Source organism: Methanomassiliicoccus sp. (genome assembly GCA_033485155.1).
Lineage (GTDB): Archaea > Thermoplasmatota > Thermoplasmata > Methanomassiliicoccales > Methanomassiliicoccaceae > UBA6.
Genome location: JAWQJJ010000004.1, coordinates 115,343 through 171,997, shown reverse-complemented (window position 1 = coordinate 171,997; position 56,655 = coordinate 115,343). Strand labels below are relative to the sequence as shown.

Genomic DNA, 56,655 nt, shown 5'->3' with positions numbered 1-56,655 from the left:
TGGCCCCGCACTGCTGGCAGTGGTCACCGAAGAAGGTGTCCTTACCACAGGCGGGACAGCTGACGGTCAATGACTGGCCGCAATGAGCGCATCCCTTCCACCCCTCCTTTATCGGCGATCGGCACTTCGGGCATCGGATCTCGTCTACCGGGTTCCACTTCCCGCATATCGGGCAGGAGTTGGAATCGGGCGGCACCAGCTCTCCGCAATAGCGGCATGGCTTCATGTAGCCTGGCATGCTCCTCTCTCCTCCTGCAATAAAATGCCACAATAATAAATGAATTTTCTCATATTCCTCAGTCCTCCTCTGCTTCGTCCTGGGCTGAGGTCCACCTTGCGCTCCCCTTGGCCGACGCGTTGAAGGCCAGCAGTTCGTTGACCTTGGCGGTCCACTCCTCCTGGGAGGTGTGGGACACCCGGCCGATGAACCGGTCCCGCAGGTCCCTCAGCGAGGGCAGGAGGACCACGGAGAAACGGTACCTGGCCCATTGGGGGGCGATAAGGTCCTCGTCCTTCAGGTAGATGGGCTGCCGGCGGAAGTTGATCTCCTGCAGGCCAGCGGTGATCGCGTCCATCGCCGCCTCGGCCTCCTCCCTTCTCGCCCCGTCGTCCAAGCTCGGATAGCGGTCACGGGAAGAGACGCGGAAGAAGTAGGTGGCCCTACCTCCCGAGGGGCCGGTGGTCGCCTCCATGGCCACCGCGTTGCCCTCATTGCCCAGCAGGGGCACCATGAACCAGACGTAGTCCTCCTCCGAGGCCACCAGAGAGCGCTTGATACCGATGCGGACCATGTCCCCCTTGCCCAGCGAGGTTAGATGGTCATACTCCCCGCCCATCCCTGCGAAGCGGAGGCGAGCCTCCAGGGCGGCGAAGAGCTGGGGGTCCAGGCCCTCGAGGTCGAACCGCCTTGCCGCCCTGCCCTCCTTGAGGAGGCGGGAGGCGGCCATGAGAGTCTGCCCAGGAGCGCTGGGGTAGAGTCCTTTGATCAACGCCTGGACGTTCGCCTCCAGCTCGGCCATGGCCTCGGATATTCCTTTCCACAGGGGGTCCAGCTCCCGACCCAGCATTCCCACGCCCAGCTGCTCCCCGCTCTCCATCTCGATCCGGAGTACATAGTCGCGGGCCTCGATGCCCCGAATGTCGCCGTACCGCACCCGGGTCAAGGGACCTCGCACGGGCATGAGGACCAGGGCAGTGTCGTAGAGACGAATTTCAACCGGCCCTTCCGCGCCTCGGAAGGGGCCGCGAAGCTCACCCTTGACCCCCTGCTTGCGGAGCTTCTCTCCCATCAGCAGGTCCTTCATGATCAGCTCGTTGCGAACTCGGTGCACCTCTCGGACGGTATCCTCATAGCGATGACCAAGCATGGACAGTTCCAGCTTGGAACCGTCAAACTTGGTCAGCAGGACCTTGAAACCGGTCGCCTCTATGCCGGTGAGGTCCCGCAGGGAGATGCTCCTTGCCCCTCCCTGTCCCGGCCTCACCACCAGGGCCTCCTCCTCCACCGAGACCTTGCACTCACCTTGTGTCACCGTTCCCGGGGGATCGGTGAGTACGAACCTAGCCGCTGCTTCCACGTGAATGGAATCGGCGGGTCGGGAATAACCGTTTCGGTTGGCCGGGAAGGCTATCAGGCCCAATAATGACGGGGGCCGAACGTGGAATGCCAGCAGTCGGAGATTTCTAAAATTTTAAATTGATAATTATATCTTGAATATTTTAATAGTCATTATCATGCTCATCGCCTCAACCTCTCAGAAGGGATTTGACAATGGCACTGGATACAGCGATAATAAGTGTAGTGGCAGCAATAATCCAGCTGATAGTCGGCCTCGCTCTGGCCATGGGCTCGGTGTACATCGGCCTGAGGATGTTCGACCGGCTCACCAAGGGCATCGACGAATGGAAGGAGATACTGAGGGGCAACGTGGCGGTCGGCATCCTCATGGCTGCAGTCATATTCTCCATCGCCAACGTCGTGCAGAGCGGGGTGGGCTCGTTGCTCGCCAACCTGGGGTCGGCGCAGGGCATGGACAACATGCTCATCGCCCTGGGTCTCGGATTGGTTAACCTGGCCATCGGCCTGCTGGCTGCCGTGTTCGCCATCTGGGTGGCCATCAGGGTCCTCGACCGCATCACCAAGGACGTCGACGAGATGGCCGAGCTAAAGAAGGGCAACGTGGCCGTCGCGGTCATCATGGCCGGCGTCCTGCTCGCCGTATCCTTCGTCATCGGCGCCGCGGTCTCTGGCATCTCCAATGCCCTGAGCCCCGCGAACCTCGGCTTGTGAACCCCTTCCCCCTCCTCATTTTTTTCTCCAACCTCGCCATTCACCGCGCGGACTGGCGACGTTCCAGTCCCTCCCTGGCCTGACCCTGGACGGCATCCAGATGCCCGGGGAATCGCTCTTATATCAGTTCCCTGATTACAGGCGGGAATGACCATGGTTGACGCGAAGGCTATCGAGAAGGCCAAGGAGCACTTCGGCAAGATCCTGGAGGAGCAGCTCAGAAGGATCGAGATCATGAAGTCCGGACAGGACTGGGTAGACTACTCCGCACTGAGGACCATCAAGATCGGCATATGCGGCGGGGATGGCATCGGCCCGTATATCTCCGAGTCCTCCAGAATGGTCATGGAGGCCATGTTGAAGGATGAGATCGAGAGCGGCAAGGTCGAGATCCGGACCATCGAGGGGCTCACCATCGAGAACCGCGTCAAGGTCATGAAGGCCATCCCCGACGATGTGTTGGCCGAGATCAAGGAATGCCATGTGGTGCTCAAGGGACCCACCACCACCCCCAAAAAGGGAGACCCGTGGCCCAACATCGAGAGCGCCAACGTGGCTATGAGGCGGGAGCTGGACCTCTTCGCCAACGTCCGTCCGGTCAAGGTCCCCGAGATCGGCGTAGACTGGATGTTCTTCAGGGAGAACACCGAGGGCAGCTATGTCCTCGGTAGCAAGGGCGTCAACGTCACCGACGACTTGGGCATCGACTTCTGCGTCGCCACCTCCCAGGGCAGCGAACGGATCATGCGGCTGGGCTTCGACTACGCAGCCAAGAACGGCATCAACAAGGTCAGCGTCGTCACCAAGGCCAATGTGGTCAAGACCACTGACGGCAAGTTCCTGGCGACCGCGGAGCAGGTGGCCAAAGACTACCCGCAGGTGAAGTGGGACGACTGGTTCATCGACATCATGACCGCCAAGCTCATCGACCCCTACCGCCGGAAGGACTTCCGGGTCATCATCCTCCCCAACCTGTACGGCGACATCCTGACCGATGAGGCCGCCCAGATCCAGGGAGGCGTAGGCACCGCGGGCAGCGCCAACATCGGGAAGCGGTACGCGATGTTCGAGGCCATTCATGGCTCCGCGCCACGCATGGTGGACGAGGGCCGCGCCCAGTACGCCGACCCGTCCTCCATGATAAAGGCCGCGGCCATGCTCATGAACCATATCGGGTTCGTGGAAAAGGCCCGCAGGCTGGAGATGGCGCTGGAGATCTGCACCCAGTATGAGAAGCGCAAGGTCATGACCGGGCGGTCGAACGGCGCCACCGGTGAGGAATTCGCCCAGTATGTCCTCGAGACGGTCAACGACCCCGCCCTGTTAACGAAGTGGCAGGCCTACCAGAAGAAGGAATGAAGGCGTGGACGCCACCGGGCTGATCATCGGCCTGCTCGACCTTCTCGTCGGGCTCCTGCTCTTCGCCGTCGCCGTCCCCCTGATCAGGGGCAAGGTGGGCATGAACCACTGGTACGGGGTCAGGGTCCGGCAGTCCTTCGAGTCGGAGGAGAAATGGTACAAGATAAACCGCTATGGTGGGCGCCAACTCATGATCTGGGGCCTCATCATCGCGGCCATGGGGGCGGTGGGGGCGTTCGTCGATATGGATGAACGAACGGAGATGCTGTTGCTCTTCGCCCTGGTACCGCTCCTCGTCTTCGTCCCTGCGGTCCGCTCGGTCCTCTACGCCAGGAAGGCCTAGGGGCCGGCGAGGCCTTTATTTAGCCCTATGCCCGATGACCTTTCGAAGTGGGGTTCGTTATGCTTGGCGGGAGAGTAAAGCTGTCGGCGGCGGTCATATTGGTCATCGTCATCGTCGTCGCCGGCATCTCCCTGCCTCTCCTGCTCATCGATTTTCGGACGGTGTCGATCAACGAGGTCGATGCGGTGCCCTCCAACGGTTCCGGTCGGCTGGACCTCAAGGTCAAGGCCACGGTCGGGGAGCTGGCGATCGTATTCATGCCCCTCGACGGGGACGCGGTGAGGGTGGAGTCAAACGTCCAGGGGCAGTCCAACCTGTTCGGTAAGGCGTCGCCCCTGCGGGTGGATGTCAACTCGACCAACTCCACTGGCCCGCTGGGCACCGTCCAGTCGGTGAACGTTACCCTCAACACCTATGCTCCGTGGCCCAACTATGCGCTGAAAGAGGTTGGCTTCACCATCGCCATCGACGAGAACCTGCGCACCCGCCTCAACCTGAGCGTGATCACGGGTGGTATATCCCTGGCTACCGCTCGGGGCGTGGTCATCGAGGGGTTGGAGATCAACTCCACGGCCAAGGGCGCCGTCATATCCTTCGAAAACGGAACGGTCCTGGCCGGGGATGTGCGGATCAAGACAGCCACTGGGGGATCGGTCCTGTCATGGAACGACGTCGAAGTATTGGGCTCCCGCAACCTCAACATCATGGAATCGTCCGGTCCCATCGTCGCCCGGTTCGATCAATCGGCGCCCATGAACGGCACCGTCAACATGAAGGTCGCTGACACCGTGGGAGAGGTCCGGTTGGGTTTCTTCCTCGACGGCCAGGTGTCGGCGAAGGTGACCTGCGGGTGGGACCTCGGGACGCCGCAGGCGGTGAACCTGGGCGGGTTCGACGGGACCCCCGCGAACTTCCAATCGCACAATTATCCGAGCGAGGATCGTTTCCGGGTACAGGTCAACCAGACCCTCGGCAACATCCACCTGGACGGAAGTTGGACGGGATAGGTCGGACTCGGGATCACTTCTCCTCCAGAGGAATGGAGTAGTAGCCGTCGGTAGATAGCGTTCTCCCCTGATCCAGAGGATCAGGGCCGGGGGGATGACCTTTGCGGGCATAGGGGTCGAGCCTCCTGCCGGTGACCATAAATACCACCCGGTCGCCGATGTTGCAGGCATGGTCGGCGATACGCTCCAGGTACCTGGCGATGAGGATGAAGTGTGTGCCCGTGGTGATGTTGCGGGGGTCTTCGATCATATAGGTAAGAGACTCTCGGAAAATGGTGTTCCACAGCGAGTCGACCTCGTCATCGCGCGTGAACAGCTCCCGAGCGGCCTTATCGTCGAGGGTGACGAACGAATTGATAGAATCGGCGACCATTGCCGTCGCCAGATCGGCCATCAGCGGAATGGTCATGATGCGTCGGAAGCTCTTGTCGGGATCATGGTGGTCGGACAGCTCGGCGATGTCCCGGCCGTACCGGCCGATGCGGTTGAGGTCGGTGATGATCTTCAGGCAGGTGGTCACCGTCCTCAGGTCGGAAGCGACCGGCTGATACAGCGCGATCAGCTCCACGCAATGCCTTTCGATGATCATCTCCTGGCTGTAGATCTCGTGATCCAGGCCGATCACCTCGTTCTTAAGCTCCACGTCGCTGGTCAAGAAGGACTGGACTCCCTTCTTCACCATATCCTTGGCCAGGTCCCCCATCCTGAGGACCTCGTTGTGCAGCAGCTCAAGCTGCTCGTTGTAATGCGCTCTCGGTGTCATCATCCCATCCTCCCGGTGATATACTGCTCGGTAAGCTCCTTCTCCGGCTTCTCGAACATCTGGTGAGTGTCGCCGTACTCGATCAGCTCCCCTAGGTAGAAAAAGGCCGTCGAATCGGCCACCCTGGCCGCTTGCTGCATGTTATGCGTCACAATGACCACGGTGAAGTCCTTCTTGAGGTCGATCAACAGGTCCTCGATCTTGGAGGTGGCTATGGGGTCCAGCGCGGAGCATGGCTCGTCGAACAGGATGATCTCCGGCTCAATGGCCATCGTTCGCGCGATGCACAGTCTCTGCTGCTGACCCCCAGACAGTGCATAGGCGCTCTTGCCCAGCCGGTCCTTGACCTCCTCCCACAGCGCCGCCCGGCGGAGGGACCTCTCGACTACCGCGTCCAGGGCCTTCTTATCCTTGATTCCGTGGATGCGGGGGGCGAAGGCTATGTTCTCGTAGATGGACTTGGGGAAGGGATTCGGCTTCTGGAAGACCATTCCGATATGCTTGCGGATGTCCACGACGTCGACGGAGGGATCATAGATGTTCGTTCCTCCCACCAGAACCTCCCCCTCGACCTTGGCCACCGGGATCAGGTCGTTCATACGGTTCAGGCACCGTATGAACGTGGATTTGCCACATCCAGACGGGCCGATGATGGCGGTGATCTTCTTCTCCGCGATCCTCATGTTCACGCTCTTCAGCGCATGATGCTTGTCGAAATGGACGTTAAGGTCCTTGACCTCGATATCAGACATTTTTTACCACCTGTATTTCTTCCTGTAATTATTCCTGAGGATTATCGCCACCAGGTTCATTCCCACTATGATGAGGATCAGCACCAGAGCAGCGGCATAGGCCATGGGGATGGCCGCACTGCGGTCGGACGTCTGGGTCATCAGATAGATGTAATAGGGCAGAGCCTGGAACTTAGAGAACAGGCCATCGGGTATGGAGGCGTTGACCGCCACTCCGGTCAGAAGGAGAGGCGCAGTCTCTCCCGCGGCCCGGGATAGGGACAGGATCGTTCCCGTCAGGATCCCTGATGCGGAATAGGGCAAGATGTGATGGATGATGGTCTGGAACTTGGTCGCTCCCAGGGCCACCGACGCCTCGTATATCGACGAGGGGACGGCCTCGACGGCCTCCTTCGTCGACACCATGATGATGGGGAGGACCAGCAAGCTCAGGGTTATGCCCGCGGCGATCAGACTAAGCCCGAAGTTCAGGTAGTACACCAGCAGAGCGACCCCCAGCAGACCCCATACTATGGAGGGAACGCCGGCCAGGTTGTTGATCACCAGCCACCATATCCTGGACAGTTTGGAATCACCCCAATACTCGACCAGGAAGATGGAGCCCAGCACGCCGATGGGTATGGCGATGATGAGAACGAGCATCATCAGCATGATGGTGCCAACGATGGGGCTAAGGATGCCTCCGTTGACCATCGCCCCATGGCGATTGGGGGCCGGGTCTTGGGTGAAGAGGTCGATGCTCAGCATGCCCGCGCCGTTGACCACCACATAGCCCAGGATGACCACCAGCATCAGCACGACGATGATGGCGCAACCCCGCAGGAGGTTGAAGATTATCCTCTCTTTCAGCCTACGGTTCAATTGTATGCCTCCTTGTAACGGGCCAGGACGAAGTCCGCGAGCAGATTGATTGAGAACGTGATGACGAACAGCAGGAGGCCCACTGCGAACAGGGAGTAATACTGCATGGAGCCAGCCACGGATTCCGGCACATCGATGGCCAAAGCAGCGGTTATCGGCCGCACCGAGTCAAGGATGCTTATCGTGAACTGGGTGGCGCTGCCGGTGGCCATGATCACAGCCATGGTCTCCCCCACCGCCCTGCCCACTGACAGGACGACCGCTGCGACAATTCCAGGCAAGGAGGCGGGGATGACGACCATCCTAATGGTCTCCCATTTGGTAGCTCCCAAGGCCAGCGAGGCCTCCCTCAGGCTGCCGGGGACGGAGTTCATGGCCTCCTCGGCCACCGACACCAGGATGGGGATCATCATCACCGACAGGATCAGCGCTCCGTTCAGGGCGTTGAGCCTGGCCACGGGGTGGAAGATGTCGAAGATCCAGTTGGAGAGCACGAGGGCCGCGAACAGCCCGTACACGACCGAGGGGACCCCGGCCAGGACCTCGATGACCGGCTTGAGGATGCGCTTGACCTTCGGATCGGCGATCTCAGAAAGGTATACCGTGCATCCGATGCCGATGGGTATGGCGATGATGGCAGCGACCAGGCTGACCAGAATCGTTCCCATGAGCAGGGGAAGCACGCCGTACAGCGGATAATCGGAGAACGGCGACCACACCTTCCCGGTCAGGAACGCCCATAGGTCGTTGGCCTGGAAGAACGGTATGGCGTTGCCTAGCAGAAAGATGAACACTAGCCCTAGCGTTATCAGTGAGACGAACGCACAGGCGAACAGGAGGGCCCTGGCCCCATTTTCCCTGAGGGCGTCCACGCTCAATTTTGATTTCTTTTTTTTAAAGGCCATTTATGCAGCTTCCTATGTGATCGTGAGATGAGTGATGAATGGGAAATTTTGAAGGGGTTTGGAAAGGGATTTTTCGCTTCCTGGCAACTCACTTGGCAGTGGCCAGCTGGTTCTGCATCGCGGTCAGGTCGGAGGACTGCAGCTCGTAGAAGCCGGCCTCGTTGACCAGCCCCTGGCCCTTGGTCCCCAGGACGAAACTGATCCACTTGTACTGGGAGCTGTCCTTCGCGGGCACACCGTCGGTGTACAGGTACAGGAACCTGGAGAGCGGGTAACCAGCAGAGGAGTTAACGCTACCAGCGTATACAGCGTCCTGGTTCAGCGGAGAGTAAGCGGTCCCGCCGGTGCTCTTGGAGACGCTCACGATGTTCAGCTGACCGCTGGCTTCCTTGGCGTAGCCGACACCGACATAACCGATCCCACCGACGTTGTTCTCGACCTCGGGAAGGATGAGGGCGTTGGTGTTGAACTGCTGCATGGACGACGAGTAATTGTCGGTCCCCAGCACCATGTCCTTGAACGAAGCGTAGCTTCCGGAAGCGCTGTCACGACCGTAGAGGACGATGGCCTGATCGTTCCCACCTACCTGGTTCCAGTTGGTGATGGTCCCGTTGTAGATGCCCTTCAGCTGGTCGATGCTCAGCGAGGTCACGGGGTTGTTCTTGTTGGTGATGATGGCGATCCCATCGACGGCCACCTTCCACTCGGTGACAGTGATGTTATTGGCCGAAGCCTGGTCCTTCTCGGACTGCTTCATGGCCCGGGAGCACTGGGCGATATCTGCCTTGCCCTGGATGAAATTGGTGATGCCAGTGCCGGAACCGGGAGTGTCTATGGTGACCTTGATCCCCGTTTCGTTCTTGAACTCGGTAGCCCACAGGGCTGCAACCTCAGCCATGGTCGTGGAGCCGCTCTCGCTGATCCCCTCAGAATTGCTGCTCCCTTTGTTGGTCAATAGCACAGCGCCCAAAGCCGCCACGATGATGACCACGACCACGCTGATCACGATGATCGTTTTCTTTTCCATGTGAATCCTCTCTCTAGGCTGGGCCTAGGGCATCTCCCTCGGAAGGGAACACCAGTAGATGGTCCATTCACGCTCGTCTGATACGAGCTAACCTTGCTTGTCATGCCCTTACCTTGCCTCTATTCGGCCGAGCATGGAGGACGACTATGTAGGTTGGCTAAGTAGAATATAGATATACATGTTCTAACATATTCGTACATAGTCTCTATATTCAATACATTCAAAAAGTATTTGCAGGGTATAATATGGTCAGCAAGAGCGTGGAATCACGGAAGGTGCAGAAGACCGGCCTATCTACGATAACGGTCTCTCTGCCAAAGGATTGGGTGGCATCAAACAATCTGAAGGCAGGGGATCAGGTCAATCTGGAGGTGATGGCCGATGGATCGCTGAGCGTCGATCCCAAGGAGCGCAAGAAGCGGGAGCCAGTACGGAAGATCGTCATGGTGGAGAAGGACGATACTCCCGAGCATCTCAGCAGGAAGCTCATCGGCGCCTACCTCGCCGGCTTCAACATAATCGAGGTTCGATCAAAGGAGCGCATGGACCTTGACACCAAGCATGCGGTGAAGGACTTCGCTAGGCTGGTCATCGGCCCGGAGGTCATCGAGGAGACCGCGAACACACTGGTCATGCACGACCTGTCCGACCCCGTGGAGCTACCGCAGAAGAAATGCGTGCGCAGGATGCACCTCATCGTCGATTCGATGCACCGTGACGCCATCACCGCATTCATCGAGGGCGACGGCAGCTTGGCCAGGGACGTCATCGACCGAGACCAGGACGTAGATCGCCTATATTGGATGACTGTCAAGCAGTTCAATCTCATCCAGGCGGACCGCAGCCTTGCCGAGCGCATCGGTGTGGATATCTACGAATCGATGAGCCTGATGCTCGTTGCCCGCATGATGGAGCGTATCGGCGATCATGCGGAAAAGATCGCCCGGCATGCCCTCGAAGTGGAAAACAAGAAGGAGTGCGAGCGAGAGCTGGGGAAAATGGCTGCGCTGAGCAAGGATGCCTTGGATACGTTGAGGGAGTCGATCGAGTGTTACTTCCTGCGGGAGATCAACGCGTCCAACGCGACCATCGATCGCGCCGAAGGCTTGGTCCGGCAGGCCGAGCAACTGATCCCAGAGCTTCAGGGCCTCCCGGGCAAGGGGGCGGCCACCAAGACCTCGGTCCTCGACAGCGTCGTCCGAACGATGATGTACTCCACCGACATCGCTGAGCTGGCCATAAACGAAGCAATGCGCGAGAGATGAAAAAGCAGGAAGGGGTTTGGCGCGGCTTACTCTTCGTCAAGAGCGAAGCCGTTGTGCTTCTTGAGATGCTCCGCCAGACCGCCGTCGGATAGGATCTTCATCATAACCGGCGGAAGGGGCTTCGCTTCCAGCATGATGCCCTTGGTGACGTTCTTCACCATTCCGGCGGCGATGTCGACCTCAAGGACGTCCCCCTCCTCGATCTGGGAGGTGTCCACCTCGACCACCGGCAAACCGACGTTTATGCAGTTGCGGTAGAATATGCGGGCGAATGACTTCGCCACCACCGCGCCGATGCCGGCGGCCTTGAGCACCAGGGGCGCCTGCTCGCGCGAGGACCCGGCGCCGAGGTTCTCCCCCGCCACCACGAAGTCGCCCTTCTCGATCTCATCATAGAACCCTGGCCGGATGTCCTCCATGACGTGCTTGGCCAGCTCGTTCATATCCAGGGTCTTGAACTTGTACTTGCCCGATATGACGTAATCGGTGTTGAGGTTGTCCCCGAAGGTATGGGCCTTCCCGCTCATCTTGGTCATTTCTGCACCTCCCTGACGTCGGCGATGTGGCCCAGCATGGCGGAATAGGCCGCAGTGGCCGGGCTGCTCAGGTAGATCTCGGCCTTGGTGTTGCCCATGCGGCCCTTGAAGTTGCGGTTGGCGGTCGAGAGCACGACCTCTTCGTTGGAGGGGACGCCGTTGCAGGTGCCCACGCAGGGCCCGCAGGACGGGGCGATGACGGTGGCGCCGGCACGCACCAGGCGGTCGATGTAGCCCTCACGCATGGCGTCCAACAGGACGTTCCTGGAGGAGGGGGCGACGATGAGGCGGAGATTGCGGGCGATCTTCTTCCCCGCCAGGATCTCCGACGCGATCTTCAGGTCTTCCAACCGGCCGTTGGTGCAGGTACCGATGAACACCTGATCCAGTTCGGTGCCGGCGACCTGGTCGACGTCGACGACGTTGTCGACCTGGTGGGGCTTGGCGATCTGGGGTGGTAGGTCGGAGAGGTCCTCCCTGACGACCCGGTCGTAGATGGCTGAACCGGAGGCCTCCACGCCCTTGAAGGGGGCGTTGGTCCTCTGCCGGACGTAGTCACGGACGCGGCCGTCGCAGGCCATGAGGCCGACCTTGGCGCCAACCTCAACGACCATGTTGGAGATGGTCATCCTGGCGTCCACGGACATGGCGTCGATGACCGAACCGTAGATCTCCAGTGCCTTGTAGGTCGCTCCGCGGGCGGTCAGGGTCTTGCACATGTGAAGGATGACGTCCTTGGAGTAGGTGCCCGCCGGCAGGGTGCCGTCGTACACGAACTTGATCGTGTTGGGCACCCGGAACCAGATGTGCCCGGTGACCAGAGCCGCGGCGAGGTCCGTGGACCCCACGCCAGTGGCGAAGACGTTCAACGCACCGTAGGTGCAGGTGTGCGAATCGCCGCCGATGACGACGTTTCCTGGAAGCACATGGCCGTGCTCGGGGAGCAACTGGTGGCATACGCCCTCCCCGACGTCGTAGATCAGGGAGCCCTGCTTCTCGGCGAAGTCCCGCATCTCCTTGTGGATGTTGGAGACGGACTCCATGGGCGACGGCGAGTTGTGATCGATCACGATGGCGTACTTCTTGGGGTTGGCGATACGCTCCGCCTCCATCTGCTTGAACGCCTTGATCGTCAGACCAGTGGTCCCATCCTGGGACATCATGAAGTCCACCGGGACGATGCAGATATCACCGGCGTGGACCTCCTTTCCAGCATGCGCTGATAGTATCTTCTCGGAAATAGTACCCATCTTAGTTCACCTTGTTCATGGGAGTCGGGCTCGCCCCCTCCCGGTAATCCTGGTATATGTACAGCAGCTCGTTCTCGGATAGCGAGCGCTTGAGCGAGACCGAGGTGGCCCTCACGATCTCCAGGATCGCGGCGGCCGAGGCGTCGTCGAGCTCGATGCCCCTCGCTGCCAGTATCTGCTTTATGGTGCTCCTCCCGGAGTGCTTACCGACGATGATCTTGCGGGACATGCCCACCTCCTCGGGAGAGTACGGTTCGTAGTTGGAGAGGAACTTCATGACACCATCGGTGTGAATGCCGGCCTCGTGAGCGAAGCAGTTCTGCCCCACGATGGGCTTCCACGCCGGGATCTCCCTGCTGCTCGCCCTGGCCACGTACTCGGCGATCTCCCGCAGCCGCTTGGTGTCGATGCCGGTGTCGATGTTCAGCAGATGCTTGGAGGCCATGACGACCTCCTCCAGCGGGGAGTTCCCGGTGCGTTCCCCGATCCCCATCACCGTGGTGCTGAGGAAGGTTGCCCCGGCCTGCACCCCGGCGATGGCGTTGGCGGTGGCCATGCCGAAATCGTTGTGGGTGTGCATCTCTATCGGGATATGAACGTTATCGATGATGCGCTTGATGGCATCGTACATCCCCGAAGGAGTCATGATGCCCAGGGTGTCGCAGTACCTGACCCGGTCCGCCCCGGCATCCTTGGCCGACTTGGCGAACTGCAACATGAAGTCGGGATCGGCACGGGAGGCGTCCTCGGCGTTGACTGATATGTATAGGCCGTGGGCCTTGGCATATTCCACCGACTCGACGATGCGCTCCAGTACCCATTCGCGGGATTTCATGAGCTTGTGCTCGATGTGGATGTCCGATGAGGACATGGAAATGGCAACGGAGTCGACATCACAGTCGATGCTGTTGGAGATGTCCTCCTTGGAAGCCCGATTCCATCCCAGTATGGAGGCGTTCAGTCCCAGGTGGGCTATGCGCTTGATGGCGGCCTTCTCGTCGCCGCCCATCGCCGGGATCCCCGCCTCGATTTGCTGGACACCGATCTCGTCCAGCAACTTGGCGATGCGAACCTTCTCCAGGTTGGCGAAGACTATCCCCGCCGCCTGCTCACCGTCCCTGAGGGTGGTGTCGCAGACGATGAGCTTGCTCTTCGCCAGCTTTGCCAAGACCTCCTGCTTGTCCTTCATCATACGTTCACTTTCCTGCCTGTCGTTCCCTGCCCGCCCATTTAGGCCACGCACGCGCAAGGGTATCGCTGCGAGCCCTGACCCGGTATTTATCTGAATCGTTGGTGCGGACGACAACCGCCCATGTACATTGTTCCCTTGGAAACAAGCTCATTCGTCTAACTATATGGGCGCCCCCACCTGATTGTCGGGCCTGGGTCCGGACGCTCTCCTAATAATAGCTATATAAATAACTTTTTCGCCAACAGGTCATGGCCACAGGCCGCTTGGGATTCGGATGCGAATCGCGAACTCGCTCTTGCGACTATCTGGTCACCCTGGTAGCTTGAAGCGCAGCAGCGCGGCGATCCCACCGATCGATTCAAGCTTCTTCCCGGCCTCGAAGCGCTCGCTGATCACCACCACCTTCCCCCGGGAGTTCTCTACCGCGGACATGAGGCCCCCCCAGCGGTTCTGCCGAACGATGCTGTCCAGGATCACCAGGGTCTCCACCGCCCCCATGGACACCGCCCGCTCCACCTCCGCCGGCCCGTAGGCCACCGGCCCACTCGTGGCTATCTCGGTGAGGACATCCTCCACCAACTTGGTCTCCATCGCCGCTCTCGAGCCCTGGACGGCCTCGGTCCCCAGACCGGCCTTCATGAGCTCGTGGACGCCAGCCATACCGGCCTGGCCAGTGTGATAGATGTGCGCCTCTTTGAACAGGTCAGGTTCTTTCTCCTTCCCCAATGACAGCAGCGCCTCCTTGGCGAAGCCCGGGCCGAGGATGATCAGCGGCACCCCGGGTTCGGCAGATTGCCTCACCTTCTCCATGACGTCCCCGTAGAAGCTGCGGTCCTCCTTCTGATCGTACATTTTTCCTGACGAGGGAGCGTAGATGCGGGCGACTTCTTGAATGCCGAACTGGCGGGCGAGGGCGATGACCGCCTCATCGTTCTCCAGGGAGACGAATAGGATCTTGGGCTTGCGGGAATCGTCCACCGCCCTCTTGACTCGCTCCAACACCGCCTGGTTCCATACCTCCTTGCGGATGGTGAGCACGTCAGCCTCTCCCAGGTTGAGGGTGTGGTACGAGCCTACGTCCTGGGGGCCCTCGACGATGACCCCATGGATCCGAAGGCGGTTCTCCGACTCCTGGAACTCGATGTCCTCCGTCCGGATACCCAGGACCATGCGCTTCTTCTCCCCCCGTTCCGCCCTCAGCTTGTCAGTCTTGGACTCGTCCCGGCGGTAGGTCACGGAGATCACGATGTCCCCGGGGACGATGATGTTGTAGAGGTGCCACAGGTCGTCGAGCGTCTCGACCTGGACTTTGATCTCCCCGGCCTGACGATCTTGATGGAGGACTCGCATCGCCCTCACCATGCACCACAGATTATAATAGTTGTCCTGCCCAGAATTCTATATAATTATAGGACGATTCTTATTCTCGGGGAATTGGAGATTAAGTGCTCTCGCTGCGGCGCGGACAACCCGCCGACGAACAAGTACTGCGGACAGTGCGGAAAAGCTCTTGTCGAAGAGACCAAGCTCGGCAAAACGATGGGGGCCGTGGGATGGTTCACCATGGCCATCGGGTTGACTTTGCTTATCCTGACGACAGCATATTACATCCTCCTGACGGTGATGAGCTTGTGGGGAATGGGCGAAGGTATGTACCATTTCATCTTCCCTATAAGCTATCCAGTCTCAGGCCAGGGATTCCAGTGGCCCGGTCTGGCCATCGGGGTGCCATTGGGAATGCTGGGAATCGTTATTTGTGCGTGGCCCCGCCTTCACGTTCCTGGCTCTTCGGGCAAGGGGATCAGGGGGCTCATGCTCATTGGAAGCGCCCTTGTGCTCGCCGGAGCGATCTTCGGTGCCATGCCACAGATATTCTATAGCATGTATGGAGGCGAAAACTCCTGGATAGCACGGGGATTGTACTCAACAAATTACCAAACATTGATGCTGGCCGGGTTCACGATCATCCTGGCCGGCACGGTGTGGGCGGCGTGGAAGGGCCGACGATGGGGTCTGCCGTCGACGGCGATAGTCACTGACGGCACTGCGGACGAGGGGAACGGAGCACATCCCTGACCACGTTCGATGGGGCGAGAAATCTGCTCTTGAATATGTCCAGATGCCGACATATCGGCGCTCGCTCTGTCCAACCGCAAATGCCAAACCTTAAGTACAACACTCCTATTCTTCAAAATCTCGATGGTAAAACAGTGCCACCTCATCCTTGAAAACGGGACAATCGCTGAGGGCACTGGCTTTGGTTCTGAAAGGACGGTGTACGGCGAGGTCGTGTTCACCACCGGCATGTGCGGTTACCAAGAGAGCTTGACCGACCCTTCCTACAAAGGCCAGATTCTTATCATGTCCCATCCGATCATCGGTAATTACGGTATCAACGACAAGTTCTCGGAGTCTCCCTCCGTACAGGTGACCGGGTATGTGGTGAGGGAAGCTTGCTCCTCCCCTTCCGCCATGTATGGTCATGAGGGCTTGGGTAACTTCCTGGAGAGGAACGGTGTCCCTGGTATCGCCGAACTGGACACCCGCTCGCTCATCATTGGCATCCGGGAGAAGGGCGTGCTCAAGGGCGCGATCTCCTTCGACGAGGACCCCCAGGAGGTGCTGGAAAAGGTGAGGAGGATGCCTTACCCTTCCGACTCGAACCTGGTGGCCGAGGCGAGCACCAAGAGGATAATCCGCTACGAGAAGGAAGGGGCCAAGAAGATCGGCCTCATCGACTGCGGAGTAAAGGCCAACATCGTCCGCGAGCTGCGCAAGCGGTTCAGCGTGGTGCAGGTGCCCTACGATACTCCGGCCTCGGTGCTCAGGGACGAGGAGATCGATGGGCTGTTCCTATCCAACGGGCCGGGGGACCCTGGTCACCCCGATCTCAGGAACACGACCATCCGGACCATTAGGGAGCTGAAGGAGGAGCTGCCGATCATGGGCATCTGCATGGGCAATCAATTGCTGGCCCTGGCCTTCGGTGGACAAACATACAAGATGAAGTTCGGCCACCGGGGGGTCAACCAGCCAGTGAAGTACAACGGCCGGGTGTATATCACCTCCCAGAACCACGGATATGTGGTCGACCCGCTGTCCATCGAGGGCAGCGGCCTGGAGGTCGATCAACTCAACGTCAACGACGGGACGGTGGACGGGATGAGACACCGCGAGCTGCCTATCTTCTCGGTGCAGTATCACCCCGAAGCCTCGGCCGGGCCCAAGGACACCACCTTCCTATTCGACGACTACGTCAAGATGCTGGAGGCTAAGCGATGAGACGATCCGATCTGAAGAAGATCATGGTCATCGGGTCCGGCCCCATCGTCATAGGCCAGGCCGCGGAGTTCGATTTCTCCGGAACCCAGGCGTGCCGCTCGCTTCGTGAGGAGGGGTACACCACCGTGCTGGTGAACTCCAACCCGGCGACCATCCAGACGGACATTGAGACGGCGGACGTGGTGTACGTGGAGCCGCTCAACGCAGAAACGGTGGCGCGCATCGCCGAGAAGGAGAGGGTCGACGGGATACTCTCCGGCATGGGCGGGCAGACCGCCCTCAACATCTGCTCCGAGCTGGCGGAGAATGGTACCCTGGACCGCCTGGGGATCAAGCTTCTGGGCACCCAGCCCAAGGCCATCGCGATGTCCGAGGACCGCGAGCTGTTCCGGGAGATGATGATCAAGATCGGCGAGCCCATACCGCACAGCAAGACTGTCCACAGCGTCGAGGAGGCCCTGCAGGCAGCCAAGGAGATCGGCAAATATCCCGTCCTCGTGCGCCCGGCGTACACTCTCGGAGGCACAGGGGGAGGCATCGCCTACAACGAGGAGGAGCTGGCCAACATCACCGGGCGGGGGCTCATCTACTCGCGCATCCACCAGGTGCTCATCGAGGAGTCGGTCCTCGGGTGGAAGGAGTTCGAGTACGAGGTCATGAGGGATGCCAAGGACAACTGCATTATCATCTGCAACATGGAGAACCTCGACCCCATGGGCATCCACACCGGAGAGTCAATCGTCATCGCTCCCGCGCAGACTCTCAGCGATGAGGACCATCAGCGGCTGAGGAACGCCACCATCAAGACCATCCGGGCGCTGGAGATCGAGGGCGGGTGCAACATCCAGTTCGCTTTCGACCCGGAGACCAAGGAGTATCGGGTCATCGAGGTGAACCCTCGGGTCTCGCGCTCGTCGGCGCTGGCCTCCAAGGCCACCGGGTATCCCATCGCCAGGGTGGCGGCGAAGATCGCCGTCGGTTATGACCTGGACGAGATTCCCAACCGCATCACTGGCAAGACCTATGCTGCTTTCGAGCCGACCCTCGACTACATCGTCATGAAGATCCCCCGCTGGCCGTTCGACAAGTTCCGCACCGTGGACCGCACCCTGGGGACCCAGATGAAGAGTACCGGGGAGGTCATGGCCATCGGGAGGACCATCGAGGAGGGCTTGCTCAAGGCGATACGCTCCCTGGAGATTGACCAGGAGTATCTAGACCGCGTGAACTGGACCGAGGAGCAGATAAGGAAAGAGCTGTCCACCGCCACGGATCAGAGGCTGTTCGTCATCGCCGAGACCATGAGGCGGGGCATGGAGATCGACGAGATTGCCCGCATCACCAACTGGGATCCTTTCTTTCTATACAAAATAAAGAACATCCTGGACATGGAGGCTTTGCTCAAGAGCGGCTCGAACGTCACCGCGGATACTTTGCGTCGGGCAAAGCGGTTAGGGTTCTCCGACAAGGTCATCGCCGAGCTTACCGGGACTGCCGGGGAGGAGGTACGTCGGAGGCGCAAGGAGGCGGGCATCGTCCCGACCTACAAGATGGTAGACACCTGCGCTGCGGAGTTCAAGGCCGAGACACCATACTTCTATTCGACCTACGAGACGGAGAACGAGGCGCGGGCTTCGGACAACCGGAAGGTCATCATCGTCGGCGGGGGCCCCATTCGGATCGGGCAGGGCATCGAATTCGACTACGCCTGCGTGCACGGAGTCATGGCCCTCCAGGAAGAGGGCGTGGACGCGATCATCATCAACAACAACCCGGAGACTGTGTCCACCGATTACGACATCTCGGACCGCCTGTACTTCGAGCCGCTGACCCTGGAGGATGTCCTTAACGTCATCGAGGACGAGGACGCCGACGGGGTCGTTCTCCAGTTCGGCGGGCAGACCGCGATCAACCTGGCCATGCCGTTGCTGAAGGCGCTGGAAGGTAAGAAGACCAAGGTGCTGGGGACCTCGCCCCTGGACGTGGACGTGGCCGAGGACCGTAAGCTGTTCTCCGCCCTCATGGACCGACTGGGCATCCTTCAGCCGCGCTCGGGCACCGGGCACTCCTTCGAGGAGGTCCGGGCCATCGCCAGCGAGATCGGATATCCGGTGCTGGTGCGCCCGTCGTACGTCATCGGCGGCCGGGCCATGGAAATTGTATACAGCGAGGAGGAGCTCCGCACCTACGTGGCCACGGCGGTCAAGGTGTCCAAGGCCCACCCAATCCTCGTGGACAAGTACCTCTCCCACGCCATCGAGATCGATGTCGACGTCGTCTCCGACGGCACGGACATCTTCATCGGCGGGATCCTCGAGCATATCGAGGAGGCCGGCGTACACTCGGGCGACGCCACCATGAGCATGCCGTCCCAGACGCTTTCCCCCCAGATGGTCTCCAAGATCGTGGATATCTCCACCAAGGTGGCCAAAGGCCTCAACATCCGTGGGCTGATGAACCTGCAGCTGGCAGTGAAAGAGGGCGAAGTATACATGATCGAGGCGAACCCCCGGGCATCAAGGACCGTACCCTTCGTGTCCAAGGCCATCGGCGTGCCCCTGGCCAAGATCGCCACTAAGGTCATGCTCGGCCGGTCGCTCAAGGAGCTGGGATGCGTTGGGGTCGCCCGGTACGACCACGTGGCGGTGAAGGCGTCGGTGTTCCCGTTCCTAAAGCTGCCAGGAGTGGACTCCATCCTAGGGCCGGAGATGCGCTCCACCGGCGAGGTCATGGGGATAGCGCAGACCTTCGATGCGGCATGCTACAAGGCGCTGATATCAGCCGGCCTCAAGCTTCCGGCCTCGGGCGGGGTATACATCACCGTCAGCGATGCAGACAAACCTCACATCCTGGACATCGCCAAGGAGCTGCGGGACATGGGATTCCATATCTACGCCACCAAGGGCACCTCTACCTTCCTGAGGGAGAAGGGGCTGCAGACCACCACGGTGTACACCATATCTCAGAAGATGGCGCCTGATGCCCTGGGCCTGATGCGCAGAGGGGAGATCAACCTCATCGTCAACACCCCCAGCGAGGCTTCGGGGGCCCGTCGCGACGGGTACATGATGCGCCGCCTGGCGGTGGAACTGGAGATCCCGTTCCTCACCACGGTGCAGGCTGCCCAGGCCACGGTGGAAGCGATGAAGCGCGCCCGGCTGGGCCCGCTGGACATCACTGACCTGGCGTCCTATCATCGGTAGACGGTGGCACGGAGGATCGCCATTCGGCGGTCCGGGAGATCCCGGCCGTCACCTCGACCTCTCGACAGCCATGCCCGGGTCGGCCCTTCTGACGGCGGGATGAGCGTCACTGCCCACCACTGCTCTTCTCGAGCCACCGCAATTCCTTCTGACTCCTCTCCTCAGGACGAAGAATCAGCGCGGCGAACAGCATGCTGTAGGCATCTATTACCCCGGCCGGGACCGTGCTCCATCGGATGAATGTGCCAGCGAAGGAGATGGACAAGACGGCCACGGACCCCCATGGCTGAGGTCTCAGGTCTTGGCATCCAGCGGACCAATCTCAATGCAGAAGAATGCTCTTCACGCCCCGGCAGGCCTTGATGCGGGGGATCATCTCCGGAGGCACCTCGCTTCCAGTGATGACGTAGAGCCTGGGCTCGTCGCTCAGCTCGGGGTCGTCGACCAACGCCTGCCTTACGCTGATGCCGGCCTCGGCGATCACACTGGTCACGTCGGCGATTATGCCCGGGACGTGCGCGTCGGTGGGGATGACCTCGATGCAGCTCCAACCCATCACCGGGGCCACATCCTTAAGCATGGCCGTCGGCTGAAGCAGGCAAAACACCTGGCGAAGCTCCTCCTCGGACTCGATGGTCTCCACCGCGGCCCTGACGATCCTCCGGTCGACGTTGATCGCCCGGGCGATGGCCACATCCCCGATCTCCACGTCGCCGCTGTAGACCCGACCTTCCTTGACCCGCAGGCCATTGGTCATCAGCAGCTTGGCCACCTTTCCCTGGGACGGATACCGGCCGAAATATTTCGACAGGGAGTACCACATATGACCAGAGGATTGACCATGGCGATAAAAGGGTTATCCTTCGCACATCGGGCGCCAGAAACAGCCGACCTCCCCGATACCGTAAGAGGATATCACGTTCCAGTACCGTGTGCGGCCTGGCCTGGCGGCAGCGGGAGAAGAAAACGGTATATACATGCTAGATATTGTCTAGCAAGCGAGGCGAACCAATGTCAGGTAAGAGTATCCGCATGGAGCGGATCATAGACAGGAATACCGGCCGGGCAGTGATCGTGCCCGTGGACCATGGCATCTCCATGGGGCCGATCCAAGGGCTAGTGGACATGAAGGCCACCATCGACAAGGTGTCCCAGGGAGGGGCCACCGCCGTCGTCATGCACAAGGGCGTGGTGCCTTATGGCCACCGTTGCTTCGGCCGGGACATCGGGCTCATCCTCCACCTGTCCGCTTCCACTTCGCTGTCCCCGGATCCCAACTCCAAGGTCCTGGTGACCACGGTGGAGGAGGCGATCAAGATGGGAGCGGACGCCGTGTCCATCCATGTCAATATCGGAGCCAGCACCGAGCCGTACATGCTGCGCGATTTTGGCCAGATCGCCAGAGAGTGCAACGAATGGGGCGTGCCCCTCATGGTCATGATCTACCCCCGGGGCAAGGATATCAAGAACGGTTACGACGTGGATCTCATCAAGCAGTGCGCTCGCGCCGGCATGGAGCTGGGAGCGGACGTCATCAAGACTTCCTACACCGGGGACATCGACACCTTCCGGGAGGTCGTCCGCGGAGCGATCATTCCCGTGGTCATCGCCGGAGGGCCGAAGATGGATTCCGACCGGGACCTTCTGCAGATGGTAAAGGACTCGTTGGAGGCGGGGGGCATGGGGGTGAGCATCGGAAGGAACATCTTCCAGCACCGCAATGTAACAGGTATAACCAAGGCGGTGGCGGACATCGTGCTCCGCGACGCCGAGGTGGACGAGGCACTAAAGCAACTGGAGTGAGCGCATGTCCCCCAAGACCATATGGGTCCGGGCCGACCTACCCGGAGAGTACGAGGAGCGGAAGAGCATCGTATCCTCCGCCCTGGAGGCCGGGTTCGTAAACATCGTCATCCGGGACGAGGACGCCGCCCTGAAGCGTCTGGGCCGGTTCGAGGCGCTGGTGGCGAGGGGCGACGATATCCTGTCCGGCGAGGAGAGAATCGGGGCGGTAGTGACCATATCTGGTCCGGGCGACCTGTCAAAGGCGTCGGCCATGAGGGACAGGGTCAAGCACCTTATCATCCGGGCCCGGGACTGGAAGGTCATTCCTCTGGAGAACCTCATCGCCGAGTTCCAGGGCTCGAACACCCAGCTAATGGCTTCCGCTTCCACGCCAGAAGAAGCCAAGCTGTTCCTGGAGACAATGGAGAGGGGCGCTGACGGCATCGTCATCGAGGTCGACGACCCGGCCGCCCTGCGCTCGTTCGTCGCCCTCGACCTCCAGGGGCCGGCGAAGGCCGAGCTTACGGCCATCACCGTCACCGGCATCTATCCCCTAACCATGGGGGACCGGGTGTGCGTGGACACCTGCTCGCTGCTGCGTATCGGGGAGGGCATGCTCGTCGGCTCGCAGTCCTCCTGCCTATTCCTGGTCGGTTCGGAGGCCGCGGACTCGGAGTACGTGGCCTCCAGGCCCTTCCGGGTGAACGCTGGCGCTGTGCACTCCTACGTGCTGATGGCCAACGGCCGTACCAAGTACCTATCCGAGCTGAAGGGTGGGGAGGAGGTGCTGGCTGTGGACGGCGAGGGCGCCACGAGGAAGGCCGTGGTGGGCCGGGCGAAGGTCGAGCGGCGGCCCCTGCTGCTCGTAGAAGCAGGGGAAAGTGGAAAAAGGTACAGTACTATTCTCCAAAATGCGGAGACGATCCGGCTATGCACGCCGGACGGGCCGGTCTCCGTGTCCGACCTCGAGGTCGGTCAGAAGGTGCTGGTCAGGCTGGAAGAGGGCGGCAGGCACTTCGGTCACAGCATCAAAGAGACGATAATGGAGAAATGATGAAGGTCTGCGTTTCCCTGATAGAGGAGAATGTCAAGGATGCGGTGGCTGCCGGACTGGCGGCCCAGGAGGGGGGAGCTGACCTGCTGGAGGTGCGCTTCGACCGCATGGCCAAGCTGCCCGAGGACCTCTCCCCATTCCGCCGTCTGACCGTCCCGCGCATCGCCACCCTGAGGACAGTACAGCAGGGAGGCGCCTGCCAGCTGGGAGATGAGGAGCGCCTGCGGTTCTTCCGGCGGGCTGTCCGCATCGGGTTCGAATATTTGGATATCGAGGACGACTCCCCCCTGGTGCGGCGGATGGGACGGGAGCTGAAGAACACCGGGGTCATCTGTTCCCACCATGACTTCGCCGGTACTCCCCCGCTCTCAGGCATACTGGACGCCCTGGTCGGCACGGCCTCCAGGGGCGATGTGGCCAAGGTGGCGTTCCAGGTGAACGGCGTAGGCGACCTGGCCCGCCTCCACGAGGCCGCGAGGATGTTCTCCGTCACCGGTAACCACTTCGTGATGATCGGCATGGGGCCGCTGGGCGAGGTGACCAGGGTGCTGCCCGCCGCGTTCGGGAGCGCGTTCACCTACGCCTCCCTGGAGCAGGGGAAGGAGGCGGCCCCCGGGCAAGTGGACCTCGTCACGCTTAAGGCGCTGGGGGACAAGCCCATAATCACCGGTCTGACCGGCAACCCGCTGGGTCACTCGGCGTCGCCGGCGATGCACGACCGCGCGTTCCGGGCCCTGGGCATCCCCGGCCGATACCTTCTCCTCCCAGCTCAGGACCAGGAGGTAGAGGTGCTCATGGACCTCGTCCGGGACCTGAACCTCAGGGGACTGAACGTGACGATACCCCACAAGGCGTCGGTCATGCCCTACCTCGATTCCATAGATCCCCTGGCCGAGCGGGTGGGGGCGGTCAACGTCATCGTCAACCACAGCGGAAGGCTGGAGGGAAGGAACACCGACGTCACCGGCCTGGAGAAAGCGCTGCTCTCTGCCGATGCGGACCCCCGGGGCAAGGACGTCCTGGTGATCGGGGCGGGGGGCGCGGCCAGGGCCTGCTGCGCCGTCCTCGAGAGAAGGGGAGCGCGCATCTGGGTCACGGATCGCACTGCCTCCCGGGCCCAAGAGCTGGCGAAGAGGTTCCTGGGCCGGGCGGCCGGGCACGGAGAGGTTACCTCTGTCGGGTTCGACATGGTGATAAACTGCACCCCCTTGGGAATGAAAGGATTCCCCGACGAGCTGCCCGTCGACCCCTCGGTCTTCCGGCCGGGACAGTGGGCGGTGGACCTCGTGTACAACCCGTTGGTCACCCGCTTCCTTGCCGAGGCTGGCGGCCGCGGTGCGAAGACGCTTTCGGGAATGGAAATGTTAATCTATCAAGCCATGGATGCTTTCGAGGCCTGGACCGGACAGCGGCCTCCCTATGAGGTCATGGCCGAGGGCGCGAGGACTGGATGACGATGAAGGGCATTGGAGCGAGCCATGGCGCCGCCACCATAGTCAACGCCATAGCGAACGGTAAAGGGGCTGCGTTCGGCCTCGACCTGAGGACCGAGGCCACGGTGGAGCTGACCGAGGGGGACGGTATCAGGGTCGTTATGGAAGGCCTCCCTGATGAGGGCACCGGCCTGGTGGAGAGATGCGTCCAGGGGGTCCTCGACCGCGTGGGCGGAGGGAAACGCTACCATGCCGAAGTAAGAACGACCTCGCAGATCCCGGTGTCCAGGGGGCTCAAGAGCAGCTCGGCAGCGGCCAACGCCGTGATTCTAGCCACCCTCGACGCGTTGAACGAGGAGATGGATCTGGTCGAGGCGGTTCGCATCGGCACCCGGGCGGCGATCGACGCGGGGGTCTCCATCACCGGAGCCTTCGATGATGCCTGCGCCTGCGCCATGGGCGGGGTGGTGCTCACCGACAACCGCTCCGAGGAGGTGCTCTTCCACGGCAGCATGCCCGACTACTTCAGGGTGCTGATCCACGTGCCAGAGTTCAAGGTGCGCAAGGCCTCCCTGCCCAGAGAGAGGATCGCCGCCATCAAGGGCCTGGCGGACCTGGCCTTCGAGGTGGCCCATGAGGGTGATTACTTCAGGGCCCTGACGCTCAACGGGATGTGCTACTCCACCGCCCTGGGCCTCGATCAAGAGGTAGCGGTGAAGGCGCTGATGAACGGTGCCCTGGCCGCTGGGCTGACCGGGACCGGGCCGGCGCTGGTCATGCTTGTGGTGGAGGACAAGGTCCGCGAGTTCAGGGCGGCAATGGGCGGCCTCCAGTTCATAGAGGCGAGGGTCCGCAACCCGGAGGCAGGCGAATGAAGCTCCTGGTCCGCGGTTCAGCGGCCAACGGGAAGGTCCAAGCCCCGCCGTCGAAGAGCTACACTCACCGCGCGATCGTCCTCGCCTCCCTCGCTCACGGTGATTCCAGGCTCCGGGACCCCCTGCTCAGCGGGGACACCCTGGCCACCCTGAAGGGGATGGAACAGTTCGGGGCCATCGCTAGGACGGAGGGCCGGGACCTGGTGATCCGTGGGGGGAAGCTTAAGACGCCGTCGGCACCGATCGACTGCGCGAACTCCGGGACCACTCTGAGACTTCTGTCGGGCATCGCCTCCCTGCTGAGGAACGACATCACCCTCACCGGGGACGAGTCGCTGCGGCAGAGGCCGATGAAGCCCCTTCTGGCGGCGCTTAACGAGATGGGGGTAAAGGCCGCGTCAGTCAAGAACGACGGCTTACCCCCGCTCACCATACGGGGACCCAACCACGGCCGGTGGGCGCATATCAAAGGGGACATCAGCTCGCAGTTCATCTCCTCGCTCCTCATCTCTTCGGCGCTCAAGGAGCTGGACACCGAGATCGTCATCACCACCCCTCTGATGTCCAAGCCGTACGTGGAGATCACCCGGGACATGATGGCCCGGCACGAAGTGATCAGTACGGAGACAAAGAACGGCTACCGCGTGCTGGGGAGCCAGCGATACCGACCTCGGAGCTACGCCATCCCTGGGGACTACTCATCGGCGTCCTTCCCCCTGGTAGCCGGGGCACTGACCGGGAGGGTGGCCGTCACCGGACTGGACCCTCAGGACCGACAGGGTGACCGGGGTGTGCTCGACGTGCTCAGAAGGTTCGGCGCCCCGGTCAGCGTGGACGGGGACACAGTCACCGCGGAGAAGGGCGAGCTGCGCGCCGCATCCATTGATGTCGGGGACATGCCCGACGCCTTCCCCATATTGGCAGTGCTGGCGACCCAGGCCGCGGGCGTATCGCAGCTTACCAATGCCAGGCACCTGCGGTTCAAGGAAAGCGACCGCATCGCCACCACCACATCGTTCCTCAAGCTCATGGGCGCGGACATCGAAGAGCGGGATGATGGCTGTGTGGTCCGAGGACCGACCAGGTTGAAGGGGCGGAACATCGATCCCTCGGGCGACCACCGCATCCTTATGGCTGCCGCCGTAGCCGGGCTGGTGGCCGAGGGCACCACCACCATCTCCGACGGCGATTGCTACAGGATCTCATACCCTGGATTCGTCAAGGACATGGGTGCATTAGGTTGCAGCATGGAGGGATCGTCCTGAACACCATCGGCACCGCGCTGCGGCTCACCTTGTTCGGCTCCAGCCATGGGCCGGGGATCGGCTGCGTGCTGGACGGCGTCCCTGCGGGCGTTCAGGTGGACCGCGATGACCTCCAGCGGGAGGTCGACCTGCGCAAGCCCTCCGGGGCCCTGGGCACCCCCCGGGCGGAGGAGGACCGCGTGGAGATCCTCGCCGGCGTGATGGAGGGCATGACCACCGGAGCACCAGTGGTCATCTTCATCGCCAACAAGAACACCGATTCCTCGAAGTATGAAAAGTTCAAGGTGGTACCGAGGCCGGGTCACGCCGATCTTACCCAGCTGAAGAAGTACGGTGAGACCGTGGACCTGCGCGGAGGAGGACAGTTCTCCGGCCGCATGACCGCGCCCATCGTAGCCGCGGGGGCGGTGGCCAAGGAGATACTGCGCGGTATCGGAATCCAGGTCGCCGCCTACACCCAGAAGCTGGGGTCAGTGGAGGACCCCGAGGACCGCAACCTCAAGGAGGTGCGACGGCAGGCCCGGGAGAACCCGGTGCGGGCGGCCGATCCTGAAATCGCGCTGGAAATGATCCAGGAGATCATGGAGGCTAAGGTCGAGGGGGACAGTGTGGGCGGCATCGTGCGGTGCCTGAGCGTCGGCCTGCCGATCGGGGTCGGGGAACCGTTCTTTGACTCCCTCGAGGGCGAGCTGGCCAAGATGGTCTTCGCCATCCCCGGAGTCAAGGGTATCGAGTTCGGGGTCGGCTTCAGAGCAGCAGGGATGAGAGGCTCGGAGCATAATGACTCCTTTCTGGTGGAGAACGGGGAGGTCCATACCATGACCAACAACGCCGGGGGAGTGCTCGGCGGCCTGTCCAACGGCATGCCCCTCGACCTGAGGGTGGCTTTCAAGCCTACAGCCTCCATATCCCTGGAGCAGAAGAGCATAGACCTTGAGCGGATGGAGGATACCACCATCAGGGTCGAGGGGAGGCACGACCCCTGCATCGTCCCCCGCGCCGTGGTGGTGGTCGAAGCGGCCACCGCCCTGGTGTTGGCCGACCTGTGCCTTAGAGGTGATTTCATTGCGTGAGAGCATAGAAGACATCCGAAAGCGTATCGAGAAGATCGACCGCGAGATCCTTCGTATGATGGCCAACCGTACGGCCGCGGCGGTGGAGATGGGGCAGATGAAGGCTGCCGAGTCCATACCTCTGCGTGCTCCCCAGGTGGAGGAGATGGTCATCGGACGTTATGTGGAAAGGGCCAAGGAGTTCGGCATGTCAGCCGAGTCCGCCCGCCAGATAGCCACCTTGCTCATACGCGAATCCATCGAGCAGCAGGGACATATCCCCCGGCCTCAGATGTCCAAGCGCATCCTCGTCGTCGGCGGCAACGGCCGCATGGGCATGTGGCTGTGCCGGTTCTTCGCCTCCCGGGGCCACCGGATAAGGATCCATGATCAAGGGGAGAACCCCCAATTCCCAGTGGAGAAGGACCTTGAGAGAGGGGTCCGTGACGCCGAGGTCATCGTATTGGCCACCCCCATATCGACCACTCCCGGGGTCCTCGAACAGATATTGGCGATGCAGCCTGCCGGCTTGATACTGGACATAGCCTCCATCAAGACCCCGCTGGTCCCTCTACTGAGGGTAGGCGCGGGGAAGGGAATGAAGGTGTGTTCTCTCCATCCCATGTTCGGTCCCGACACCGCCTCCATAGTCGACCGCAATGTGATCGTATGTCACTGTGGTTCGGCCGACGCCATCGAGATGGCTAACTCCCTGATCGACGGGGCGAACATAATCGAGATGGAGGTGGAGGACCACGACCCGCTGATGGCGTACGTGCTAGGGCTCAGCCATGCGGTCAACATCGCCTTCTTCGAGGCCCTTCGCCAGAGCGGGCGGTCCTTCGAGGAGCTGAACCGGGCATCGTCCACCACCTTCAAGCATCAGGTGGACTCCGCTCGCAACGTTGCATCGGAGAACGCTCAGCTTTACTATGAGATACAGCATCTCAACCCCTTCAACAAGGACGCCCTCGAGTACTTGCAGCGCGCCGTCGACGACCTGAAGGACGCCGCGGTAAAGGGCGACAAGGATGCGTTCGAGCGCATGATGGAAGAGGGCAAGGAATATTTCGGAGGTAAGTAGAGATGGCAAAGGTGAAGGTCGCCGTCCTAGGCGCCACAGGGATGATCGGGCAGCGATTCGTGCAGCTGCTGGAGGACCACCCGCAGTTCGAAATCGCTGGACTGTACGCCTCGGAGCGGTCCGAAGGCAAGAAGCTCGGGGACACCCTGAAGGTCAGGGACTACCAGTTCAAGGAAGACACCATGGAGATGCGGATCGAGCAGCTGGACGTGGCCAAGATCGCCAAGGCTAGCAGGGTTGCCTTCTCCGGACTCCCCACCGACATCGCCGGCGACTTCGAGACCCAGCTGGCAAAGGCCGGCTGCGCGGTGTTCTCCAACGCCGCGCCCCACCGCATGGACGCGGACGTGCCCCTACTGATCCCGGAGTGCAACTCCGACCACATCGAGATGGTGAGGAAACAGTCCACCTTCAGCGAGGGCGGGTACATCGTCACCAACGCCAACTGCTCGACCACCGGGATCGCCATCCCATTAAAGGCAGTGGACTCGGCGTTCGGGCTGGAGTTCGCCTGCATATCGACCTACCAGGCCATCTCCGGGGCCGGCTACCCTGGGGTACCGTCACTGGACATCATGAGCAATGTTGTCCCCTACATCAAATCCGAAGAGGAGAAGATGGAGAGCGAACTGGCCAAGATCCTGGGGTCGGTGCAGGAAGGTAAGTTCGTAGAACATCCCGTGGAGACGCTGGCCAACTGCGCCCGGGTGCCGGTCATCGACGGCCACCTGGAGTCGGTGACCCTGAGGACCATCAAGGACGCCGAGATTGAGGATCTCATCAAGGCCATGGAGGAGTTCAGGGCCGAGCCTCAGACGCTGAAACTGGCTACCGCCCCCCTGCGGCCGATCATCGTGCGCCGCGAGAACAATAGGCCCCAGCCCGCCATGGATGCCAATGCCGGAGAGCCGGAGAGGGCCCGAGGCATGAGCAGCGTGGTCGGTCGCGTTCGTAAGAAAGGTACCTATTTCAAGATGTTCGTGCTCTCCCACAACACCCTCCGGGGTGGCGCGGGCGGGTCGGTGCTCAACGCCGAGCTGGCGTACGCCAAGAAGCTTCTATAGGGTGAGATGTTGAAGAGGACATACGAGGAGATCAACGCCAAGATCGAGAAGGGCGACGCGGTGGTCATGACCGCGGAGGAGGCCATCCAGCTGGTAGAAAGCCAGGGAATCGAGAAGGCCACCAAGGAGGTGGACGTAGTAACTACGGGTACCTTCGGCGCCATGTGTTCCTCGGGCGCTTTCATCAACTTCGGGCATGCCGAGCCGCCCATACGCATGAGCAAGGTATGGTTGAATGACGTGCCCGCCTACACCGGCCTGGCCGCGGTGGACGCTTACATCGGGGCGACGGAGGAAAGGGAGGGCGACGGCCATGAGTACGGCGGCGCCCATGTCATCGAATCGCTGATCGCCGGTGAGGCGGTACACCTCCGCGCCACCGGCCGGGGCACCGACTGCTATCCACGCCGGGACATCGACACCTACATTTCGCTCAAGTCCGTGAACCAGGCGTATATGTACAACCCCCGGAATGCCTATCAGAACTATGGGGTGGCGACCAACTCCTCGGAGAAGGCGCTGTTCACCTACATGGGCAAGTTGCTCCCGCACTACGGCAACGCCACCTACAGCAGCGCCGGGCAGCTGTCCCCACTGCTCAAGGACCCTCAGATGAGGACTATTGGCATGGGGACGCGCATCTTCCTCGGCGGAGGAATCGGCTACGTCGCCTGGGAGGGAACGCAGTTCAAGACCAATATCCCCTACCGCAACGGCGTCCCGTCGTCGTCTGGCCGGACCTTGGCAGTCATAGGCGACCTGCGCGGAATGAGCACGGAGTTCATCCGGGCCCTTGACTTCCATGGCTACGGACTATCCATGGCCGTGGGAATCGGAATACCCATCCCCATCCTGGACCAAGACATGATGACCTGTGCCGCCAGGACCGACGAGGAGATCTTCGCTCCGGTGCTGGACTACTCGATCCAGTCCCGTAACCGCAAGCCGATGATGGAGGTCAGCTACGCCCAGCTGCGCAGCGGCACGGTGGAGCTGTTCGGCAAGAAGGTCAAGACTTCCTCCCTGTCGTCGTACTACAAGGCAAAAGTGATCGCCGAGCGGTTGAAGAAGATGATCAACGAAAAGCAGTTCACCCTCACCAGGCCGGCCGTGGCGATGCCTACCGACAGGTCTCAGAAAGTGCTTGAGGTGTGCTCGAAGGAGGAGGTGCTCTGATGTCCAAACGTAAGTTCAACCTCTACTTCATCCCCGAGCTGGTCAACGAGCCGATCACCTATATCCTGGTCAAGGACTTCGACCTCAAGTTCAACATCCTGAGGGCGGAAGTCAAGGAGAAGGGCGGACAGCTGCTCATCGAGGTCGACGGCAAGCCGGCTCAGATCACCAAGGGCGTCGCTTACCTCCAGGGCATGGGGGTCAAGGTCGAGGAGCTCAACGAGTTCGTCACCAAGGACGAGGAACGATGCACCAACTGTGGCATGTGCGTGTCCATCTGCCCTGCCGACGCCATCGAGATGGACCGTCAGAACTGGAAGGTCATCTTCCATCTGGACAAGTGCATCGCGTGCGGGCTGTGCGTCTCCTCCTGCCCGCCCAAGGCGATGAAGCTCAAGGCATGAACAGGCGGCATTTCGAGGTCGGGGAGACCGCGGTCACCATCGTCGCCGAGGACGAGTTCTTCGGAACGGCACAGGAGTCCATCTTCCGCTCGAGAGAAGTGCTCCAGCGGTTCATTCGGCGCGATCCCCTATTCCAGATGACGCTGGAGCCGTACCCCTGCCCGGAGGAAGCTCCCCCTCTCATCGCCCGCATGTGCGCCTCCGCGGTCAAGGCCGGCGTGGGCCCCATGGCCGCGGTGGCCGGGGCGGTCGCCGAGCGGGCAGTATTGGACATGCAGGCGGCGGGGGCGACCCAGGCCATCGTCGACAACGGCGGGGACATAGCCCTGCTCCTTGATCGCGAGACGAGCATCGGACTGTACGCCGGAGACCTCGTCAAGGGTATCGGCTTCCTATGTCCGCCCCGGGCGGGCGTCTTCGGCATCTGCACCTCCTCGGCCACTATCGGCCCCTCCCTGTCCTTCGGCATCTCCGACGCGGCCACGGTGATCTCCGCCGATGTCACTCTTGCCGACGCCTGTGCCACCCGGCTGGGAAACCTCCTGACCTCCGGTGAGGACGGGGCAATGTGCACAGCGCTCGACGACGTGTGTTCAATCCCGGGGATCGAGGGGGCGGTGGCGGTGGTCGGGGAGAAGGTGGCGATGAAGGGACGCCTTCCCCACCTCACCCGGGTTACCGTTCCCCCGGGGAAGGTGGCCAAGATCGAGTTTTCCTCGCTCTCCTGATCAGTGCTTGGCCTTGTGCTTCAGCTTCAGTAGGTTTATGCATTTCTTGGAGCCGCGCTCTACCTTCTCTTCGCGGCAGCGGAGCTTGTTGGAGCACATAAAGCAGCGGGTGTACCATTTCAGAACTTCGCCAGTGTCTTCTTTGCCAGCCATGGTGTGACCTCGCCCATCGGGGCGAGGGTACATGTCGTTCGGAAGCAAAATATCTCTCTTCCCCGCTACCGTGGAGATGTTATGGAACCTAGAGACCGCTTCTTCTATGGGCTCAGCTTCGCCGGGGCGCTGGCGATCCTCAGCTCGACCATGGCCAAGAATCCAGTCCTGGTTCCGTTCGCGAGGAGCCTGGGAGCTGACACCACGCTCCTCGGGCTGATCGCCGCGGCCTCCACCCTGCCTGGCATACTCGTTTCCCTGCCCGCTGGTTCCCTGTCAGATGTCCTTGGACGGAAGAGGGTGATGTACACGGCGGCAGCGATCTTCGCCACCGCACCGCTCCTATACCTCGCGGTCACCACGCCCGGACAGCTCATGGCGGTGAGGTTCTACCATGGCTTCGCCACCGCGATCTTCGGGACGGTGGCCAGCGCCGCCATCGTAGACAACTTCCCGGATCTCAAAGCTGCCAGGCTGTCGTTCTACTCTTCGGCCACCATCATCGGACGGGGGGTCGCCCCGTTCCTGGGAGGGGGGATCATCGTGCTTACCATGGGCAACTATCGGGACGTCTACTGGGCGGTGTCGATGGCCGGCGTCGCTGCACTGGTGGCCATCGTGGCCGTGTACGGCCAAGGGCGGGACGCAACAGGTAAGGGGCGCAAGGGTGCCCCGATCATGCAGCAGCTGCTGTCCATCGTCACCGACCGCCGAGTGCTGGTGGCTTCGTCGATGGAGGCAGCTCAGTACCTGACCTACGGGGCTTTCGAGGTGTTCTCCGTGGACTACGCCGTCAATCATGGGTTGGACCCCTTATGGTGGGCCCTCATCGGCGGTGCCCAGCTAGTAACCGTCGTGCTGACCAAGCCCCTCATGGGTCGCTTGTCCGATCGCCGCGGGAGACGAGAGTTCATCGTCATAGGTCTGCTGGTGTGCGCGCTGGGAGTCCTGCTGTATCCTCTGACCTCGGAGCCACTGATCCTGGTTGCGTTATCGGCGGTGTTCGGGTTCGGATTCTCGTCCGTCACTTCGTCGACCCAGGCATTGGTCTCGGACCTGTGCGTGCAATCATCGTCCGGATCAACCATGGGGTTCTTGAACACCATCATGGACGTGGGGCAGTTCGCCGGCCCCATCTTCATATCGCTCATCATCGGCAACGCGCTATGGTATCTGGGAGGGTTCTGGACAATGGCTGCTGTGCTGTTGGCCGCGGCAGCGCTGTTCTACTGGACCTTCCGCGGAGAGCGGGTGAGCGATAGAGGCCCGCCTAGAAGCCTTTCAGTCCGTCGGTGATCATCCTGCGAGCGGCGGGGTTGGTGATGTTTCCGAGGACCACCCTGCGAGCGGTGGAGTTGACCATCATGGTTCGGAGGAGCTCCAGCACTCCCGATCCGCTCTTCCATGCCCCCAGGAAGGAGCCGTAACCGTCGTTGACCAGAGCCTCCAGCTCCTCCCGGGAGGCGTGCTCAGGGAAGTATTCATAGACGCGATGGTTTGTCTTCCAGTCCTCGACCCTCACCACGCCGTTGCTCTTCATCTGCTCCCACAACGGAGTTCCGACGAGGAAGTCCAGTATGTTGTACTGTACACCGTGAGGGCGAAGGGACTGAGCGAACTGAATCGTCGATTTCATCTCCTCCCGGGACTCGATGGGGGCACCGAGGATGTAGGAAGTTATGACCAGCATCCCCGCCCGCTTGGCATTGGCCACGGCCTCCGCCGTCCGCTCGGGGGTCTGCTTCTTGTTATAGTATTCCAGCACATTGGGCGAGGATGACTCCGCGCCGAAGTAGATGACGTTGAAGCCGGCGGACTTCATCTGTTTCAGAAGAGAGAGCTGGGCATGACCGGCCCGGCCCTCGCAATATAGCCTCATGCGAATGTTTCGCTCCTTGATCTGGCGGCAGATATCCTCCACCCTCTCCACGGACTGGGTGAAGTTATCGTCGACCATAACGCACTCCCGGTATCCCTGCTTATAGAGCATCTCCAGCTCATCGACCACGCTCTTCGCTCCCCTTGGCCGCCATCGCCGCTCGGAGAAGGCGGCGCAGGAGCAGTAGGTGCAGGAGAAGGGGCAGCCCCGGGAAGTCGAGATGGTGGTGAACCGGCCGAAGGTCAGGGGCACCCCTTGGAACATGTAACCGTACTCGAAATCGCCGAGCAGACTGCGGTCTGGGAAGTCCAGTGCATCGAGGTCCTGGACCAGGGTGAGAGGGCGCTCGAACAGGGTACCGTCGGAGCGGACGAAAGAGATGCCTTCCACATCGGTGGGCTCGGTCTCCGCCTCGATGTGGTCCAGAAGTCTGGGGAGGGAGCGCTCAGCCTCCCCCTTAATTATGAAATCGATGAACCAGTACTCGTTGAGTATCTCCCTGGCGGCGAAGGTGGCGTGGTAACCGCCCAGCACAATGGTCAGGTCCGGCAATAGCTGATGCGCCCTGCTCATCACCTCCATGGTGGCGGTGAAGGTATGGGTCGAGCAGTTCATGCCCAGGACGTCCGGGCGCTCCCTCACCACCCGGTCCACCAGCTCCTCCACGGTCAGATTGTGGCAGAACGCGTCCACCACCACGACCTCGTCTCCCCTCTCCTTCCGTACACTGCCGGCCAGATAGAGGAGTCCCAATGGTGGCCACTTCTCGGTGGTCTTCCATGGGGGGGTGGTGAGCATCACTTTCATTTGGCCTTGCAAATTGTCAAGAGTCGATAAAATAGTTTTTGAACCGTTCCCGATGTAGAATCCGGTGCTGGGCGCAGGCAACTCCCATATGTTATTTATGGGGACAGGCTATCACCTTTGACGCTTTAGAAAGGTGAAGTGATGTCCATCAAACTGGCCGTGCCAAACAAAGGGCGGCTGAACGAGCGGTCCATCGAAATCCTGAACCAGGCAGGTTTGGAGATCGAGGACGGAGGAGACAGGAAGCTGTACGCCAACGTCAAGAACAGCGACCTTTCGGTCATGTTCCTACGAGCCCAGGACATCGTGAGGTTCGTCCATAAGGGCGCGGTGGACATGGGCATCACCGGTTACGACCTCGTGCTGGAGTCCGGACTGAAGGTCCACAAGCTCATGGACATGGGCTTCGGGCGGTGCCGGTTGTCGGTTGCGGTCCCCGAGGGCCGGGGTATCGACACGGTGCAGGACATTCCCGATGGGTCCATGGTCGCCACCTCCTTCCCCGGCATGGCCCAAAGGTACTTCGAGACCCAGGGCAAGAAGGTGGATATCACCACCATCACGGGGGCCGCCGAGGTCACTCCCTACCTGGGGGTCGCCGACCTTATCGTGGACCTGGTGTCCAGCGGAAGCACCCTCAAGACCAACCGGCTGAAGGAGATCGCCGTGATTGCCGAATCCCAGGCCGTGCTCATAGCCAATGAGCAGGCGATGCGCACCCGGGGCACCGAGTTGGAGGAGCTGGCGTCGGCGATCCGCAGTGTGATGGACGCCGAGGGCAAGCGCTACCTGATGGCCGATGTGCCAGTGGCTGTCCTCAACGAGGTCAGGGCCTTCCTCCCGGGGATCGCTGGACCAACGGTGATGCCCCTCATGGGCCGGGACGACGCGGTCGCCATCCACGTGGTGGTGGACAAGTCCGCGATCTACCAATCGGTCAACCGCCTGAAGCGGCTGGGAGCATCGGGCATCCTGATCGTCCCCATCGACCGCATGGTGCCTTGAGGTGGAAGGATGAACGACTCATGGATCCGCACCACCGTGAGGGACATCCCTCTGTACTATAACCCTAAGATCAAGGCCGTGCGCATGGACACCTCGGTCAACGTGCTGGGGCCGAACACCGTGGTCAAGGACGTGCTCACCACGTGCATGGGCCTCGACCTCAACCAGTACCCGGCCCCGTACTCCGACGACCTTCGCAACGCCTTGGCCGAGAAGTACGGACTGGCGGCGGACAACTTCGTCGTCGGCAACGGCTCGGACGAAGCCCTGGACGTCGCGTTCAAATCGTTCATGGAGCCCGGCGAGACCGTGGTCGCACCATACCCGTCGTACGTGCTGCACGGCTTCTTCGTCAAGGTCAACAGCGGCCGCTTCGTCAACGTCGACCTGCGGCCGGGGTTCCAGCTGGACCCCGACGCCCTGCTGAAGGCGAAGGGGAAGATCATCATACTGTGCACCCCCAACAATCCCACTGCCAACTGCTTCGACCACCGGGACGTGGAGCGGGTGGTCAGCGAGCACGATGGGCCGGTCATCGTGGACGAGGCTTACGGAGAGTTCGCCCGGGACTCATTCATGTCTCGGGTGGAAGAATTCGACAACCTCATCGTCACCCGCACCTTCTCCAAGGCCTACGGCCTGGCGGGCTTCCGCGTCGGCTACATGGCTTCCAACCTCAAGATGGCCGGGGTCATGCAGCGGGTGAAGATACCGTATTCGTTGGACCGGGTGAGCGAGATGGTCTCCGTCGCTGCCCTCACCAACACCTCCTATGTGGACGCGGCCGTGAAGCTGGTGTGCTCGGAGCGTGACCGCTTATCCTCCGGCCTGAGATCCTTGGGGTTCCAGCCGTTCCCCTCGGAGAGCAACTTCATCATGTTCCGCAGCCCGCGGCCCTCCAAAGAGCTGGTGTCCAGATTGGCGGACAAGGGCGTGCTCATCCGCGATTTCGGTCACCTGAGGATGCTGGAGGACTGCGTTCGAACGACGATCGGCACCAAAGAATTGAACGACCTGCTGCTGAACAAGCTGAAAGAGGTGACCGAGGAATGGTGAACATCCGGAGGTCGGTGAAGTACCCCGAGGAGAACGATTCCTATCGCATCGGACAGCGGCCCAAGGTCCGCGTGGCCGTCGCCGATTATGGGGTCGGCAACCTGCACTCCATTCGCAAGGCCCTGGAGATTGCCGGTGCCAGGCCGGTCATCGAATCGAACATGCACAACCTGCTAGACGCCGAGGTCATCGTGTTCCCCGGAGTGGGCGCGTTCGACAGCGCCATGGAACGCCTCCTGCCGTACCGTGACATCATTGTCGACCGGCTGGAGGCGGGGACGCCGTGCCTGGGCATCTGCATCGGGGCGCAGATCCTGTTCGAGGAGAGTGAAGAGGGCTCCGGGCCGGGGCTGGGGTTCATAAAAGGTAGGGTCATCCGCCTGGAAGCCGAGAGAGTGCCTCACATGGGGTGGAACAGGGTCGATTCAAGCGACACTTCGTTCGACGAGGTCACCTCGCCGTACTTCTACTTCGCCCACTCCTTCCACGGAAGCCCGGAGGAGGATGTGACCATCGCCACGACCGATTACTTCGGGCGATTCCCCTCGGCGTTCAGAAAAAAGAATGTGCTTGGAGTGCAATTCCACCCGGAGAAGAGCAGCGTTTCCGGAGCGACCTTCCTACGGAACTTCGTCAGATTCATCGAGGCCAAGCTATGATGGTATTCCCCGCAGTGGACATATTGGACGGCAAGGCTGTCCAGCTGGTAGGCGGCAAGCCTGGAACGGAGAAGGTATCCCTCCCCAACCCCCGCGATGTGGCCTTGGATTGGGAGAGCAAGGGCGCACCGGCGATCCACGTGGTCGACCTTAACGCGGCCATGGGACGGGGGGATAACTTCGAGGCCATCACCTCCATCATGTCGCGGGTCAAGGTGCCCATTCAGGTCGGTGGGGGCATCCGCACCACCGAGGCGGCGCAGACCCTGTTGACCCTGGGAGCCGCCAGGGTCGTCGTGGGCACCCGGGCCATAACCGATCCCTATTGGTTCTACGAGTTGGTGCGGACCAACCGCAACCGGATCATCCTTGCGCTGGACACCAAGGACGGGAAGATCCAGCTCAAGGGCTGGAAGGAGTCGTCGGAGAGCAAGCTGCGTGAGACGCTAAAGGCGACCGAGGGCCTTCCCCTGGCAGGCGTGCTTCACACCAACGTCAATGTGGAGGGAAAAGCTAAGGGCATCGACTTGGAGGAGATACGGCACTTCGTGGAGATATGCCCCCACGATGTCATCATCTCCGGGGGCATCACCACCACTGACGATCTCGCCACCCTGGAGAGCGTGGGCGTGAAGTCGGCAGTGGTCGGGCTCGCCCTGTACAAGGGCACGATCAGACCGGAGGAGGTGTGGAAGTGATTAGGGAAGCCAAGCTGTCCCGCAAGACCAAGGAGACCTCCATCTCCCTATCCCTGTTCCTCGATGGTTCGGGAAAGGCCAAGGTCACCACTGACGATCAGTTCCTGAAGCACATGATGGAGACCCTCACCCGGTACGCGTCCTTCGACCTCACCATGGACGCCAGCGGGGATAACGATCACCACCTGGTGGAGGACGTCGCCATCGCTCTGGGCGCGGCGTTCCGACAGGCCCTGGGCGACCTGCCGGTCGATCGCATCGCCTCGGCCATGGTGCCCATGGACGACGCGCTGGTCACCGCAGCGGTGGACATCGTAGACCGACCGTACTGCGACACCGACTGCCCCGACCCCTTGTATTCGCACTTCCTGCGCTCCTTCTCGATGTCATCGGGCATCACCCTGCATGTCATCGTGCACCGAGGGCTGGACGACCACCACGTGATCGAGGCCACCTTCAAGGCCCTAGGCTTGGCGCTGAAGAAGGCCATCGTGCCCCGGGAGAACGTCCTGAGCACCAAGGATGCCGTGCGGTTCAGGAGCGGTTAGGATGCTCACCAAGCGCATCATACCCTGCCTGGACGTGACCGACGGGCGGGTGGTCAAGGGCGTCAAGTTCCAGAACCTGGAAGGTGTCGGCTATCCGCCCGACCTGGCAGTGGAATATGAGAAACAGGGGGCGGACGAGATCGTGTTCCTGGACATCACCGCCTCCTCCGATGCCCGGAAGACCCTGCTCGAGGTTGTGGAGCGGACCGCGGAGGGCCTCTTCGTCCCGCTCACCGTCGGCGGAGGGATTCGGTCCAAGGAGGACATGAGGCACGCGCTCAACGCGGGAGCGGACAAGGTGTCGGTGAACACCGCGGCCGTCCATGATCCCACGCTCATCACCGCCTGCGCTAAGGACTTCGGGAGCCAGTGCGTGGTCGTGGCCATCGACGCCAAGCGCGAGGGCCGCGGCTGGAAGGTATACACCCACGGGGGTCGGCAGCGCACCGAACTGGAGGCCGTCGACTGGGCCTACGAAATGCAGGACCGTGGCGCGGGCGAGATCCTCCTGACCAGCATGGACGCCGACGGGACCACCAACGGGTACGACATAAAGCTAACCGAGCTGGTCGCTGACAGCGTGCACATCCCGGTGATTGCCTCAGGGGGCTGCGGCAGCCCGGAGCACATCCATCAGGTCTTCGAGGAAACCAACGCCTCGGCGGCTCTGGCCGCTTCGATTTTCCATTATGGCACCTATACCGTGGGGGACGTCAAACGCTACCTCTCGGACAGGGGAGTGCAGGTAAGATGACCGCATTGAAGTTCAACGCCGACGGGCTGATTCCGGCTATCGTGCAGGACGCAGAGACCAACGAGGTGCTGATGATGGCCTGGGCCAATCAGGAATCCTACGACCTCATGCTCTCCACCGGCCGCACGCATTTCTGGTCCCGGTCCCGGCAGAAGCTGTGGATGAAGGGCGAGGAGTCCGGCCACGTGCAGGACATCGTGAGCATCCAGACCGATTGTGATAGCGACACGCTGCTGATCCGCGTGCGGCAGACGGGCAACGCCTGCCATCTGGAACGGCCGTCCTGCTTCGAGGAAGTGCTATACGGCGACCTCAGCGGCACCGCATCCATAATCCCCGAGCTGCGCAGGATCATCCGCGACCGCAAGGAGCACCCCAAGGAGGGCAGCTACACCAACCAGCTGCTGTCCAACGAGGATAAGGTGCTGAAGAAGGTGGTGGAGGAGGCGGCAGAGCTGGCCATCTCCGGCAAGGGGAAGGACCATGACGGAGAGGTCTGGGAGGCAGCGGACCTCATCTATCACCAGATGGTCCTGTTCGAGTACCTCAACCTGCCCATGAACGAGGTGTTCAGGAAGCTGTCCGACAGGCACAAGGGGGTTAAGAAATGAGGATAGACCTTCACATGCACACGCTGCAGAGCGACGGCGAACTCCTGCCTATCGAGCTGGCCAGGCGGGCCGTGGTGATGAGGCATGAGGCCATCGCGGTGACCGATCACGCGGACCCCAGCAACATCGAGCGGCTCATTAGGGAGGTCAGGAAGGATGTCCCCCTGGCCGCGGAGTGGGGATTGGACATGCTGGTCGGCGTCGAGCTCACTCATATCCCTGCCGCCAAGATGGATCAGGTGGTCAGGCAGGCCAAGAAGGCCGGGGCGGAGATCATCGTGGTGCATGGCGAGACCATCTCCGAACCGGTGGAGAAGGGTACCAACCGCGCGGCGGTAAACAACCCCGACGTTAACATCCTCGCCCATCCCGGATTCCTCACTATGGAGGACGCCCAGGCCGCGGCCGACAACGGCGTGGTGCTGGAGATCACCTCAAGGCCGTCGCACGCCCTGACCAACGGGCACGTGGTGCGCATGGCTCGCAAGGTCGATGCCAAGATGGTTGTCAACACCGACACCCACGCCCCCGGCGACCTCATCACCGAGGAGCGCGCGGTCCACGTAGCCATGGGCGCCGGGCTCACCCGTGACGAGGCGGAGCTGTGCGTCCAACGTATCCCCAAGGAGATCATACGGAGGGCACGGAAAGGATGAAGGTCCTCAAGTTCGGAGGGTCCTCGCTCAAGGACGGAGCGAGCATGATGAGCGTGGGGGAGATTATCGCCGCCGACGGTGAAGAGAAGGTCATTGTGGTATCGGCAATCCAGGGGATCACTGATTCTCTTCTTGACTTCATGTCCAAGGTACGGCGGGAGGAGGAAGTGCAGCAGTTCATTCGAACGCTGAGGGATCGCCATCTCAAGCTTCTGGCCGAGGTCGCCGGGAGCATGGACGTCAAGCAGACCGCGGTCAGCCAGCTGAGCGCCCAGCTGGTCAGGCTGGAGCGGATCCTGTACGGGATTATCTATCTGGAGGAGCTGACCCCGAGGACCAAGGATCTCGTCCAATCATTCGGGGAGCGCATGAGCGTCATCATGATGGCGGCCATGCTGCAGGAGATGGGGGTGAACGCGATACCGGTGGACGCCGACGAGCTGGGTGTCATCACCGACGGCACCTTCGGTTCGGCCACGGTGGACATCGAGGCCACCAGGAACAACATTGCTCCCCGCATCTACGAGATGTTCAAGCGCCAGGAGACCCCGGTGGTCACCGGCTTCTTCGGCAAGACCCATGATGGATTCATCACCCTGCTCGGCCGGAACGGCACGGACTACAGCGCCAGCGTCATCGCTAACGCCATAGATGCGGACAGCCTGGAGATCTGGAAAGACGTTGACGGCTTCATGTCCGCCGACCCCAAGGTCGTCCAAGAAGCGGTGCCCATCAGTCAGCTCTCCTACGAGGAGGCGGCCGAGCTGTCGTACTTCGGAGCCAAGGTATTGCACCCCCGCACCGTTGAACCGGCTAGGGCCAAGGGCATCACAATTCGGGTCAAGAACGTCTTCAAGCCCTCCTATGAGGGCACCGCCATCAACCCCAAGGGGGTGGAGGGCAACCGCACCATCAAGAGCATATCCAGCATGCCAAACATGGCCATGGTCAAGGTCTATGGGGCAGGCCTGGGCTCAAAGTCCGGGGTCATGTCAGAGATGTCGACCATGCTATCCGATGCCAGCATCAATGTATACTCCGCGGCGACCTCCCAGACCTGCGTTTCCATGCTCATCGAGGAGCGGGACCTCAAGCGCGCGGAGAAGGTGGTGGCGGAGGCGAAGAAGGGCGTGGTGGACCGCGTGGAATCGGTGCGCGACGTCGCCCTGCTGTGCCTGGTGGGTGAAGGATTGGGGCAGAAGGAGGGCATCGCCGGCAGGGTCTTCACCATCGTCGCCAGCAACGGGACGAACGTGGGCCTCATCTCCGCCGGGGCGTCCACCGTGGCTCTGACCTTCACCGTCAAGCGTAAGGACCTGGAGAGGACGACCAAGACCATCCATCACGAGTTCTTCGGCGGTTGAGCCATGAGCGGAGTAGCATTCCAGGGGGTCCAGGGGGCGTTCTCCGAAGACGCGGCGGCAGCCTTCTTCCCTGACGTGGGAACAATGCCCTGCCCGGATTTCGAGAGCGTGTTCCGGGCGGTGGAGCGGGGTGACGCCGAGTACGGCATCGTGCCGGTGGAGAACTCCCTCGAGGGGACCGTGGCCGTGGTCAACGACCTCCTGCTGGAAAACGACCTGGTGATCGTGGGCGAGGTCCTCGTGCCGGTAGTCCACTGCCTCATCGTGCATCCGGACGCGGAGCTGAAGGACATCGTTAGGGTGTACTCCCACCCCCAGGCGCTGGGGCAATGCCGCAGCTTCCTGGCCAAATATCCGCAATGGGAGAAGATCCCGGACTTCGACACCGCCGGTTCGGTGCGGGCGGTCCGGGACCGCGGGTTGAAAGGGGAAGCAGCCATCGCCTCCCGCCGGGCCGCCGAGGTGTACGGCATGAAGGTCCTGAGGGAGGGCGTCCAGAGCAGCGACGATAATTTCACGCGGTTCTTCGCCCTGCAGCGATCCTCCCGCCTCCTGGACCAGGGGGACAAGACCTCGCTGGCCTTCGCCACCCGGAACGTGCCCGGGGCACTGTATGAGGCCATGGGTTGCTTCGCCCATCAGGGGATCAACATGACCAAGGTGGAGTCCCGGCCCCGAAAGGGTAGAGCGTGGGAATACGTCTTCTTCGTGGACATCGACGGCCACGTCAACGATCCCAAGGTCGCCGATGCGCTTACCGATCTGGTGCGCCGGGCGGTGTTCGTCAAGGTTCTCGGCTCGTATCCCCGCGCCCGGCCGCTGGCCTGATCCCGTTCATTCCATCACGGCGTACCTTACATCGAGCAGGGTGGTTATCGCCCCCAACCCCGCCTCCAGCTGCAGGCGGGGGCAGGAAAAGGTCACCCTGATGGTTCCCGGTGAGCCCCAGTACCGCCCCGGACCCACCGCCACCCGGCGGTCCAGCAGCCACTCGCTGAACTCCAGGTCGTCGACCCTCGGAGGCAGTCGGAGATGGGCCATAAGGCCCCCGTCGGGCATGCGGCAGTCGACCCTGTCGTCGATCTCCAGCCACTTCGACAGCGCGGGAAGGTTCTCCTTGGCCGCCCTCAGTACGCGCTCGCGGAACCAATCCCTCCGTCGGACCGCTTCCGCAGCGTAGTAGCAGGTGATCGCCGGCAGACGGTAAGAGGTGTAGAGCCGGGCAGCCTCGACCGCCTGCGCGACCTCCGGGGGGCCGATCAGCCAGCCGACCCTAAGGCCCCGCAGACCGTTCAGCTTGGTGACGCTGGACACTGAGACGGCATTCTCCCCCAGCTGATACGCTCCCTTGGGTACCGGCCCATAGGCCATCTCCCGGTACACCTCGTCGCTGAGCACCATCGCCCTCCGGCGGCCGGCCCGTTCCACGATCTCAGCCATCCGGTCGGTGGACAGCAGCGTTCCCGAGGGATTGTGAAGGTTGGTCAAGGCGACCACCCTGGCCCCCTGTGCCAGGAGGGTGTCGAGCTGCTCCTCCCGGGGAAGGTACGCGGCCGTCGGCAGTCGGTCGAGGGTCCGAACCTGGCAGACCGACTCCGCCTGGCGGCGGATGGGCATGAAGGTCGGGTTCTCCACCGCAGCCAGGTCCCCCGGCCGCAGCTGGGTCAGGAAGAACAGAAAGGTGGCGTGCTGGGCGCCCTGGGTCAGGGCGATCATGTCGCTATCCACGCCGTAGGTGCGGGCCAGTTCATCCTTGAGACGGGCTTCGGCGTCCGCCTCGTCGTTGGACGGGAAGTAAGATATCTCTTTCCATCCCGAGTCCCAGAACGGCGGGGGAGCCCCGCTGCTATCCATGGAGATGGCCGCCTGCCGGTCCCGGCAATGCAGCGCCCACTCCTCAAGAGGATCCTTCAAAAACGGCGTCATCTTCCCCTGATGATCTCCCCCAGGGTGCGGAACTCTCCCGCCCAGTATATAAGCGCCCGCTCCCTGTCATAGTTATCTACTGTCTGCGCGCACACCACCTCGCCGATGAACCAGGTGTGGTCGCCGGTATCGAAGACCTGGACCTTGCGGCATTCGAGGTTGACGATGCATTCCTCGATCACCGGGGACTCGATCTTCCTCCCCGGCGTGGGGGTGAGACCGGTCTCCTCGAACTTGTCGACTTCCTTTCCGGACCTCTCGCCGCAGAAGATGACCTCCTCCACCAGCTCCTTGCTCGGTATATTGATGCTGAAGTCCGGCGACCGGTGGAGCAGCTCGTGGCTGTACCGTGAAGGCATGACCCCGATGCCGACGAGGGGAGGATTGAACGAGAAGACGTGTACGAGAGCCAAGGTGATTATGTTCCTCTCCTCCCTGCCCACGACCGCCAGGACTACAGGGAAGGCGGGAAAGGCCCTGATCCCCCGCACAGGGTTCATCTCGGTCTTTACGGTCATGCTATCGCCAGGATGATGGAACCGAATAAAAAAGGCTTGTATCCTTCCTTCGTCGGCGTGGAGCACGGTTTATCTATCCGTTCAGTTATCGACGGCCTATGGCACCGCTCATCGGCATCATCGGCGGAACTGGGGTCTACGACCCGAAGATGTTCGACATCAAGGACCGAGTGTTAATGTCCACCCCCTACGGGGCGCCGTCCGACGCCATCCTGGTCGGGGAGCTCAGCGGGGTGGAGGTCGCGTTCCTGTCCCGCCATGGCAGCGGCCACACCCTGCCGCCGCACATGGTCAACTACCGCGCCAACATCTGGGCACTAAAGCAACTGGGAGTGCAGCGGGTGATCTCGCCCTGCGCGGTCGGCTCCCTCAAGGAGGACTATAAGCCGGGAGACCTGGTCATTGTCGATCAGTTCATCGACCAGACCAAGGGCCGGCGATACACCTTCTACGACGGCGCGAGGACCGTGCACATCTCCCTGGCCGACCCGTTCTGCGAGGAGATGAACGCTCTCTTCGCCAGGGAGGCAAAGCACCTTGAGATCCCTCACCACGTCGGCGGAACATACGTCTGCATCGAGGGGCCACGGTTCTCCACCCGGGCGGAGTCGAGGATGTACCGCCAGTTCGCCGACATCATAGGCATGACCGTGGTGCCCGAGTGCCAGCTGGCCAGGGAGATGGACATGTGCTACACCTCTCTCGCCACCATCACCGACTATGATGTCTGGGCCGAGGAGCCGGTGGACCTGCCCACCGTGCTCAGGGTGATGGAGGAGAACGTGGAGAAGGTGCAGAGGCTCATGGCCGCGGCCCTGCCCAAGATCCCGGTCGAAAGGACCAAGTGCGCCTGTTCCCGCACGCTGAAGGACGCCGGCTTCTGAGCGTCCGGGGTCCTCTAACCCAACGATTTGCGGTACGCGGCGGCGTCCATCAGGGCGTCCGCCGCGGCAGGATCGTCCAACTTGATGACCGCCAGCCAGCCGTCGTCGTAAGGCGACTCGTTGATCAGCTGGGTCTGGTCCTCGAGAGGGGAGTTGACCTCGATCACCTCGCCGCTGAGCGGGGCGTAGACCGAGGCTACGGTCTTCACGCTCTCCAGCTGGGCCAGGACATCGCCCTTCTTTATCTTCTTGCCCGGCTTGGGAAGCTCAATGAACACGATCTCCGTGAGCTCAGCTTGAGCGTGGTCGGTGATGCCCACCCTAGCCTTCCCGTCCTCCACGCTAACCCATTCATGATCGGTTGTGTACCTTAATCCATCCTTGACGACGCTCGTGTCCGCCATCTCTATACCTCGACGGGTCCATCTGAAACTGGATTTAAATTGATTGCCCGAAAACCTCTATATAATCCCCCGCCATTGGAATGCGAGCATGAGGATTGTCGTCCATGGCATAGTCCAGGGAGTGGGTTTCCGACCCACCGTATATCGCATCGCCACCTCCATGGGCCTGCGGGGCTACGTCCAGAATAACGGTTCCAATGTCGTGATCATGGTGGACCGGCAGGCCGAGGAGTTCGTCCGCCGACTGAAGGACGAGCTGCCCCCGCTGGCCCGCATCGATGCGGTCGAGATGATACCTTCCGACGAGGCATGCGGCCCCACCTTCCGCATCGTGGCTAGCGAGGCGGGGCAGCGAGGGGTAGGCATACCGAACGATACTGCGGTCTGCGACGCCTGCCTCAAGGAGATGTTCGATCCTTCCGACCGTCGGTACCTGTACCCGTTTACCAACTGCACGAACTGCGGGGCGAGGTTCACAGTCATCATCGATCTTCCTTACGACAGGGAGAAAACATCCATGCGCGACTTCCCCATGGACCCGGACTGCCGCAACGAGTACGACGACCCTCGGGCCCGTAGGTTCCATCATCAGACGATCTCCTGTCCTCACTGCGGCCCCTCCTACTACCTTTTGGACGGGCAGGGCAAGGTACGGGAGAGCAAGGACCCCATCAAGGACTTCGCCCAGATGCTGGAGAGCGGCCACATCGGGGTAGCCAAAAGCTGGGGCGGAATGCACCTCTGCACGACCCTGTCCACACTCCCCAGGCTGAGGGAGTGGTACCACCGAAAGGAGAAGCCGTTCGCCATCATGGTTCGAGATATGGAAGCGGCCAGGCGGTACGGGGCTCCCACCGAATCCGAGGAGAAGCATCTGACCTCCTCTCATCGTCCAGTGGTCCTGGTGCGCAAGCGCCCGGGCCAGGTCACCGAGCTCATCTCCCCCGGCCTGAGCACCATCGGCCTCTTCCTTCCGTACGCCGGCATGCACCACCTGCTGTTCCGCCATCTCAAGGACGACGCCTTGGTCATGACCTCGGCCAATGTCCCCGGAGAGCCAATGGTCCTCCGGGACACTGACGCCCTGGAGCTGGGAGCGGATGTCTACCTCATGCACGATCGGGAGATCATCAACCGTTGCGATGATTCCGTCCTCCGGACCTATGGGGAGCATACTTACTTCATCCGCCGGTCCAGGGGGCACATCCCTTCATCCATTGACATCTCCCTCAAGGGTAGCGCCATCGGACTGGGGGCCCAGGAGAATCTTTGCGGGGCGGTGGCCAAGGACGGACGGATGTTCGCAACCCAGTACATCGGGGACGGCGATTCCCTGGGGGTCATCGCCTTCCTGGACGGGGCGGTCCAGCATCTCCGGGAGATGCTGGGGGTAGACAAGGTGCAGGCGGTGGCGGTGGACCTGCACCCCGGTTACGCCAACCGCAAGCTCGGGATCGGCCTGGCCCGCCGGGAAAGGGCCGAGCTGGTGGAGGTCCAGCACCACTGGGCCCACACCGCCGCGCTCATGGTGGACGCTGGAGAGGAGGAGATGGTCGCCCTGACCCTGGACGGCACCGGCTATGGCGACGACGGAGAGGCATGGGGCGGAGAGGTCCTCCGGGCGGACCTGACCTCCTACGACCGAGTGGCCCACCTGCAACCCATCCCCCTCCTGGGCGGGGAGAAGGCGGTCCGCGATCCCCGACGGCTGGTGTTCGCCATGGATGAGCTGGCCGGGCGCCCAGGTGAATATTTCAAGGACGGGGAGGCCGCGGTGCTGCGCAAGATCATCGGCGCCAGCCCTACGACCACCGGCTTCGGCCGCCTGCTGGACGCGCTGTCCTGCCATTTCGAGGTCTGCCAAAAGCGCACCTACGACGGGGAGCCGGCGATGAAGCTGGAAGCAGTGCTGGAAAGAGGGTCTGTGCTCCCGGGGCTGGTAGCAGAGCGGAGGAACGGTACGGTCATGACCATACCCCTGTTCCAGCAGCTGAGGGAGATGAAGGGGGCCCGAGAGGACCTAGCTCTGACCTACGTGGCGGCGGTCCTGGAATCGCTGGTGGAAGCAGCGACGGAGGAGGCTTCCCGGCGGGGGCTGGACGCCATAGGTCTCACCGGTGGAGTGTCCTACAACGGCGTCATCTCATCCCTGACCGAGCGCATGGTGAGGTCCAGAGGGCTGCGCTTCATCTGCCCAGACCGGCTGCCCAACGGGGACGGAGGGATCTCCAGCGGGCAGTGCGCCATCGCTCTTCGCCGTGTCGCCTGAGAGGGTCGGGCAAACGTGAAGATAGTGTAAAAAACGAAGATTACAGGTCGAAAAAGCGACCTGTGGGAAAATTTTAAGGAGAAAGGGTTTCGAGGTCACCGAACGCCGTCGACGAGCAGAGGCAGGGGCTTGTCGAACCACTTGTGCGAACCGATGTCCTTGACGCTCTTGCCCAGGCAGGCACCTTCCTTGGGAGAGGGAGCGATAGCCCACTTGGCGTCCTCGCGCTGCAGCCACAGGGTCGCGCCGGGGAAGCCCTTCTCGGGCACCCACCTCTCGGAGATGACCCGCTCGTCTTCTTCGTCCTGGTACTCCGCAAGGAGATTGGCAACCGTGTTCACGGCCTCGTTCACGTCCTTGTGGTCTTCCTGCACCGTCTGGAGGTCCAGAAGGAACTCGTAGAGCTGCCGAAGGCGAACGCCGTCCTGGACCCGGTAGGGGCCACGGCGGATGTCTTCGAGCAGGGTCTGTGCTGAGTTGCCCATGGCCTGGTACTTCTTGGCCAGAGCAAGGAACTCATCAAAGGTCATGTTCATGCTTTGTCCATCCCTTATCATATTCGCGCCCTGATTTCAGCTACATTCTTTAACTACGTTCTCCCCTGGTTATCAATAACGAGAGCTACGATTACCTCGTGCCAAACTATGAATAACATAAGAATTTTAATTTTATTTAATGAAAATAAATATCTGACCGGAGACCGCATTTCTGGGGGTCGGTGGGGCGGAAGTTTCTATAAACGTGACAAGGGGATACGCCGCCCTGCCGACCCTTACCAGTGGTCTCCGGATTATTTCTGGCGGACAGGAGTGCAGGCGCCCTCGGCGTCCTTGTCCTCCGGCGCGGTGATCAACGTCTTACCCATAGTCCTCCTGACCAGGCGCCCTTCCTCATCGTAATAGGAGGTCACCACCCTGGAGGCATGGGAAGGATCAGAGATCTTGCGACCGAGGGGATCGAACATCTCGACGACCTTCCTCAGTTCCTCTCCTTCCGCCAATCCGTATCCCTTGTCGGCTCCCGGTTATGGCCTGAGGCATATAAAACAACTTGGTCAGGGACCTATCGCAGGACATCCATGAGCACCCTGGCACTGCTCCGCTCGGCGTCTCGGGCGGCGAATACCAGGGTCACCGTGCCCGATGCCGCAAGATTCCTCAATCGCTCCACGGACGGGTTCTCCTTCAACTCCTCGAGGTACCGCTCGCGGAAGGCTTCCCATCTTGCTGGATCGTGCCCATACCACCTCCTCAGTTCGGCGGAGGGGGCGACCTCCCGGCACCAAATATCCACGGCCGCCCGCTCCTTGTTTAGGCCACGGGGCCAAAGCCTCTCCACCAAGACCCGAACGCCGTCGTCGCTGGAAGGAGCCTCGTATGCTCTTTTCATCTGGAGCATGAGTGAGAAACCGATACCCGACATTATCATCGTTTCGATTGCCGTAATATTCCTGCGACCTTCGCCGCAATAAGTTGACTGCAATTGAGGAAAGTATATTAGCCAGACGTAATATCAGGGACTCCATCGGAGAGTAGGAGAAAGGACGATAATGAACACCCTAGTCATTCTTCTGGACGGAGCGGCCGACGAAAAGATACCTGAGCTCAACGGCCGGACACCACTGGAAGCGCTTGACAAGCGGTTCATTGATAGCGTAGCCACCACCGGTGATTTCGGGACCACCGACGGGCGAAGCTATACTCATCTATTCCTCCTCGAGTTCTTCTCCGGTCAGCCGTTGCAGACCCCTCGTGGCCTGGTGGAGGCGGTCGGCCTAGGTGTCCCGGTCGAGGCGCACCAGGTGGCTTACCGGTTCTCTCCGGTCCGCATGAAAGGCGGGGACGTGGAGTGGGTGTACAGGGTGTCCCGAGAGATGGATAAGGGACTCCAGGACGCCATGGTCAGAAACCTCGATGTTCTCGGGGACCTCAACCCTAAGCTTTACTTCTACGAGGATGGCCGGGGAGTAATGACCGTGGACAGCGATCATGTCCAGCAGTTCCCCCTCCCGCCGGCTCCGGTGAACGGTAACGGGGTGGACCTCGGAGAGTTCGAAAAATTCATAACTCGCACGGCCAAGGACCAGGATGGACTGACCATCCTGCCTTGGGGCGGGGGAACGCTCAACGACACTAACCGGCCCAAGCCGCTGCCGTCGGCCAAGGACATGGTCATCATATCCAAGAGCCCGTCCGCGCTGGGCGTGGCCGGTGTACTCAACATGCGCCGCAGGGTGGTGGATAACATGTGGAGCGGTTTCCAGGAGGCTTTCCGCCTGCTGAAGACGTCCGATGTGTTCATGCACGTCGAGGAGACGGACGATATTTCCCATCGGCTCGCACCCGATCAGAAGGTGTCCCTGCTCAGAGAGGTCGACGACCTGCTTATGGAGAACTTCGACCGCATGGTTGGGAGCAGGGTGGCGTTCGTGGTCGACCACGGCACCTCCTCGCTATCGGGCCAACACCTGCGCATGAACGTTCCATACGCCGCAGGCGAGGTTGGGAAGGCGAGCCGCCGGACGGTCCGATTCTGCGAGATCGCGGATAAGCATCGCCCGCTGGGCAGCCTGATGGATGCAATCCTCGACCACTGAACCGCGCCGAGCCATGCGAGGCTCTGGACCATCCCATCAGTAGTTATACTCCAAGAGCATTCGACATGGTTTTATAGGGTCAAGGCATACAGTTGGATGAATAATCCAACTAGCTTATCATGGAGTTGTCGAAATGTCGTTCAAGGTGCCAGAGGACATAACCTTATGCTTGGAGGATGAGCTGGCCAGGAAGTTCCTGGAAAAGATCTGGGGGAAACAGCCGACCTATGCCTGCGTTATAGGCAATACCGAGACGGCCAAGATCCCGGGGCTCTCCGCCGCAGGTGCCAACCCCGAGGCCACCGACTTCACCCCGGCCGCGGATATGGAGCTTCTCTTCTACGGCAAGTGCAAGTGCATCGACGGCGTCCCCGTCACCCCGGACGGTATCCCGACGCCAGGCATCGTGGCCATGTCCGCTCTGAAGCTTGCCCCCATGCCCCTGTTCGTGGTCAACGGTGGACTGAGGGTCAAACCCCACGTCCCCTACTTCGAACTCGACGGGACGCCGGGCGAGGATATCCGGACCGGCCGATCGGTCAAGGACCCTGAGAAGGTATTCGACCGCGCGGTGCTGGCCGGAAAGAACCTGGCCAAGGTAAGTGATTACCTGGTCATAGGTGAGTCCATCCCCGGAGGCACCACCACCGCCCTGGGCGTGCTCACCGCCCTGGGCTACGACGCCAACGGGAAGGTGTCCAGCACCCTGCCCTCCAACCCTCATGACCTGAAGATAAAGGTAGTAGAGGAGGGCCTGAAGGCCAGCGGGATGAGGCGAGAGTCGTTCAAGAAGGACCCCATGGCCGCCATCGAGGCGGTTGGAGACCCCATGATGGCCGCCGCGGCCGGTCTGGCTATCGGCGCAGCGGAAACGGTGCCCGTTCTCCTCGCCGGCGGCACCCAGATGGCTGCCGTGCTGGCGGTGGTCAAGGGGATGGACTACTCCATGCTCAGCAACATCGCCATAGGGACGACGAGGTGGATCGTCAAGGACGGTTCCTCCGACCTTCGCTCCCTGGTATCCCAGATCGGCAAGGTGCCGGTGCTGGCGGCGAACCTCAACTTCTCCATGTCCCGCTACGACGGACTGAAGATCTACGAGACCGGCCTGGTCAAGGAAGGTGTCGGCGCCGGAGGTTCTTCCATCGCGGCCATAGCCCGGAGCGAAGGCAAGATCACCGCCCGTACCATTCTGGACGAGATCGAGAAGAACTACGCCCGCCTGGTCTCCCGGCGGTGAGGTCCGCCGATCCCAGGGGCGGATCGCATTTACATTTCGGTCCGTCCCGACCTCTTACTTTTGCAAGGATCGGCCATGCGCCTCAGCGACGGTGAGGGCGGCCATCCGATGGGGGCGTCTCGGCAATCGAGGCAGCAACGTCGGGCACCACTGCCTCGATGGGATTAAATAACGTATTTTGCCCAATCTTCCTAGCGAGGTGAGTTCACCCCTCCACGTGGTCCACGGCCATTACCCGGGACCAAGGGAGGAATGGGGGATATGAAATGAGCGCGACGACAACGGAGACTACCGCTGAGACGATGGAGATCCCCGCTAAGCTGGTCCTTGACCGAAAGCATCTCTTGCAGGGCGAGAAGGTCGTCTGGGAGAGCAGACCGGCGTGGATCATCGTGATGTTGAGACCCCTGCTGATGATGATCGTGGCCGTCATATTCGCAGCTGTGGTGCTGACCTACAACGGCAGCCTGGTGAATCTGGTGGCCGCCCTAATCCTGGCCGCCCTGCTGACCCCGCTCGATCGGCGCTTCGGGATCCCGGCAGCCATCGCCGGGGTGGCCGTCGCCATACTGGTGTCCCTCGATAGGTCCCTGGCCGCCCTGGTGTTCATCCCTCTGGTGCTGGGGCTGATCCCGCTGTTGACGACCTATATGTACTGGAAGCATACCGCCTTTGCCATCACCGACCGTCGGATCATCAGCCAGTATGGGTTCCTCAGCCTGCTGTACAACGACACGGGCCTCGATCGGGTCCAGAATATCTCACTATCCCAGCCCATGCTGGACCGGCTGTTCGGGTTCGGTGACATCGCCATAGTCACCTCGGGAGAGCTGGGCCACGCCGTGCGACGGCAGCCGGGCATTAGGTTCCACTCCAGCGGCGGAGTGGTTTGGGAGAACGTACCCAAACCCTTCGACGTGCAGCGGATGCTTTCGGGATACGTGTACCAGCCGATGACCCCTCGCCCATCGTGAGATGGGATCGAACGGGCCGCGGCCGAATGGGACGAACAACCCTGGTCCGGCAGGAAGCGATCGCAGGTCGTCGTCCGCCACCTCATGCTGCCCAGGCCCTTGGGCGCTGGACCCCCCGGACCGAGCCGGCTCGCTGAGCGATCTTTCGATTCCAGTATCGTCCGGAACACTCGGCCGAGGATTGCTTCCGAGCGGGGAGGAGCCCACGCTCCAACGCTTGGCGGCCGGCGAAGCTCCCTCTCGGCGAGGTCGCCACGTAGGGGCATATTTATTTTCCACCATCTCCAAATGATACATGATCCGATCATGCCCATCGACCCGGAGCAGTTCGTCCTTCTCCTGATCATAATATTCGACATGATGGCAGTTCTCTACATCGTCTTCTTTGAGCGGAGGAACCCGAGCAACGCGACGGTCTGGGTCCTGGTCCTTGTCCTCCTGCCATTCATAGGCTTCGTCTCCTATCTCGTGTTCGGGCAGCATTATTTCAAACAGAAGAGGTTTGCCATCAAGGCCCAGAAGGACCTGGAGCGGATACGCCAGCTCATCAGGGAACAGAAGACGGTCATCGGCCGGGCTAGGAAGGAAGAGGTGGACGGAGGTGCCGCCTTCCTGCAGCTTGTCGACATGCTGCTGGCCAACAACGGCGCGGTCTACCTGAGGGGGAACGAGGTCAGGTCGTTCGTCACCGGACGGGACAAGTTCGATGCCCTCCTTCAGGCCATCCAGAGGGCCAAGCATCATGTTCATATGGAATATTACATCATCAGGGACGACGAGCTCGGCCGCCAGATCGTCTCCGCCCTCACCGCCAAGGCCAGAGAGGGAGTAGAGGTACGGCTCCTCTACGACGTCCTGGGCAATGACATCCCCAAAGAGGGATACCGGGAACTCATCGAGGCCGGCGGTAAGGTATCGCCGTTCTACAAGACCCTGCTGCCGCCCTCCATTTCCCTGCGGGTTAATTACCACAATCATCGCAAGATCGCGGTCATTGACGGCACGATCGGTTTCGTGGGCGGGTTCAACATCGGGGACGAGTACCTGGGCAAAGGCCCGCTGGGGTTCTGGAGGGATACCGCGGTGGAGATAAGGGGGGAGGGCGCCATGGCCCTGCAGTTCCGCTTCCTCCTCGATTGGCGGTATGCCACCAAGGAGGAGTTGCCCATCGACAGCCCCTACTTCCCGGAGGCGCCAGAGCAGGGCGGGGCCACGGTCCAGATCGTCAGCGGGGGGCCGGATAGCGTGTGGAACCCTATCAAGGAGGAGTACCTCAAGCTCATCACCATCGCCAAGAGGCACATCTATCTCCAGACACCATATTTCATTCCTGACCAGAGCGTACTCGATGCCCTTCGAATAGCAGCGATGTCAGGGGTCGATGTCCGCATCATGTTCCCCTGCAAGCCTGACCACCCCTTCGTGTACTGGGCCTCATACTCGTATGTGGCCGATCTGCTGGACGCTGGGGTCCGGGCGTTCGCTTACAATAATGGGTTCATTCACGCCAAGACCGCCACGGTCGACGATGTCGTCTCCTCCATCGGCACGGCCAACTGGGATATCCGCAGCTTCAGGCTGAACTTCGAGACCAACGCGGTGATCTACGATCCAGAGTTCGCCGTCCGGCAAAGGCAGCATTTCGAGGACGACCTGATGTTATCGACCGAAGTGACTGCGGAGAGGTACCGTAAAAGATCGCTGATCATCAGGCTCAAGGAGGGCATTTCCCGGCTGTTCTCGTCGGTGCTGTAAGATCTACGACGAGAGTGACGCTAACGGGATGTGGACCTGCGGCGCAGGGCCGCTTCCGCCCGTTCGAGGTCGGCCCTGGTGTTGACGTTAAGGGCGAACTCTTCGGCCTCGGTGATCATGTATTCCTGCTCCAGCTCCCTGCCGGTGAGCATCAGGAGACGGTCGACGACCGAGACGCCGCACAGCACCACCCTCCGGCCGCTGACCTCCAGGGAGTAGGTGAGATCCATGCCCAGGGAGTTCATGAGCTCCACCGGCACGGTCACGCAGAATGAGCCGGCCTGGGAACGGGAGGAAGAGGATACCGCCGCGTCGATGCCCTCAGAGGTTAGCAGGGGAAGATCTACCGGGCAAACTAGGACCTTCGGGGACGGAATATGGGACATCGAAAGATTGAGGTCCTCGCAGTAGCCGGTGCCCGGGGTGTCGATGAGCTTCGCTTTCATTTTCTTCAGGTACCTTGCCGTCTCCGGGGCGTGGGGGCTCACCGACACGAAGATATCGTTGACCTCGGAGGCGCCTTCGAATGCCTCCATCACCCGGTCGATCATAGGCCTCCCCAGCACCTTGACCAGGGGCTTCTCTCCCGGGACGTCCTTCAATCGGCTCCCTCGTCCTCCGGCAGTTAATAGAACGGCAACAGGAATATGACCGCCCCCATCATGCCCACCAGCAGGACCGCGGGCTTGGCCAGCTCGTTGGTCGCCCCCATCATGTCCCCGTTCACGCACCCGAAGCTCCGCCGTCCCTGACCGGCCACCGCCACCCCCACCGCCGAACTTGTGATGATCAGAAGGGCGATCAGCACCAGGCCGTAAGGGTTAGACCATGAGTATGCCATTAAAAAGACAACGGTCAGCAGGACGAATGAGAGCACGGCGGAGTACAAGGCATGCCTCTCCGGAGTGTTTCGCACGAACGGGCTGCCCAGGCCCTCCCTCGGCTCGCCCAGAGCGGCCACCGTGACCAGCGCGTTCTTGGCCAGCACCTCCATGGCCAGGGGGAGGAAGAACAGCATCACCGGAATGCTGGACTCGCTGACGAAGGACAGGGAGGCGATCGTCAGCATGGTGAACATGATCCCAAAGCCCACGCCTCCGGCCCCTACTCTGGTGTCCTTCATCGCCGCCAGCTTCTTCTCGTGCGGGCCGGTGGCAATGAGGCCGTCCCCGAGGTCGATCAGGCCGTCAAAGTGCAGGAAGCGGTTGAGGCCGTGGACGACGAGAACGACGAGCACCGCCGACACCAAGCCGTCGAGGGCCTTGGTCAGCAGGAGGAAGAGCCCGCCGGCCACGACACCGTAGAACAGTCCCACGAGGGGGGTGAGCCAGAAATGGCGCGATAGCTCGTCGATATCCTCGCCGGTGATGTTCACCGGGATGACGGTGAACAGGGAGAAGAGCGACTTGACCGCGCCTACGACCCTAATTTATCCTCACCTTCCAACAGCTCGGTATATATGCGGGACATGATGGAACCGATGAGCGAGGCGACGATGTCATCGAGGAACGGGCCGAGGGTCCCCAGGATTCCCGGTTTCTTCTTATCGTACCGCACGTACTCGAAGAGGCCTTTGGTACCCGCGACGTACTCTGCCAGGGCGATGCCCAACAATTCATCGGCCACCAGGTGCACGGGGTCCTGGAGGAATCTTCCCTGGTCCAGGCCGAACATCTCGTCGCGGTTGCCCATCTCCTCCATGTTGATGGCCGCGTAGATCATGGCGTTGACGTTGATGTCCTTCCTCAGCACCACGAGGTGGCGCATGAACATCGCCTTGATGCGCTCGAGGTCCCAGGTCGGGTCGGGGATGTAAAGCTCATAGGCCGCCGCCCACATCTCCTCCGGACCTATCCCTAGTTCGTCGAGGCGGTATCCGAAGTCCTTCGCCTTGCCGTTGTTGCCGTTCCACTTGCGGATCGACTCGGCCACACCCTCGCGGAC

General features: G+C 61.4%; 60 protein-coding genes (2 of these 60 only partly in view). 36 read left to right on the top strand and 24 right to left on the bottom strand.

Going from position 1 to position 56,655, the window contains the following annotated elements:
* Together SA339_07885 and SA339_07880 are read right to left on the bottom strand one after the other, a co-directional pair.
* Positions 1–238, bottom strand: the 5' portion of a protein-coding gene (locus tag SA339_07885; protein ID MDW5563132.1) for a zinc ribbon domain-containing protein. Its footprint begins 104 nt before the window's first position; the window shows 238 of its 342 coding nt (coding positions 1–238); its start codon is at positions 236–238; its stop codon lies beyond the left edge, outside the window.
* Between the two features lie 58 nt (positions 239–296).
* Positions 297–1,577, bottom strand: coding sequence for a hypothetical protein (locus tag SA339_07880; GenBank protein MDW5563131.1), 1,281 nt, complete (start codon positions 1,575–1,577; stop codon positions 297–299).
* Positions 1,578–1,771: 194 nt separating this feature from the next.
* On the opposite strand from SA339_07880, the gene SA339_07875 reads away from it, so the two are divergent.
* The 4 genes from SA339_07875 (at position 1,772) to SA339_07860 (ending at position 4,999) form a co-directional block, all read left to right on the top strand.
* Positions 1,772–2,290: a DUF350 domain-containing protein gene (locus SA339_07875; GenBank protein MDW5563130.1), complete on the top strand. Its 519-nt coding sequence runs from the start codon at positions 1,772–1,774 to the stop codon at positions 2,288–2,290.
* A gap of 147 nt (positions 2,291–2,437) precedes the next feature.
* Positions 2,438–3,649 carry an isocitrate/isopropylmalate family dehydrogenase gene (locus SA339_07870; protein MDW5563129.1) on the top strand — a complete coding sequence of 404 codons (1,212 nt, stop codon included), beginning with the start codon at positions 2,438–2,440 and terminating at the stop codon, positions 3,647–3,649.
* A 4-nt stretch (positions 3,650–3,653) separates the two neighbouring features.
* Positions 3,654–3,992 carry an SdpI family protein gene (locus SA339_07865; protein ID MDW5563128.1) on the top strand — a complete coding sequence of 113 codons (339 nt, stop codon included), beginning with the start codon at positions 3,654–3,656 and terminating at the stop codon, positions 3,990–3,992.
* A gap of 47 nt (positions 3,993–4,039) precedes the next feature.
* Positions 4,040–4,999, top strand: a complete 960-nt coding sequence (locus tag SA339_07860) for a hypothetical protein (protein ID MDW5563127.1) — start codon at positions 4,040–4,042, stop codon at positions 4,997–4,999.
* Positions 5,000–5,012: 13 nt separating this feature from the next.
* On the opposite strand, the gene phoU is transcribed toward SA339_07860, so the two are convergent.
* The 5 genes from phoU to SA339_07835 all read right to left on the bottom strand — a co-directional run bounded on the left by phoU (position 5,013) and on the right by SA339_07835 (position 9,307).
* Positions 5,013–5,762, bottom strand: coding sequence for a phosphate signaling complex protein PhoU (gene phoU, locus SA339_07855; GenBank protein MDW5563126.1), 750 nt, complete (start codon positions 5,760–5,762; stop codon positions 5,013–5,015).
* Positions 5,762–6,514: a phosphate ABC transporter ATP-binding protein PstB gene (gene pstB / locus SA339_07850; GenBank protein ID MDW5563125.1), complete on the bottom strand. Its 753-nt coding sequence runs from the start codon at positions 6,512–6,514 to the stop codon at positions 5,762–5,764. The genes phoU and pstB overlap by 1 nt, the downstream gene beginning before the upstream one ends.
* A 3-nt stretch (positions 6,515–6,517) precedes the next feature.
* A complete protein-coding gene (pstA, locus tag SA339_07845) occupies positions 6,518–7,375 on the bottom strand; it encodes a phosphate ABC transporter permease PstA (protein ID MDW5563124.1) in 858 nt (285 codons plus the stop codon).
* Positions 7,372–8,280 carry a phosphate ABC transporter permease subunit PstC gene (gene pstC, locus SA339_07840; protein ID MDW5563123.1) on the bottom strand — a complete coding sequence of 303 codons (909 nt, stop codon included), beginning with the start codon at positions 8,278–8,280 and terminating at the stop codon, positions 7,372–7,374. Before pstC ends, pstA begins: the two co-directional genes overlap by 4 nt.
* 88 nt (positions 8,281–8,368) lie before the next feature.
* A complete protein-coding gene (locus SA339_07835; GenBank protein MDW5563122.1) occupies positions 8,369–9,307 on the bottom strand; it encodes a PstS family phosphate ABC transporter substrate-binding protein in 939 nt (312 codons plus the stop codon).
* Positions 9,308–9,552: 245 nt separating this feature from the next.
* Between SA339_07835 and SA339_07830 the strand changes: the two genes are divergently transcribed.
* Positions 9,553–10,572: a phosphate uptake regulator PhoU gene (locus tag SA339_07830; GenBank protein ID MDW5563121.1), complete on the top strand. Its 1,020-nt coding sequence runs from the start codon at positions 9,553–9,555 to the stop codon at positions 10,570–10,572.
* 26 nt (positions 10,573–10,598) lie between these two features.
* On the opposite strand, the gene SA339_07825 is transcribed toward SA339_07830, so the two are convergent.
* The 4 genes from SA339_07825 to SA339_07810 form a co-directional block, all read right to left on the bottom strand.
* Positions 10,599–11,108 (bottom strand): 3-isopropylmalate dehydratase small subunit, encoded by a 510-nt coding sequence (locus SA339_07825; GenBank protein MDW5563120.1) that lies wholly within the window; start codon positions 11,106–11,108, stop codon positions 10,599–10,601.
* On the bottom strand, positions 11,105–12,358 hold the full coding sequence (locus tag SA339_07820; GenBank protein ID MDW5563119.1) for a 3-isopropylmalate dehydratase large subunit: 1,254 nt from the start codon (positions 12,356–12,358) through the stop codon (positions 11,105–11,107). The genes SA339_07825 and SA339_07820 overlap by 4 nt, the downstream gene beginning before the upstream one ends.
* A gap of 1 nt (position 12,359) precedes the next feature.
* Entirely contained in the window at positions 12,360–13,601 is a 1,242-nt protein-coding gene (gene nifV / locus SA339_07815; GenBank protein MDW5563118.1) for a homocitrate synthase, read from the bottom strand.
* A gap of 258 nt (positions 13,602–13,859) precedes the next feature.
* Entirely contained in the window at positions 13,860–14,900 is a 1,041-nt protein-coding gene (locus SA339_07810) for an mRNA surveillance protein pelota (GenBank protein ID MDW5563117.1), read from the bottom strand.
* Between the two features lie 84 nt (positions 14,901–14,984).
* Between SA339_07810 and SA339_07805 the strand changes: the two genes are divergently transcribed.
* From SA339_07805 to carB, 3 genes are all read left to right on the top strand, one after another.
* Positions 14,985–15,626: a zinc ribbon domain-containing protein gene (locus tag SA339_07805; protein MDW5563116.1), complete on the top strand. Its 642-nt coding sequence runs from the start codon at positions 14,985–14,987 to the stop codon at positions 15,624–15,626.
* Between the two features lie 123 nt (positions 15,627–15,749).
* Positions 15,750–16,832, top strand: coding sequence for a glutamine-hydrolyzing carbamoyl-phosphate synthase small subunit (carA, locus tag SA339_07800; GenBank protein ID MDW5563115.1), 1,083 nt, complete (start codon positions 15,750–15,752; stop codon positions 16,830–16,832).
* Positions 16,829–20,035, top strand: a complete 3,207-nt coding sequence (carB, locus tag SA339_07795; GenBank protein ID MDW5563114.1) for a carbamoyl-phosphate synthase large subunit — start codon at positions 16,829–16,831, stop codon at positions 20,033–20,035. The genes carA and carB overlap by 4 nt, the downstream gene beginning before the upstream one ends.
* 106 nt (positions 20,036–20,141) lie before the next feature.
* Here the strand turns inward: carB and SA339_07790 are convergent, their stop codons facing one another.
* Together SA339_07790 and SA339_07785 are read right to left on the bottom strand one after the other, a co-directional pair.
* Positions 20,142–20,309 (bottom strand): hypothetical protein, encoded by a 168-nt coding sequence (locus tag SA339_07790; GenBank protein ID MDW5563113.1) that lies wholly within the window; start codon positions 20,307–20,309, stop codon positions 20,142–20,144.
* 48 nt (positions 20,310–20,357) lie between these two features.
* Positions 20,358–20,858 carry an ACT domain-containing protein gene (locus SA339_07785; GenBank protein MDW5563112.1) on the bottom strand — a complete coding sequence of 167 codons (501 nt, stop codon included), beginning with the start codon at positions 20,856–20,858 and terminating at the stop codon, positions 20,358–20,360.
* 188 nt (positions 20,859–21,046) lie between these two features.
* Here SA339_07785 and SA339_07780 point away from each other — a divergent pair, with 188 nt between their 5' ends.
* The 11 genes from SA339_07780 to SA339_07730 are packed head-to-tail and all read left to right on the top strand — an operon-like array spanning position 21,047 to position 31,955.
* A complete protein-coding gene (locus tag SA339_07780; protein ID MDW5563111.1) occupies positions 21,047–21,838 on the top strand; it encodes a 2-amino-3,7-dideoxy-D-threo-hept-6-ulosonate synthase in 792 nt (263 codons plus the stop codon).
* Positions 21,839–21,842: 4 nt separating this feature from the next.
* The gene (locus SA339_07775; GenBank protein MDW5563110.1) at positions 21,843–22,874 is read left to right on the top strand and encodes a 3-dehydroquinate synthase II; all 1,032 of its coding nucleotides are present in this window, start codon (positions 21,843–21,845) and stop codon (positions 22,872–22,874) included.
* On the top strand, positions 22,874–24,328 hold the full coding sequence (locus tag SA339_07770; GenBank protein ID MDW5563109.1) for a shikimate dehydrogenase: 1,455 nt from the start codon (positions 22,874–22,876) through the stop codon (positions 24,326–24,328). Before SA339_07775 ends, SA339_07770 begins: the two co-directional genes overlap by 1 nt.
* Positions 24,325–25,182 carry a shikimate kinase gene (locus SA339_07765; protein ID MDW5563108.1) on the top strand — a complete coding sequence of 286 codons (858 nt, stop codon included), beginning with the start codon at positions 24,325–24,327 and terminating at the stop codon, positions 25,180–25,182. The genes SA339_07770 and SA339_07765 overlap by 4 nt, the downstream gene beginning before the upstream one ends.
* Positions 25,179–26,447: a 3-phosphoshikimate 1-carboxyvinyltransferase gene (aroA, locus tag SA339_07760; GenBank protein ID MDW5563107.1), complete on the top strand. Its 1,269-nt coding sequence runs from the start codon at positions 25,179–25,181 to the stop codon at positions 26,445–26,447. Before SA339_07765 ends, aroA begins: the two co-directional genes overlap by 4 nt.
* Positions 26,423–27,520, top strand: coding sequence for a chorismate synthase (gene aroC, locus SA339_07755; GenBank protein MDW5563106.1), 1,098 nt, complete (start codon positions 26,423–26,425; stop codon positions 27,518–27,520). Before aroA ends, aroC begins: the two co-directional genes overlap by 25 nt.
* Positions 27,513–28,583, top strand: a complete 1,071-nt coding sequence (locus SA339_07750; protein ID MDW5563105.1) for a prephenate dehydrogenase/arogenate dehydrogenase family protein — start codon at positions 27,513–27,515, stop codon at positions 28,581–28,583. The genes aroC and SA339_07750 overlap by 8 nt, the downstream gene beginning before the upstream one ends.
* Positions 28,584–28,585: 2 nt before the next feature.
* The gene (gene asd, locus SA339_07745) at positions 28,586–29,647 is read left to right on the top strand and encodes an aspartate-semialdehyde dehydrogenase (protein ID MDW5563104.1); all 1,062 of its coding nucleotides are present in this window, start codon (positions 28,586–28,588) and stop codon (positions 29,645–29,647) included.
* A gap of 6 nt (positions 29,648–29,653) precedes the next feature.
* Positions 29,654–30,823, top strand: coding sequence for a homocysteine biosynthesis protein (locus tag SA339_07740; GenBank protein MDW5563103.1), 1,170 nt, complete (start codon positions 29,654–29,656; stop codon positions 30,821–30,823).
* On the top strand, positions 30,823–31,227 hold the full coding sequence (locus SA339_07735; protein MDW5563102.1) for a 4Fe-4S binding protein: 405 nt from the start codon (positions 30,823–30,825) through the stop codon (positions 31,225–31,227). Before SA339_07740 ends, SA339_07735 begins: the two co-directional genes overlap by 1 nt.
* On the top strand, positions 31,224–31,955 hold the full coding sequence (locus SA339_07730; protein MDW5563101.1) for a UPF0280 family protein: 732 nt from the start codon (positions 31,224–31,226) through the stop codon (positions 31,953–31,955). The genes SA339_07735 and SA339_07730 overlap by 4 nt, the downstream gene beginning before the upstream one ends.
* Here SA339_07730 and SA339_07725 read toward each other — a convergent pair whose 3' ends face one another.
* Positions 31,956–32,108 (bottom strand): hypothetical protein, encoded by a 153-nt coding sequence (locus SA339_07725; GenBank protein MDW5563100.1) that lies wholly within the window; start codon positions 32,106–32,108, stop codon positions 31,956–31,958.
* A gap of 81 nt (positions 32,109–32,189) precedes the next feature.
* Between SA339_07725 and SA339_07720 the strand changes: the two genes are divergently transcribed.
* Positions 32,190–33,404 carry an MFS transporter gene (locus SA339_07720; protein ID MDW5563099.1) on the top strand — a complete coding sequence of 405 codons (1,215 nt, stop codon included), beginning with the start codon at positions 32,190–32,192 and terminating at the stop codon, positions 33,402–33,404.
* Here the strand turns inward: SA339_07720 and SA339_07715 are convergent.
* Positions 33,379–34,794: a radical SAM protein gene (locus tag SA339_07715; GenBank protein MDW5563098.1), complete on the bottom strand. Its 1,416-nt coding sequence runs from the start codon at positions 34,792–34,794 to the stop codon at positions 33,379–33,381. The two genes, SA339_07720 and SA339_07715, sit on opposite strands and share 26 nt — an antisense overlap.
* A gap of 141 nt (positions 34,795–34,935) precedes the next feature.
* Between SA339_07715 and hisG the strand changes: the two genes are divergently transcribed.
* Genes hisG through pheA form a run of 10 tightly spaced genes read left to right on the top strand, consistent with a single transcriptional unit; the run spans position 34,936 to position 42,973 of the window.
* Complete coding sequence (hisG, locus tag SA339_07710) at positions 34,936–35,799, top strand: ATP phosphoribosyltransferase (GenBank protein MDW5563097.1); 864 nt, start codon at positions 34,936–34,938, stop codon at positions 35,797–35,799.
* Positions 35,800–35,808: 9 nt separating this feature from the next.
* Positions 35,809–36,855, top strand: coding sequence for a histidinol-phosphate transaminase (gene hisC / locus SA339_07705; GenBank protein ID MDW5563096.1), 1,047 nt, complete (start codon positions 35,809–35,811; stop codon positions 36,853–36,855).
* Positions 36,849–37,514 (top strand): imidazole glycerol phosphate synthase subunit HisH, encoded by a 666-nt coding sequence (hisH, locus tag SA339_07700; GenBank protein MDW5563095.1) that lies wholly within the window; start codon positions 36,849–36,851, stop codon positions 37,512–37,514. Before hisC ends, hisH begins: the two co-directional genes overlap by 7 nt.
* Positions 37,511–38,212: a 1-(5-phosphoribosyl)-5-[(5-phosphoribosylamino)methylideneamino]imidazole-4-carboxamide isomerase gene (gene hisA / locus SA339_07695; GenBank protein ID MDW5563094.1), complete on the top strand. Its 702-nt coding sequence runs from the start codon at positions 37,511–37,513 to the stop codon at positions 38,210–38,212. Before hisH ends, hisA begins: the two co-directional genes overlap by 4 nt.
* Positions 38,209–38,760: an imidazoleglycerol-phosphate dehydratase gene (locus SA339_07690; protein ID MDW5563093.1), complete on the top strand. Its 552-nt coding sequence runs from the start codon at positions 38,209–38,211 to the stop codon at positions 38,758–38,760. The genes hisA and SA339_07690 overlap by 4 nt, the downstream gene beginning before the upstream one ends.
* A gap of 1 nt (position 38,761) precedes the next feature.
* Positions 38,762–39,514 carry an imidazole glycerol phosphate synthase subunit HisF gene (gene hisF, locus SA339_07685; protein MDW5563092.1) on the top strand — a complete coding sequence of 251 codons (753 nt, stop codon included), beginning with the start codon at positions 38,762–38,764 and terminating at the stop codon, positions 39,512–39,514.
* Complete coding sequence (hisIE, locus tag SA339_07680) at positions 39,511–40,125, top strand: bifunctional phosphoribosyl-AMP cyclohydrolase/phosphoribosyl-ATP diphosphatase HisIE (GenBank protein ID MDW5563091.1); 615 nt, start codon at positions 39,511–39,513, stop codon at positions 40,123–40,125. The genes hisF and hisIE overlap by 4 nt, the downstream gene beginning before the upstream one ends.
* Positions 40,122–40,781, top strand: a complete 660-nt coding sequence (locus SA339_07675; GenBank protein ID MDW5563090.1) for a histidinol phosphate phosphatase domain-containing protein — start codon at positions 40,122–40,124, stop codon at positions 40,779–40,781. Before hisIE ends, SA339_07675 begins: the two co-directional genes overlap by 4 nt.
* Positions 40,778–42,145, top strand: a complete 1,368-nt coding sequence (locus tag SA339_07670) for an aspartate kinase (GenBank protein ID MDW5563089.1) — start codon at positions 40,778–40,780, stop codon at positions 42,143–42,145. Before SA339_07675 ends, SA339_07670 begins: the two co-directional genes overlap by 4 nt.
* A 3-nt stretch (positions 42,146–42,148) precedes the next feature.
* On the top strand, positions 42,149–42,973 hold the full coding sequence (gene pheA / locus SA339_07665; protein ID MDW5563088.1) for a prephenate dehydratase: 825 nt from the start codon (positions 42,149–42,151) through the stop codon (positions 42,971–42,973).
* Positions 42,974–42,979: 6 nt separating this feature from the next.
* Here pheA and SA339_07660 read toward each other — a convergent pair whose 3' ends face one another.
* Together SA339_07660 and SA339_07655 are read right to left on the bottom strand one after the other, a co-directional pair.
* On the bottom strand, positions 42,980–44,059 hold the full coding sequence (locus SA339_07660; protein MDW5563087.1) for a pyridoxal phosphate-dependent aminotransferase: 1,080 nt from the start codon (positions 44,057–44,059) through the stop codon (positions 42,980–42,982).
* An 8-nt stretch (positions 44,060–44,067) separates the two neighbouring features.
* Complete coding sequence (locus SA339_07655; GenBank protein MDW5563086.1) at positions 44,068–44,589, bottom strand: flavin reductase family protein; 522 nt, start codon at positions 44,587–44,589, stop codon at positions 44,068–44,070.
* Between the two features lie 98 nt (positions 44,590–44,687).
* Here SA339_07655 and SA339_07650 point away from each other — a divergent pair, with 98 nt between their 5' ends.
* On the top strand, positions 44,688–45,473 hold the full coding sequence (locus SA339_07650) for an S-methyl-5'-thioadenosine phosphorylase (GenBank protein MDW5563085.1): 786 nt from the start codon (positions 44,688–44,690) through the stop codon (positions 45,471–45,473).
* A 14-nt stretch (positions 45,474–45,487) separates the two neighbouring features.
* Here SA339_07650 and gcvH read toward each other — a convergent pair whose 3' ends face one another.
* A complete protein-coding gene (gene gcvH / locus SA339_07645; protein ID MDW5563084.1) occupies positions 45,488–45,877 on the bottom strand; it encodes a glycine cleavage system protein GcvH in 390 nt (129 codons plus the stop codon).
* Positions 45,878–45,965: 88 nt separating this feature from the next.
* Between gcvH and hypF the strand changes: the two genes are divergently transcribed.
* Positions 45,966–48,146 (top strand): carbamoyltransferase HypF, encoded by a 2,181-nt coding sequence (hypF, locus tag SA339_07640; GenBank protein ID MDW5563083.1) that lies wholly within the window; start codon positions 45,966–45,968, stop codon positions 48,144–48,146.
* 95 nt (positions 48,147–48,241) lie between these two features.
* Here the strand turns inward: hypF and SA339_07635 are convergent, their stop codons facing one another.
* From SA339_07635 to SA339_07625, 3 genes are all read right to left on the bottom strand, one after another.
* A complete protein-coding gene (locus tag SA339_07635; protein MDW5563082.1) occupies positions 48,242–48,682 on the bottom strand; it encodes a hypothetical protein in 441 nt (146 codons plus the stop codon).
* 254 nt (positions 48,683–48,936) lie between these two features.
* On the bottom strand, positions 48,937–49,146 hold the full coding sequence (locus SA339_07630) for a hypothetical protein (protein MDW5563081.1): 210 nt from the start codon (positions 49,144–49,146) through the stop codon (positions 48,937–48,939).
* Positions 49,147–49,208: 62 nt separating this feature from the next.
* Positions 49,209–49,535, bottom strand: coding sequence for a DUF488 family protein (locus SA339_07625; GenBank protein MDW5563080.1), 327 nt, complete (start codon positions 49,533–49,535; stop codon positions 49,209–49,211).
* A gap of 160 nt (positions 49,536–49,695) precedes the next feature.
* Between SA339_07625 and SA339_07620 the strand changes: the two genes are divergently transcribed.
* The 4 genes from SA339_07620 (at position 49,696) to cls (ending at position 54,711) form a co-directional block, all read left to right on the top strand.
* Complete coding sequence (locus SA339_07620; protein ID MDW5563079.1) at positions 49,696–50,742, top strand: hypothetical protein; 1,047 nt, start codon at positions 49,696–49,698, stop codon at positions 50,740–50,742.
* Positions 50,743–50,875: 133 nt separating this feature from the next.
* Complete coding sequence (locus SA339_07615; GenBank protein MDW5563078.1) at positions 50,876–51,982, top strand: TIGR00303 family protein; 1,107 nt, start codon at positions 50,876–50,878, stop codon at positions 51,980–51,982.
* A gap of 266 nt (positions 51,983–52,248) precedes the next feature.
* Positions 52,249–52,956, top strand: a complete 708-nt coding sequence (locus SA339_07610) for a PH domain-containing protein (GenBank protein MDW5563077.1) — start codon at positions 52,249–52,251, stop codon at positions 52,954–52,956.
* A 306-nt stretch (positions 52,957–53,262) separates the two neighbouring features.
* Positions 53,263–54,711: a cardiolipin synthase gene (cls, locus tag SA339_07605; GenBank protein ID MDW5563076.1), complete on the top strand. Its 1,449-nt coding sequence runs from the start codon at positions 53,263–53,265 to the stop codon at positions 54,709–54,711.
* Positions 54,712–54,731: 20 nt separating this feature from the next.
* On the opposite strand, the gene SA339_07600 is transcribed toward cls, so the two are convergent.
* The 3 genes in view from SA339_07600 to SA339_07590 are tightly spaced (at most 23 nt apart) and all read right to left on the bottom strand, a layout consistent with a single transcriptional unit that may run on beyond the window.
* A complete protein-coding gene (locus SA339_07600) occupies positions 54,732–55,313 on the bottom strand; it encodes an NTP transferase domain-containing protein (protein ID MDW5563075.1) in 582 nt (193 codons plus the stop codon).
* Between the two features lie 23 nt (positions 55,314–55,336).
* Positions 55,337–56,104 (bottom strand): adenosylcobinamide-GDP ribazoletransferase, encoded by a 768-nt coding sequence (cobS, locus tag SA339_07595; GenBank protein ID MDW5563074.1) that lies wholly within the window; start codon positions 56,102–56,104, stop codon positions 55,337–55,339.
* A 23-nt stretch (positions 56,105–56,127) separates the two neighbouring features.
* Positions 56,128–56,655 carry the final stretch of a phosphatidylglycerophosphatase A gene (locus SA339_07590; GenBank protein MDW5563073.1) on the bottom strand. 618 nt of this gene lie beyond the right edge of the window, so only the last 528 of its 1,146 coding nucleotides appear in the window; its start codon lies beyond the right edge, outside the window; its stop codon occupies positions 56,128–56,130.

Coding starts and splice junctions, on each gene's coding strand:
- SA339_07875 (MDW5563130.1), top strand. CDS start 1,772: ATGGCACTGGATACAGCGATAATAAGTGTAGTGGCAGCAATAATCCAG.
- SA339_07870 (MDW5563129.1), top strand. CDS start 2,438: ATGACCATGGTTGACGCGAAGGCTATCGAGAAGGCCAAGGAGCACTTC.
- phoU (MDW5563126.1), bottom strand. CDS start 5,762: ATGACACCGAGAGCGCATTACAACGAGCAGCTTGAGCTGCTGCACAAC.
- pstB (MDW5563125.1), bottom strand. CDS start 6,514: ATGTCTGATATCGAGGTCAAGGACCTTAACGTCCATTTCGACAAGCAT.
- pstC (MDW5563123.1), bottom strand. CDS start 8,280: ATGGCCTTTAAAAAAAAGAAATCAAAATTGAGCGTGGACGCCCTCAGG.
- SA339_07835 (MDW5563122.1), bottom strand. CDS start 9,307: ATGGAAAAGAAAACGATCATCGTGATCAGCGTGGTCGTGGTCATCATC.
- SA339_07830 (MDW5563121.1), top strand. CDS start 9,553: ATGGTCAGCAAGAGCGTGGAATCACGGAAGGTGCAGAAGACCGGCCTA.
- SA339_07825 (MDW5563120.1), bottom strand. CDS start 11,108: ATGACCAAGATGAGCGGGAAGGCCCATACCTTCGGGGACAACCTCAAC.
- SA339_07820 (MDW5563119.1), bottom strand. CDS start 12,358: ATGGGTACTATTTCCGAGAAGATACTATCAGCGCATGCTGGAAAGGAG.
- SA339_07810 (MDW5563117.1), bottom strand. CDS start 14,900: ATGCGAGTCCTCCATCAAGATCGTCAGGCCGGGGAGATCAAAGTCCAG.
- carA (MDW5563115.1), top strand. CDS start 15,750: ATGGTAAAACAGTGCCACCTCATCCTTGAAAACGGGACAATCGCTGAG.
- carB (MDW5563114.1), top strand. CDS start 16,829: ATGAGACGATCCGATCTGAAGAAGATCATGGTCATCGGGTCCGGCCCC.
- SA339_07785 (MDW5563112.1), bottom strand. CDS start 20,858: ATGTGGTACTCCCTGTCGAAATATTTCGGCCGGTATCCGTCCCAGGGA.
- SA339_07780 (MDW5563111.1), top strand. CDS start 21,047: ATGTCAGGTAAGAGTATCCGCATGGAGCGGATCATAGACAGGAATACC.
- SA339_07775 (MDW5563110.1), top strand. CDS start 21,843: ATGTCCCCCAAGACCATATGGGTCCGGGCCGACCTACCCGGAGAGTAC.
- SA339_07770 (MDW5563109.1), top strand. CDS start 22,874: ATGAAGGTCTGCGTTTCCCTGATAGAGGAGAATGTCAAGGATGCGGTG.
- SA339_07765 (MDW5563108.1), top strand. CDS start 24,325: ATGACGATGAAGGGCATTGGAGCGAGCCATGGCGCCGCCACCATAGTC.
- aroA (MDW5563107.1), top strand. CDS start 25,179: ATGAAGCTCCTGGTCCGCGGTTCAGCGGCCAACGGGAAGGTCCAAGCC.
- asd (MDW5563104.1), top strand. CDS start 28,586: ATGGCAAAGGTGAAGGTCGCCGTCCTAGGCGCCACAGGGATGATCGGG.
- SA339_07740 (MDW5563103.1), top strand. CDS start 29,654: ATGTTGAAGAGGACATACGAGGAGATCAACGCCAAGATCGAGAAGGGC.
- SA339_07735 (MDW5563102.1), top strand. CDS start 30,823: ATGTCCAAACGTAAGTTCAACCTCTACTTCATCCCCGAGCTGGTCAAC.
- SA339_07730 (MDW5563101.1), top strand. CDS start 31,224: ATGAACAGGCGGCATTTCGAGGTCGGGGAGACCGCGGTCACCATCGTC.
- SA339_07725 (MDW5563100.1), bottom strand. CDS start 32,108: ATGGCTGGCAAAGAAGACACTGGCGAAGTTCTGAAATGGTACACCCGC.
- SA339_07720 (MDW5563099.1), top strand. CDS start 32,190: ATGGAACCTAGAGACCGCTTCTTCTATGGGCTCAGCTTCGCCGGGGCG.
- SA339_07715 (MDW5563098.1), bottom strand. CDS start 34,794: ATGAAAGTGATGCTCACCACCCCCCCATGGAAGACCACCGAGAAGTGG.
- hisG (MDW5563097.1), top strand. CDS start 34,936: ATGTCCATCAAACTGGCCGTGCCAAACAAAGGGCGGCTGAACGAGCGG.
- hisC (MDW5563096.1), top strand. CDS start 35,809: ATGAACGACTCATGGATCCGCACCACCGTGAGGGACATCCCTCTGTAC.
- hisH (MDW5563095.1), top strand. CDS start 36,849: ATGGTGAACATCCGGAGGTCGGTGAAGTACCCCGAGGAGAACGATTCC.
- hisA (MDW5563094.1), top strand. CDS start 37,511: ATGATGGTATTCCCCGCAGTGGACATATTGGACGGCAAGGCTGTCCAG.
- hisF (MDW5563092.1), top strand. CDS start 38,762: ATGCTCACCAAGCGCATCATACCCTGCCTGGACGTGACCGACGGGCGG.
- hisIE (MDW5563091.1), top strand. CDS start 39,511: ATGACCGCATTGAAGTTCAACGCCGACGGGCTGATTCCGGCTATCGTG.
- SA339_07675 (MDW5563090.1), top strand. CDS start 40,122: ATGAGGATAGACCTTCACATGCACACGCTGCAGAGCGACGGCGAACTC.
- SA339_07670 (MDW5563089.1), top strand. CDS start 40,778: ATGAAGGTCCTCAAGTTCGGAGGGTCCTCGCTCAAGGACGGAGCGAGC.
- pheA (MDW5563088.1), top strand. CDS start 42,149: ATGAGCGGAGTAGCATTCCAGGGGGTCCAGGGGGCGTTCTCCGAAGAC.
- SA339_07655 (MDW5563086.1), bottom strand. CDS start 44,589: ATGACCGTAAAGACCGAGATGAACCCTGTGCGGGGGATCAGGGCCTTT.
- SA339_07650 (MDW5563085.1), top strand. CDS start 44,688: ATGGCACCGCTCATCGGCATCATCGGCGGAACTGGGGTCTACGACCCG.
- gcvH (MDW5563084.1), bottom strand. CDS start 45,877: ATGGCGGACACGAGCGTCGTCAAGGATGGATTAAGGTACACAACCGAT.
- hypF (MDW5563083.1), top strand. CDS start 45,966: ATGAGGATTGTCGTCCATGGCATAGTCCAGGGAGTGGGTTTCCGACCC.
- SA339_07635 (MDW5563082.1), bottom strand. CDS start 48,682: ATGAACATGACCTTTGATGAGTTCCTTGCTCTGGCCAAGAAGTACCAG.
- SA339_07625 (MDW5563080.1), bottom strand. CDS start 49,535: ATGAAAAGAGCATACGAGGCTCCTTCCAGCGACGACGGCGTTCGGGTC.
- SA339_07620 (MDW5563079.1), top strand. CDS start 49,696: ATGAACACCCTAGTCATTCTTCTGGACGGAGCGGCCGACGAAAAGATA.
- SA339_07615 (MDW5563078.1), top strand. CDS start 50,876: ATGTCGTTCAAGGTGCCAGAGGACATAACCTTATGCTTGGAGGATGAG.
- SA339_07610 (MDW5563077.1), top strand. CDS start 52,249: ATGAGCGCGACGACAACGGAGACTACCGCTGAGACGATGGAGATCCCC.
- cls (MDW5563076.1), top strand. CDS start 53,263: ATGCCCATCGACCCGGAGCAGTTCGTCCTTCTCCTGATCATAATATTC.